Raw genomic sequence first — 57,671 nt, forward strand, 5'->3', positions numbered from 1 at the left:
CCGCGTATCCCGCAATCCTTACTGTAGTGGGGGATAAATCGCGTCTAATCGAAACCCTGAAGGATGATCACAATCAAGCTAAGTTTTATGCCCTTGCCGGTTCTCTGATTGTATTGCTCTTGATGGCCGGACTATTTCGCTGGTACTTGACATACGAAAAATCTCTTGCTGAGCTGGCTAACCAAATCAGAGCGACGGGGGCCCATCTGATGATTAGCGAATCGAGCCCAGATGGAAAAATTCTCTGGGCTAACCCTCTCTATTTACAGACAACGGGCTATCGGCTCAGCGAGATCAAGGGGAAAAGCCACCGCATCTTTAATTCAGACCTATACCCTCGTAGTTTTTATAAGGAAATGTGGTCTCAAATTAGTCGCGGCGAAATTTGGAGTGGAACATTTCGAAATCGTAATAAAGCAGGAGAATTTTTCTGGGTAAAAACAACGGTGATACCATTTTTAGACCCATGGAAAAGAGTCTCGCGTTATGTGGCGCTGTATACCGATATCACCGAGTCCATTCGCACCTCTGAGCAGGTGGATCATGAGCGCAGCCTGCGTAAGGAATTATCCAAGAAAAATCGTGAACTTGCGATAAATGCTAATACAGACACACTCACGGGAGTGCCGAATCGACGTGCGTTTGAGCAATTCAGAAAGACTGTAATTGAGCAGGCGCATCGTAAAACTCAGCCAATTTCTATCTTGATGCTGGACTTAGATAAGTTTAAGGACGTTAACGACACTTATGGGCATGTGGCAGGCGATCAGGTGCTGCAAGAGGTAACGACGCGATGGTTACAGCAAATGCGTACGTCCGATATCCTAGCAAGAATCGGAGGGGAAGAATTCGCAGTTTTGCTGCCCCAGACTACCGTGGCCCAGGCAGAGTTAGTTGCGGAAAAATTAAGGGATGTAATATCTTGTACGCCGATTACTCTTAATTTGGGGGATGGAAAACAGTTAGCCTTGGTAGTTACCGTTAGCATTGGTCTTGCTAGCTCTGACCGGGTAGCTGATGACGCTGGTTTTGATGCCCTAATGGCGCAGGCTGATGACGCACTTTATAAAGCCAAACGTGGTGGTAGAAATAGAGTGGCAGTGAACTGAGTCAACCCCTGAAAAACTGGCCTCAATTTCGTAGCTGAGATTTGAGCTTGTGACCAGTGGATAAATGTTCGTAAGCGGATGAATACTCTGCCAAATATGCTGAATCTTAATGAGTGTTTATCGGATTGATTATCTGTTGATCCGCTGATCCTATAAAGTACTTGGTCATACCAATAAAAAAGCCCCTAAATCACTTTAGGGGCTTTAATTATTTGGCTCCTCGACCTGGGCTCGAACCAGGGACCTACGGATTAACAGTCCGGCGCTCTACCGACTGAGCTATCGAGGAATAAGCCGATATTATAGCAAGATGAAATCACTACTTCCTACTTCTGTACAGATCCCCAAAGTACTGACTATTGCTGGGTCCGATAGTGGCGGCGGGGCGGGGCTCCAGGCTGATCTCAAGGTCATCACTGCCTTGGGTGGCTTTGGTATGTCGGTGATTACAGCCATTACCGCCCAAAATACCTTGGGGGTAACGCGCATTCAAGATATAGATCTGGATGTGGTTGAGGCCCAGATTGACGCTGTTTTATTGGATATTGGGGTTGATATTGTCAAAATTGGCATGTTAGCCAGCCCAGAAATAGTGAAAACGGTTGCCAAATCTTTGCGCAAACACGGCGTAAAACGCATTGTTCTTGATCCCGTATTGCGAGCTACTTCGGGAGCTAGCTTGGGTGGTGACGATACTGCGCAGGCCATGATCTCTGAATTATTTCCAATTACAACATTGATTACACCTAATTTAGATGAGGCATCACTATTACTGGGTCGTGAGATTCGCGGATCTAATGATTTCAAACTGGCTGCTGAAGAATTGCTCGACATGGGACCGCAAGCGGTATTGATAAAAGGTGGGCATCTTGATAGCACGCACACTCAAATTACGGATTACCTAATGTGGCGCACCATCGAGGATGGTTTGGAAGTAGTACAGACAAAAGAATTTAAACACTACCGTGTCAATACTATAAATACACACGGTACAGGTTGCTCATTAGCCTCTGCCATAGCGACATACCTTGCCGATGGTCATGACCTGAGTCACGCAGTTGCTAAGGCAATAGCCTATGTGGAGGCAGGCCTAGAGGCAGGTCGTTTCTTAAGTATTGGTGAAGGTCCTGGACCTTTATGGCATATGCACGACTTTTATCCGACTGCGCTTTTGGATGAAAAAGATAAGTACTAAAAAATATTGTTAAAGCTATTTTTTTCTTAGGCTTGCATTAACTCTTGTAAGTGCTTCACCGCAGCCTTTGGGTCTTTGGCCTGAGTAATGGCTCTCACTACAGCTACTGAACCAACACCGCTCTTAGTCACTGCATGAATACTATCTTGATCAATGCCGCCAATAGCTACCAGAGGATAGTGGCTCATGAGTTTGGCGTATTGGTATAGACGACCAAGTCCTTGGGGAGCGGTAGGCATCTTCTTGAGATTTGTCGGAAAGACTGCGCCCATAGCAATATAGCTTGGGCAAAAACGATCGGCATACGTAAGCTCTGCATATCCATGTGTGCTTAAGCCTAAGCGCAAACCTGCTGCACGAATCTCATCTAAGTCAGCGACTTCCATGTCTTCTTGACCTAAATGCACGCCATATGCACCGGCATCAATTGCTTCTTGCCAATAGTCGTTAATAAATAGCAGTGTTTTGCTATCTTTCACTGCAGCAACAGATTCTTTGATTTGTTTTCTAATCTTGGACTTGTCTTCTGATTTAAAACGCAATTGCACAGTCGGAATCTCTACATCAACCATGCGTTTTACCCAATCAGCATCAGGCATCACACCATACAATCCTAAGCGTTTTGGACACTCTTTGAACGCATTAGGGTTCATATTACGAGTCCATGGCAGCAAATCAAAGTGTTCTGGTCTATTAGGCCATTTAAAGGGGTTAAAGCCACCATCTTGCAAAGTCATACGTGACCAAGCTTTGCCAAGAGTTTTGGCATCCGATTCAATAAACCCCATTTCAATAGCAGCCAAAGCACCAGCTAGTTCGTAATGATCAACTGCCGCTTCATTATCAATTTGTGGCGGCGGTGTATTTAAGCTAAAGACTGGAATCGGAATGCATAGGTCATCATTGCGATGCGCTGCAACGATTTGATCTGCAAGGTCACGAATCAGGCTCATTTGTTCAGTGTACTTAACTTGAAGTAACTAGGTAATTACGATTGGTGCCAAAAAGGCGTTCCCACCAAAGGCGTGCTGGCTTGAGCGGATTCTTGCGGTTTCATGGCGCCAGATAAGTAGGCAGCACGACCAGCATCTACGGCCATAGCAAAGGATTTAGCCATGACTACAGGATCATCGGCTAATGCAACAGCAGTATTGAGTAGCACTCCATCAAAACCCCATTCCATGACCGTGCATGCATGAGAAGGAAGGCCTAAGCCAGCATCAACTAAGAGCGGCACCTTCAAGCGATCGCGCAAGAGTTTCATGGCATATGGGTTTAATGGTCCCTGGCCAGTGCCAATGGGAGCAGCCCATGGCATTACTGCTTGGCAACCGACATCCACAAGGCGTTGACACAAAATGAGATCTTCAGTGCAATACGGTAGAACTTTGAAACCATCTTTAATTAAAGCCTCAGCAGTTTGTGCCAAACGCAAAACATCAGGCTGCAAGGTGTAGTCATCACCAATAAGTTCTAATTTGATCCAATCAGTTTCAAAAACTTCACGTGCCATTTGCGCTGTTGTTATTGCCTCTTGTGGACTATGACAGCCAGCAGTGTTAGGTAATACAGGTACAGCCATCTTTTTGAGTAAATCCCAAAAGCCACTATGTGCTTCAGCAGTTGAAGTGCCTTGACGACGTAGGCTCACAGTAATCATGGCAGGATTAGATGCTTGCACGGCGTTTTCTAAAACCTGTGGAGAGGGGTATCGTGAGGTGCCCAGTAACAAACGGCTAGCAAAACTCTCACCATACAGAACAAGGGTATCGGCAGTATTGAGATTACTAGGTAAGGGAGCGTTCATATCAATTTCAGTTTGTTATTACATCAACCACCAGTAACTGGGGCGATCACTTCAATTTGGTCATTCTCATTTAAGACAAACTCTGCATGCTTTGTCTTGGGTACAAAATTCAGATTCACAGCAACAGCGTAGGGTGGCTTGGCATCAATCAATGCTAGTGCATCGCTGACCAAACTATGGCTTGGCATTTCATATTCGACTTGATTGACGATTATGCGCATACAGCCTCTGCTTGATTACTGTTGTGCGTAACGCTCAAACCTAGTTCCAATGCAGTCTTACTGCTTCCTTGCTCAAGTATCTGCAAGGCGCAATCTAAAACAGCAGGTACAATCATAAAACCATGGCGATATAGGCCATTGATCAATATCAAATCTACCAGCCCTTTATCTTTATTCATCCGTATTTCCGGTAGATTATTTTTTAAAGTAGGGCGGCATTGTGTTGCCATTTCCAAGATACGTGCTTCCGCAAAACCACTATGAACGGTATAGACCGCACTAAGTAACTCCATCGCTGAGCGTACACTCATCTCAGATAGATCATCGGACTCAATTTCAGTGGCGCCTACTACATAGACGTCATTTTCTTTCGGGGCAATATAGATTGGGTAGCGTGGATGAATTAATCTTGTTGGACGGCGCAGCTTTACCTCTGGAGCATAGAGCCGAATCACTTCTCCGCGAACACCACGCAAGGTATTGGGTTTGTCACCAGTGGACCAAGTTTCTTTGGCACCAGTACCACGACAATCAATTACTGCTTGATAGCCGGATTGCTCGCGTAACTCTTGTGGATCCACTTCTGTGTGCCACTGGCAATTCACCTTCAATAGCTTAAGCTCAATAGCAAGTGCATCTAATAGCTGACGATTATCCAGCTGTCCTTCGTTGGGTAAGTACAGCCCCTGATTAAAGCGATCAGCAACACTAGGCTCCAACTCACGCAAAGTTTCATTACTTAACTTTTGCGGTGAGCTCAGCTCAGAGTTCGCACGACAGTTTTTCTCGAGGTGAGCTGTAAAGCGCTCAGCATCACTAGCATCTTGTCGATGCCAAAGAATCAAAGTGCCATCTTGCTGGAAGAAAACTGATTCAGACAGTTCCGAAATCAACTCTTTCCAGCGAGGCAAGCTATATAAGCCCATGCGCACAACAGAATCTTCGGTAATAGCTGATTCAGCAAGAGGAGCCAACATCGCAGCCGCAATGCGTGCTGCAGCATGAGCTGCGTCTGGACCACCTTTTTCAAAGAGATCAACTTGAGCACCTCTATTGGCAAGTGCAACTGCCAGAAAGCGACCCATTAGGCCGCCCCCAACAATTGCATACTTGCTGTTAGAGAGGTTCAAGCTATTTGCCATAAATAACTTGACGATTACTGGTAAATCTCACTACCGCGTTTGCGGAACTCCGCAGACATCTCTTCCATGCCTTTGGATGCATCCGCTACTTCGGTAATCGGAATGACTTTGGCTTTGGGATTTCCGTCTGCATCTAAGGTTGCCGCATAGTCACGTACTTCTTGTGTGATCTTCATGGAGCAGAACTTTGGACCGCACATTGAGCAGAAGTGAGCAATCTTTGCGCCTTCAGCCGGCAAAGTAGCATCGTGATATTCACGCGCACGCTCAGGATCCAAGCCAAGATTGAACTGATCTTCCCAGCGGAATTCAAAGCGGGCTTTAGACAATGCGTTATCGCGCACTTGCGCGCCTGGTAAGCCCTTGGCCAAATCAGCGCCATGAGCAGCAATCTTGTAGGTGATGATGCCTTCGCGGACGTCTTCTTTATCTGGCAAGCCTAAATGCTCTTTAGGTGTGACATAACAAAGCATCGCTGTACCATACCAACCAATTTGGGCAGCGCCAATACCGCTGGTGATGTGGTCGTAACCAGGAGCGATATCGGTAATCAATGGTCCAAGCGTATAGAAGGGGGCTTCTAAGCAGTGCTTGATCTCTTCAGTCATATTTTCTTCAATGCGCTGCATTGGTACGTGACCAGGACCTTCGATCATGACTTGCACATCATGCTTCCATGCTTTAGCAGTTAACTCGCCTAAGGTATGAAGCTCGCCAAACTGTGCAGCATCATTGGAGTCAGCAATGCAGCCAGGACGTAAGCCATCACCCAAGCTAAATGAGACGTCATAGGCTTTCATGATTTCACAAATCTCATCAAACTTCGTATAGAGGAAGTTCTCTTTGTGATGAGCCAAACACCATTTAGCCATGATCGACCCGCCGCGAGACACAATGCCAGTAATGCGATCAGCCGTTAGTGGAACATAGCGAAGCAATACACCTGCGTGAATAGTGAAGTAATCCACACCTTGTTCAGCTTGTTCAATCAAAGTGTCGCGGAACATTTCCCAGGTGAGGTCTTCTGCAATCCCACCAGTTTTATCTAATGCTTGATAAATAGGAACGGTACCAATTGGAACTGGAGAGTTGCGAATAATCCACTCACGGGTCTCATGAATATGTTTACCAGTTGAAAGATCCATGATGGTATCTGCGCCCCAACGAATGGACCAAACCATCTTTTCTACTTCTTCGTTAATAGAAGAGGTAACAGCAGAGTTGCCCAAGTTGCCGTTGATCTTCACACGGAAGTTGCGGCCAATAATCATTGGCTCTAATTCAGGGTGATTAATGTTGGCTGGAATAATCGCACGGCCAGCAGCAATTTCTGAGCGGACAAATTCACCTGTGACGATGTCTGGAAGATTGGCGCCATAGCTTTTGCCAGGATGTTGCTTAAGGAGTTGCTTGTAAGCCGGGTCCTTACGGAGTTGCTCAAGACCCATTGATTCACGCAGCGCTACATATTCCATTTCTGGGGTAACAATGCCTTTGCGTGCGTAGTACATTTGACTGACGTTATGACCAGGTTTGGCAACGCGCGGCGCACTGATATGAGAGAAGCGTAAATTTTGAGTGGCTTCATCTTGAGAGCGAGCAACGCCATATTCAGAACTAGGGCCAGCCAATTGAATGGTGTCATTGCGTTCAGAAATCCACGCGTCACGTAGTCTTGGTAAACCTTTTTCAAGATTGATCACAACATCCGGATCGCTGTATGGTCCAGAGGTGTCGTAAACAGGAACAGGGGGATTGGCTAATAATTCTTCACCTACTCGTGTAGGTAGCTGCTCAATCATGCGGATTGGCGCTTTGATATCAGGACGTGAACCTTGGAGGTAAGTTTTAGTTGAAGCTGGATAGGCAAACTTTTGTCCAAAGTCGCGCTCCAAGCTTTTTAAACTGGGAATCTCGTGTTTAGCGTTTTTTGTTGTGGAATTGCCTGTACTCATGTCCATCTCCTAGCTGTTTTAGATGGACGAAACCGGGTGTCGGTCTGATGTAACTCCCCACGCCAGCATTACCTGGATCGGGTTAAAGGGTCTTTCTCAGCACCTTAGACTAAAACCTCTGAAGGGCACCCCTGTTTCATCCTTAATAAGGATTTAACCACGAATTGGGGGATCAATGCATGACTACCATCAAGCAGGTGTCATAAGAGGCAAATAAGGGCGAATCCCTTATTTATTGCGACGCAATATGAAGTCTGCTGTTACAAAAGCCGCGTCAGAGGTGAATTCATCCGCCAAAATCCTTGCGGCAGCCTCTGCTAGGGAAATTTCTATAAAACCGCTGACTTCGCCGTCGTGATTCATCGGCACAAAGTTATCAGACAATTCTAGGTCGTAAATATAGAGCTGCTCATCATGAAAACCCCGGTTAAGGGATGGGCGGCGCATATGAATACGTCCAACAGGCTCAATCTGTTCTGCAATTTGCTCAGGTACGCCAGCCTCTTCCCAAAGTTCACGACGTGCGCTTACCCAAGGTGTTTCATCGGCAGTAATGCCGCCAGCTGCTAAGTTATCTAACTTGCCTGGATCAGTAGGCTTAGTTTCACTGCGACGACCCAACCAAATCGTATTACTTTGTGTGTAGCCGTTGATATGAGTTGCCATGCTACGAAACCCAAAGGTGCGAAATGCAGCACGTTCCATGCGAAAGTACTTGTGACCATTTTGATCTACCCATGCAAAGTCTTCGTTTCGCCAGCCAGGAATAAATCCACCTACGCGCATGCGATTGGCTAACTGGTAAAGACTGTTTGATAAGTCTTTTGGTTTGCCCAATTGAATTGTCAGCTTGTCATGACTAATTGCAATGAGTGGAATGGATTCCTTTTGTAATGACTCTTGTAAATAGGTAGTGAAGTCTGGATTGAGATGCCCAATGAGCTGCTCGCCTATTGCGCCGCGGGATAAATAGATTGGCAAAAAATCTGCTGGGGCAGAACGCGCCGTATTTTGGAGCATTTCCTCAAGGGCAGCTAGCGTACTGGTTGATAGGCTGGTCATGGGCCTAAGTGTAAGGGAACTTGGCGCCCATAACACATAACTGCAGCTGCATTAGCTTAAATATTTGTAAGTAATTACAAAAGAAGGGGGGCATACTTTTTGCACACAATTTAGGCAGACTAGGTCAGCCTATACAAATCTGTGACTTACGAAAACTTTTGAGGATTTATCCACAATGTCTGTGGATAAGTATGAGGAATTTTTGGTCCCGCCGACAGGAATCGAACCTGTATCCCACGCTTAGGAGGCATGTGCACTATCCATTGTGCTACGGCGAGGCGGTATTAAAATTAAAAATGTGATAGGCGGATTCTAATGAATTACCAACCACACAGAGCCCATACTTGATTAGTAACCGCCATCATCATATCTGGTGCAAAGTACATTGAAAAAACGAACAACAATACAAACAAAGCAAACCCATAGGAAATGATTTTCCAAACGGCAGGTTTTTTCTTAAGCATTAGCAACTCGTTTAACAGCGCGTTCTTTTACGGGAAGGTTGACTAAAAAGGCGAAGACACCCAATCCAATAGCGATTTCCCAAACGATTAAATACGAACCTGTTTGGTCAAACAAATAACCACCCAGGAATGCGCCACAGAAACTGCCTAGTTGATGCGAGAAAAATACCAAACCTGAAAGCATTGTTAAGTATTTAACGCCAAAAATTTGCGCAACGATACCGTTGGTAAGAGGAATAGTCGATAGCCATAAGAAACCCATGATCGCCGCGAAGATGTAAGTGCTCATTGGTGAGGGTGGCAACAATAAGAAAGCAGTAATGGCAATCGAGCGACCTATGTAAATGGCGGACAGTAAATAGCGCTTCGGAAAGCGTTGAGCAAGGATTCCTGAGCTGTAGGTGCCAAAAATATTGAAGAGCCCAATCAAGGCTAGAGCTGTTGTGGCTACTACTGGGGCACCTACCGCAGGATAGTTCGCAGAAACGTCTTTAAGGTAGGGTGCTAAGTGCACGGCAATAAAAACCACCTGAAAGCCACAAACAAAGTAGCCTAAGGTCAGGTAACGAAAGCTAGGATTGCTAACCGCTTCTTTTAAAGCCTGTTTGATTGTTTGATCACCCAAAGCATGCGAGTGACTAAAATTCTTTTCACGCAACATAAAAGCGGTTGGAATCATGAGGCTGGCCATTAAGGCCAACATGAGAAGCGCATCTTGGGTGCCAAATGCACTGAGCAATCCTTGTTCGGCTGGAATCATCAGGAACTGACCAAATGAACCGGCTGCTGCAGTAATGCCCATTGCCCAAACACGTTTTTCTGCAGGAACGTTGCGACCTAAAATGCCGTACACCACGCTATAGGTTGTTGCGGTTTGTGCCAAGCCAATTAATAAACCACCAGCTAGGGTGAAGTTCATCACATCGCTTGATACTGCCATGCCCGCTAAACCTAGTGCATACAGAATGCCACCGGCAACCATGATTTTGAATGCGCCATAGCGATCGGCCAAAGCGCCTGTAACAGGTTGTACTGCACCCCAGATCAGGTTTTGTAGGGCAATTGTTAAAGCAAAGGTTTCACGTCCCCAGCCATTGGCTGAGGTAATTGGTAAATTAAATAGTCCAAAGCCGTGACGAATGCCCATAGACAGCGTGACCATCAGTCCACCATAAATGAGGACTTCCTTCATCGAGAGTCCAGCGTTGCTGAATGGCTTAGTCATGGGATTTAGATGATGCCTTTACTGCGCAACACTTCAATAGTCTTATCGTCGAGCTTAAGACGCTCGTGCAGGATTTCGTCTGTATGTTGACCCAAGGTTGGTGGCGCCATACGGACTTCAGTAGGCGTCTTTGATAAACGCATTGGGCTGGCTACTAATTTCATACTGCCGACAGTGGGGTGTGGGGCTTCAATTTGTACACCACGATGAATCACTTGCTCATTTTCAAAAACTTCTTTGAAGTTGTTGATGGGGCCGCAGGGGACATTGGCTTTTTCTAATAGTGCAATCCATTCGCCCTTAGTTTTTTTGCGAGTCATTTGCTCTAAGAGAGGAATAAGTTGCTTGCGATGTTCTACGCGAAGGGGGTTTGACACATAAAGCGGGTTATCAGCTAAATGCGCTTCACCGCCTGCCGTCACGAAATGCCTAAATTGACCATCATTACCAGCGCCAACAATCATCCAGCCATCAGAGGTGGGAAAGGTTTGATAGGGAACAATGATTGGGGAAGCGTTACCCCAGCGTTTAGGTACTTCACCCGAGGTTAGATAGGCACTTGATACATTCGCCATTACGGCTATTTGCGTATCTAGCAATGACATATCGATGTATTGGCCCTCGCCGGTATGGTCGCGATGGACGATGGCCGCGAGGATTGCCGTGCTGGCATACATACCTGTGAAGATGTCGGCGATAGCAACACCAGATTTTTGTGGGCTAGCGCCCTCAAAGTCATGGGCCTCACCGGTAACACTCATGAAGCCACCCATACCCTGAATGATGAAGTCATATCCAGGGCGGTGAGCATACGGCCCAGTTTGACCGAAGCCAGTGATAGAGCAATAGACTAGGTCGGGCTTCACCTTTTTAAGGCTTTCATAATCAAGTCCGTATTTGGCAAGGTCTCCAACTTTGTAGTTCTCAATCACCACATCCGATTCAGCAGCTAGCTGACGGATGAGTTCTTGGCCCTCAGGTTTAGCAATATCAACGGTAATGGAACGCTTATTACGATTGATGCAAATAAAATAGGCAGATTCTTCGGTTTCTTTGCCATTAGCGTCTTTGGCAAATGGAGGGCCCCAATGACGGGTATCGTCTCCAACCCCAGGTCTTTCAACTTTAATGACATCCGCACCCAAATCTGCGAGATTCTGAGCGCACCAAGGGCCAGCCAAGACTCGGCTGAGGTCTAAAACGCGAATATGACTTAAGGCTCCCATTCCCCAATTTTGGCATGGATGACGGGGTAATACCTGAAAAATTCGGTCTGGATCTCAGACATGACTACAATTTGCGCGCATGGCTACCCGTAAAACTTCCGAATACAGCGAATCGTCGATTCAGGTCCTAAAAGGACTAGAACCAGTCCGTCAGCGGCCTGGAATGTACACCCGCACTGATAATCCACTCCATATCATTCAAGAGGTGCTCGATAACGCATCCGATGAAGCTTTGGGCGGGTTTGGCAAGCAAATCATCGTCACGATGCATACCGACGGTAGTGTGAGCGTCGAAGATGATGGCCGTGGCATTCCAGTGGGAATGCATCCAACGGAGAAGTTACCCGTAGTAGAAATTGTTTTTACCCAGTTACATGCTGGTGGTAAGTTTGAAAAAGGCACTGGTGGTGCTTACGCATTTTCAGGCGGTTTGCATGGTGTTGGTGTTTCGGTAACCAATGCCTTATCCAAGAGATTAGAAGTGACTGTTTGGCGTGATGGCCAAAAGTCGACATTGACCTTTGCTGACGGCAAGGTAATTGAAAAACTCAAATCAAGCCCATCTTCAAAAGAAGATAAGTCACACGGTACTCGCGTACGCGCTTGGCCTGATGGTAAGTACTTTGATAGTTCTGCTATTCCGATGCCTGAGCTCATCCGCTTGCTGCGCTCCAAAGCAGTCTTGTTGCCAGGCGTGAAGGTCACCCTGATTCAAGAAAAAACCGGTGATACCCAGACTTGGCAGTATGCACAGGGCTTGCGTGGCTATTTAAATGAAGCTATTGCACAAGCAGGCCATGGCGCAGAAGTTATTCCGCCGTTTGAGGGCGAGCAATACGCCACTGGCTCAGGCGATGATGATTCCTTTGCTGAAGGTGAGGGCGCTGCTTGGGTGGTTTGCTGGACTGAAGATGGTGCACCAGTGCGCGAGAGTTATGTGAACTTGATTCCAACCCCTGCAGGCGGTACACATGAGAGTGGTTTGCGTGAAGGTTTATTTAATGCTGTTAAAGGCTTTATCGAAATGCACGCATTGCAACCTAAAGGTGTGAAGCTCATGCCTGAAGACGTATTTGCACGTGCATCCTTCATTTTGTCTGCCAAAGTATTGGATCCACAATTTCAAGGCCAGATTAAAGAGCGTCTTAACTCTCGTGACGCGGTGCGCTTAGTTTCTGGTTATGTGAAGTCTGCTCTTGAGCTCTGGCTTAACCAGCACGTTGATTACGGTCGTAAATTGGCTGATTTAGTCATTAAGCAGGCTCAGGCTAGAACTCGCGCAGGACAAAAGGTTGAGAAGAAAAAATCTTCGGGTGTTGCTGTTCTCCCTGGCAAGCTCACGGATTGCGAGAGCCAAGATACCAGCATGAATGAAATCTTCCTGGTGGAGGGTGACTCCGCCGGGGGTTCTGCCAAAATGGGTCGTAATAAAGAATATCAAGCCATTCTGCCATTACGCGGTAAGGTTTTAAACACCTGGGAAGCAGAGCGCGACCGCTTATTTGCTAACAATGAGGTGCACGATATTGCTGTAGCGATTGGCGTTGATCCTCATGGTGCGAATGACAATCCGGATTTATCAAACTTGCGTTATGGCAAGGTTTGCATACTCTCTGATGCGGACGTCGATGGCGCGCATATTCAAGTGTTGCTATTAACTTTGTTCTACAAGCATTTCCCTAAATTGATTGAGTTGGGTCATGTACACATCTCTAGGCCACCTCTATTTAGGATAGATGCTCCAGCACGCGGCAAGAAGCCGGCGCAAAAGATCTATGCATTGGATGCTAATGAGTTGCAGGCGATCGAAGATAAATTGCGCAAAGATGGCGTAAAAGAAACTGCATGGCAGATTTCTCGCTTTAAAGGTCTTGGCGAGATGAGCGCAGAGCAACTATGGGATACAACTCTGAATCCAGATACACGCCGTTTACTTCCTGTAACACTAGGTACTTGGACCGAAGACGAAACATTTAAAACAATGGATATGCTGATGGGTAAATCAGAGTCTGGTGCGCGTCGCGATTGGCTTGAAGAGCGCGGCAATGAAGTGGAGGCGGATATCTAATGACAACTAAAAAGACTCCAGGAAAAAATAATCCAGCTGATCAGGCGGATTTATTCTCCAGCCCGATTGAGATGGATATCGTTGAGGTCGATGAGGCTCCAGCAGTGGAAGCATCCTCTGGTGGTTCAGGTAACCATGATCCAAAAACTATTGATCTAAACGAAGATGGCAAAGACAGCTTAACTTTAGCGGTATACGCAGAGCGCGCCTATTTAGATTACGCCATTAGCGTGGTTAAAGGTCGCGCGCTTCCAGATGTATCAGACGGACAGAAGCCAGTACAGCGCCGAATTCTATTCTCAATGAGTGAAATGGGCTTGCGCGCCGATGCGAAGCCGGTAAAGAGTGCTCGTGTTGTTGGTGATGTGTTGGGTAAATTCCATCCTCACGGGGATCAGTCTGCATACGATGCATTGGTTCGTTTGGCACAAAGCTTCTCATTGCGTTATCCATTAATTGATGGACAAGGTAACTTCGGTTCTCGTGATGGTGATGGCGCGGCAGCGATGCGTTACACAGAAGCACGCCTTACTAAAATTGCTAGCCTGCTGTTAAGTGAAATTGATGAAGGTACGGTTGATTTCGCACCAAACTACGATGGTTCATTCCAAGAGCCAAAGTTATTACCAGCGCGCCTACCGTTTGTATTGCTCAACGGCGCTTCGGGTATTGCTGTTGGTATGGCTACCGAGATTCCATCGCATAACTTGCGTGAAGTAGCCTCCGCAGCAGTTGCTTTAATGAAGTCTCCAAAGATGACTACTGCAGAGTTGTTGGAGATCATACCCGGTCCTGACTATCCAGGTGGCGGCCAAATCATTTCCTCTGCTGCAGAAATTGCCCAGATTTATGAGGCAGGGCGCGGCAGTATTAAGGTGCGCGCACGTTGGTCAATCGAAGAGTTGGCTCGCGGCCAGTGGCAGATTGTTGTAAATGAATTACCACCAGCCACTTCTTCTCAGCGTGTACTACAAGAGATTGAAGAGATCACGAATCCAAAGGTAAAGGTCGGTAAAAAGACCTTAACTCCTGAGCAGAATAATCTCAAATCAACCATTCTGAATGTGCTTGATGGCGTTCGCGACGAGTCTAGCAAGGACGCAGCAGTGCGCTTGGTGTTTGAGCCTAAGAGCAAGAATATTGACGTCAATGAGTTTGTAAACCTATTACTTGCTCACACCTCATTAGAGTCCAATGCGCCAATGAACTTGGTGATGATTGGCAATGATGGTCGTCCGCGTCAAAAGGGCTTAAAAGAAATTATTTCCGAGTGGATTACTTTCAGGGTTGCCACGGTTACCCGTAGAACTCAGCACCGCTTAGGCAAAGTCAAAGACCGCATGCATATTTTGGAAGGGCGTTTAATCGTTCTTCTCAATATTGATAAGGTTATCAAGATCATTCGCAATAGCGATGAGCCCAAAGCAGATTTGATAAAAGAATTTAAGTTGTCAGATCGTCAGGCTGAAGACATTCTGGATATTCGTTTGCGTCAGTTGGCTCGCTTAGAAGGTATCAAGATTGAGCAGGAACTTAAAGAACTCAAAGCGGAGCGTGATGATCTAGAAGGCTTATTGCAGAGCGATACTGTCTTGCGTAAACGCATCATCAAAGAAATCGAATCCGATATGAAGGATTTTGGCGATGATCGTCGCACCTTGATTCAGGAAGATAAGCGTGCTATTGCTGAGACAAAGGTGATTGATGAGCCGGTAACAGTGATTGTTTCTCAAAAGGGTTGGGTCCGAGTTCGCCAAGGTCACGAGCATGATGCAACTCAATTTAGTTTTAAGGCGGGCGATGCTTTATATGCCACCTTCGAAGTGAGAACGGTAGACGTTATTCAAGGCTTTGGCAGTGATGGTCGCGTCTATACCGTTCCTGTAAGTGAATTGCCTGGTGCCCGCGGTGATGGTTCGCCATTGACCAGCTTTGTTAATTTGGCTGCTGGGTCACAGATGGTTGCTTACTATGCTGGCCAGCCTGACGATTTGGTATTGCTATCTACTAAAGCAGGCTTTGGATTCTTGGCTAATGTATCGGATATGAGTACCCGCAATAAGGCGGGCAAATCATTCTTAAGCATGGATGCCAAGGTACCGGGTGATGCACCTTTAGGTGCGGCAAAAGTCAAAGTCGGCATGAAACAAGTTGCCTGCTTGTCCGAGGCTTCCAAGTTATTGGTCTTCCCTCTAGATGAGCTCAAGCGCTTGCCCACTGGCGGCAAAGGCGTGATCTTGATGGGCTTGGACGATAAAGAGTATTTGGCTTCAGCAATTGCTGTAGGTCCTGATGGAGCGACTTACTCAGGTGCAGGTCGTGCTGGCAAGCCAACTGAACTCAGTTTGGATGCAAAAACTTTGAAGTCGTTTGGAGGCAACCGTGCACGTAAAGGCCACTTTGTAGAGCCACGCTTAAAAGACGGCAAGCTCACAGCGAACTAAGTACCGCTTTTAGACTTTCTTCGGAACGCTAATGCCGTATTTGACGGCAATCACTTCTGCCAGGATCGAAACTGCGATCTCTGGTGGGGTGAGAGCCCCAATATAAAGCCCTACAGGGCCATGTAATTTTTCTACTTGCTCTTGGCTAACATCGAACTCTAATAAACGCTCTTTGCGTTTTTGAGTGTTCTTGCGGCTGCCTAGTGCGCCTACATAAAAAGCTGGTGACTTAAGAGCCTCCATCAAAGCCATGTCATCCAATTTGGGATCATGCGTAAGGGCTACAACTGCAGTGTGAGAGTCGACGCCAATCTCAAGTAATACATCGTCTGGCATGCCCTTAGAAAAAGTAATATCCGTACGATTGAGGCCTTCGGCATATTCTTCGCGAGGATCGATCACAATAACTTCAAAGTCAGAAGCTAAAGCAAAATCAGCGGTGTATAGAGAGAGTTGGCCGGCGCCAATGATGACCATGCGCCAGCGTGGACCGTAAGTCGTATGCATTTCTTGATCGGTGCAAATAAATTCATCACTACGATCACCTAGGGTGAGTGTCGATTTTCCAGTGCCTAAGTTCACTGAGCGGCGAGTAATTTGATGCGAAGAAATATTCTCAAGTAGCTTTTCTAAAACAGCTAACTCCGGCTTTGGCTCCACCAGCAAACGCAGGGTGCCACCACATGGCAATCCAAAACGAGCCGCCTCTTGTTGGGTCACGCCATACACCAACATTTCAGGGGTATTGCGCGTCAAAATTTCTGTCTGCACACGACGAATCAGGTCATCTTCAACGCAACCGCCTGAAACTGAGCCCGCAACCTGACCATCAGCACGTATCGCCAACCATGAGCCAACAGGACGTGGAGCGGAGCCCCAGGTTTGAACCACGGTTGCTATCGCCACAGATTGGCCCGATTGGAGCCACTCCACGGCAGATTTAAGAACGCTGAGGTCGGTACTGTTCATGCTATTTCTTCTTTTGCTAATGCTTTGATGAATAACTAATTATTATCACTCTAATGACAATTTCTGGTGAATCCTTCAAAAACCCAAAATTACGCCTAGCCGTACTCCTCTTGGCAGCAGGTGAGGGGAGTCGTTTAGGTGGATTTCCTAAGGCATTGCTGATGAAGGAGGGTGAAAGCTTATTAAGCCGCTTTCTACAATCTATTCAAAAATTCAACCCAGTAGAAACGTTGGTTGTCACAGGCTTTTATGCAGATGCAATTGAGGTGGAAATCAACTCAATAAGGCAAAAGACTCGTAACCCTATTGCCATAGTAAAAAACCAAAATCCACAAGAAGGTCAGTCATCTTCGGTCCGACTTGGCTTAGAGTCGCTCAAATCTGACTATGACGTTTTATTGGTTGCTTTGTGTGATCAACCTAATATTGGCGTCTCGGAGATTGAGGCTCTGTTAGAGCAATTCAATCAAGTAGGATTCAATAAGGAAATCGTCTTACCAATGGTGAACGGAAATCGTGGTAACCCAGTATTATTTTCGAAAAAAGTGATTGAAGAAATCATGGCGACACCCGGGATGGTCTGCAGGCCCTTTATGGATAAGCATCCAGAGCTAGTGAAACTATTTGAGACGAATAATCAGGCTTATTTATTGGATGTCGACACCCAGGCCGACATCCAAAAACTAGGGCTTGATACTATTTAAATTAATGTAATTAAATTAAATCTCAGCGATCAATTCAATTTCAATGCAAGCACCCAGCGGAATTTGCGCAACACCAAAAGCGCTACGAGCATGTTTGCCAGCATCACCAAAAACTTCAAAAAGTAATTCTGAACAGCCATTAACAACTAGGTGCTGCTCCGTATAGGTATCGGCAGAGTTCACCAAACCCATTACCTTAACAATGCGCTTTACTTTATCCAAAGAGCCTAAGTGATTCTGCAAGGTGGAGATCAAATCTATTGCAATAGAGCGTGCTGCCGATTTGCCAGTATCGGTATCCATGTCTTTACCAAGCTTTCCTACCCAAGGTTTGCCATCGCGTTTAGCAATATGACCAGAGAGAAAAACAGTATTCCCGGTAGTGGCTGCCATGACATAGGCCGCAGCAGGAGGTCCTGGTGGTGGCAAATCAATTCCAAGGGTTTTGAGGCGATCGCTAATGTTTGTAGTCATGCTAAATAGGATTAATTTAAAAAAGAAATAAGTTCAAAAAGGGAATATCAGAATCTTACTTGGAAAGTTGACGCATGGCACTCTCAAGGCCATTTAAGGTCACTGGATACATGCGATCTTTCATGAGGTTTTGCATGATGTCAATTGACTGACGATATTGCCAGATAGATTCAGGTTCTGGATTAAGCCAAGCAAAATGCGGGAAGTGGTCAATTAAACGGTTGATCCAAACAGCTCCAGCTTCCTTATTGTTGTATTCAACCGAACCATTCGGACTCAGAATCTCATAAGGAGACATGGTTGCATCACCAACGAATATCAGCTTGTAGTCTGGGCCATATTTATTGATGATGTCTTGGGTTGGCGTAGCTTGGTCGCGTCTGCGACGATTACTTTGCCAAAGGTTTTCATAAACACAGTTATGAAAATAGTAGTGCTCAAGATGCTTAAATTCTGCTTTAGCAGCAGAGAACAATTCAGCAATACGCTGAATATGATCATCCATTGAGCCACCAACATCCATGAGTAGCAGCACTTTGACCTGATTGTGGCGCTCAGGACGCATTTTGATATCGAGCATTCCTGCATTAGCTGCTGTTGAATGAATCGTTTGATCTAGGTCGAGCTCTAGGGTAGACCCTTCTCTAGCAAACCGACGCAACCGACGCAAAGCAACCTTAATGTTGCGAGTGCCCAGAGCTATATCACTGTCATAGTCTTTAAACTCTCGCGCTTCCCAAACCTTGATTGCGGTTCTATTGCCAGCGCTCTCACCGCCAATGCGAATGCCTTCAGGATGGTAACCGCTATGACCAAACGGGGAAGATCCGCCAGCGCCAATCCATTTATTCCCGCCACCATGCCATTCTTTTTGTTCTTTTAGGAGCTCCTCAAGACGCTTTTTCAGTGCATCAGGCCCACCTAATTTTTTGAGGGCTGCTTTTTCTTCTTCCGTCAGTACGCGCTGAAGCTTTTTCTCTAACCAATCCAAAGGAATATCTGGGGAGAGTGCAATGATTTGCTCAATGCCGTTGAAGTAGCTGCCAAAGACTTGATCAAAACGATCAAAGTGTTGCTCGTCTTTAACCAGGGTCATGCGAGCCAGCTGATAAAACTCATCAATCGATGGATTGATAACGCCTGATTTCAAAGCCTCCAGGAGCGTTAAAAACTCTCGTACTGAAACAGGCACTTTAGCCTCTTTCAGGTTAAGGAAGAATTGAATCAACATAAATACAGGGTGATATTGATCAATATATTAACGATGATTGCGATTCATCATGACCAAGCGCTCAAACAAGTGGATATCTTGTTCATTCTTGAGTAAAGCGCCATGCAGCGGTGGTACAGAAATCTTCTCATCATTGCTATACAAAGCCTCTGGCGGGATATCTTCAGCTAATAGAAGCTTGAGCCAATCAATCAGCTCGGAGGTGGAAGGCTTTTTCTTAAGCCCTGGTAATGAGCGTATTTGATAAAAGACCTTGAGAGCTGCATCCAGGAGATCTTGTTTGATATTGGGGTGGTGAACATCCACGATGCTTTGCATTGTTGTTGCATCGGGAAAGGTAATGTAATGAAAAAAGCAGCGGCGCAAGAATGCATCGGGGAGCTCTTTCTCATTATTGGAAGTGATGATGACTAGCGGGCGATGCTTTGCTTTAATGAGTTCACGCGTTTCATAAACATAAAATTCCATGCGATCAATTTCGCGCAGTAAGTCATTTGGAAACTCAATATCTGCTTTATCGATTTCATCAATGAGCAAGACTGTAGGTTCATCCGCCTCAAAAGCTTGCCAAAGTACGCCCTTAACAATGTAGTTACGAATGTCTTTTACCTTCTCATCACCCAACTGCGAATCGCGCAAGCGGCTGACTGCATCGTATTCATACAGCCCTTGTTGAGCTTTGGTAGTAGATTTAATGTGCCACTGCAAGAGCGGCATGTTGAGGGCGGAGGCAACTTCCTCGGCCAACATCGTTTTGCCAGTGCCTGGCTCGCCTTTAATCAAAAGAGGGCGTTGCAATGCGATTGCCGCATTTACGGCTAATTTGAGATCTTCAGTAGCAACGTAGCTTTGGCTGCCTGAGAAGCGGTTTTGAGTAGAGGGGTTGGATTTGCTCATGTGCTGACCTAATTAGTGCTTGGTTAAGCGTTCCAGTATAGGTAAATGAGCCAAATTTTTCAGTGTTTCTACTGATTTTGGGCTCCAGAATGGCGGGAAGGGCGTCTGTCCGCTATACTCTTCCCAAATTGATCTAAATCAAACTCATTAATAATGATTTCTATGAAAAAACTCTCCATTCTTCCTCAATTGGCCGTAACCGCAGCTTTGGTTTTTGCTGGCTCTGTTGCTCAGGCTGATGAAGTTAAAGGTAATGCTGCAGCAGGTAACGGCAAGGTTTGGCTTTGCGTTGGTTGCCACTCAATTCCCGAATATCGCGCAGACTACCCATTGGTATACAAGGTACCTATGATTGGCGGTCAAAATGCTGCTTACATTGCTAGTGCACTAGCTGCTTACAAAAAAGGCGAAAGAAAGCATCCAACAATGCGCTCTATTGCTGCCAGCTTGTCTGACCAAGACATGGCTGATATCGGTGAATACTATGCTGCGCAAACTGCCAGCTCACCTAACAACCCATTGAAGTGATTCATTAATAAAGATACATAGAGATACTTTTATGAAATTCGCCCTAATTACCGCAGTTATGCTATCCAGCATTGGTTTGGTAAATGTAGCAAACGCTGCCAATAAAGAAAAAGGTCAGGCTTTGGTTGAGAAGGCTAATTGCGCTTCTTGTCATGGTGCCGGTCTAAATGCTCCAATCCTGCCTGCCTATCCAAAATTAGCTGGCCAGTATTCCGATTACCTTTACTACGCTTTAAAGGCTTATAAGGTAGGTAATGGCAATGCTCAGTTTGGTCGCAACAATGCTGTAATGGGCTCACAAGTTCAAAACTTTAGCGATGCTGACTTGCAAGATATGGCTGCTTACATTTCTTCTTTACCTGGAAACTTTGTAGTAAAAAAGTAAATCCTAGTAAGTAAGGCTTCATACAAAAAGGCTTAGATTAATCATCTAAGCCTTTGTTTTTTATACTCTTTATAAAGTTTAACGAAGCGCTTCAAGCCCTCGCTCTAGGTGCTTGCGCATGGCTAGCTCAGCAGCATGTTCATCTCGTTTCAATATGGCTCTGAGAATCTCTCGATGCTCCACTAATGAGTTTTGCAGTCTACCTGTGCTGGTTAGAGAGTCTCTGCGGTGAAGTTTTAGCACTTTACGTAGATCTGCGATAACGCCATTCATCCAGCGATTTCCGGCAATTTCTTGGATTAATTCATGAAATTTGCCATTTACCTCAAAGAATTGCTCAATATCTCGATCGGCAGCCGCTTTTTCAAGTCGGTGGTGCAGGTGATCCAATAGGTTTAATTCGGCTTCAGTTGCCTTTGTAGCCGTTTCTTTGGCCGCTTGACCCTCCAGAAGGGAGAGAATTGTAAAAATCTGCTCCAAGTCTTTGCGGATAACCTCGGTAACGTAAGCTCCCCGGCGCATTTTGATGGTTACAAGCCCTTCAGATGCTAGAACCTTGATTGCTTCACGCATTGGTGTGCGGCTTATACCAAACTGATCAGCCAAAGATTGCTCATCTAGCCAGCTTCCAGGAGCCAACTGCTTGCTAAAGATTTGCTCCCGAAGCCTATCGGCAACGTCTTCATATAGCGGTCTATTATTCAGTTTTGTATTCATAATTATGAATACATTATGTAGACAATTCTAAAATTGTCAAGCAAAATGTGGGGACATTTCGATGCAATGCAACAAAAATTAACCGGGAGTTTTTGTGAGTTCTAAAGAAAACAATTCATGGCCATCTTTTCCAGATACCAACCTGGATGCTTGGAAAAAGTCAGCTCAGAAATCAGCGCCTAATGGCGATGTTGATTCCTTGGGTTGGAAAACACCAGATGGAATTCACCTAAAAGCTCTATACACATCATCGGATATTGAAGGCCTCAATTACACCGATACATTGCCTGGATTTGAACCATTCGTGCGTGGACCACAAGCGACGATGTATTCAGTTCGTCCATGGACCATACGTCAATATGCCGGCTTTTCAACTGCCGAAGAATCCAATGCTTTTTATCGCAAGGCGTTAGATGCTGGTGGTCAAGGTGTATCCGTTGCGTTTGACTTAGCAACGCATCGTGGTTACGACTCAGATCATCCTCGGGTTACTGGTGACGTTGGTAAGGCCGGCGTTGCGATTGATTCTGTAGAAGATATGAAGATTTTGTTTGATGGCATTCCATTGGACAAAGTTTCTGTTTCGATGACTATGAACGGCGCTGTATTGCCTGTGTTGGCAGGCTACATCGTTGCCGGTGAAGAGCAAGGAGTTAAGCAAGAGCAATTATCAGGAACCATTCAGAACGATATTCTGAAAGAGTTCATGGTGCGTAATACCTACATTTACCCACCAGAGCCATCAATGCGCATCATCGGCGACATTATTGAGTACACCGCCAAACATATGCCTAAGTTCAACTCGATTTCGATTTCGGGTTATCACATGCAAGAGGCAGGTGCCAATCAAGTGTTGGAATTGGCTTTCACATTAGCTGACGGTAAAGAGTATGTAAAGACAGCGTTAGCCAAAGGATTGGATGTGGATGGCTTTGCTGGACGACTTTCATTCTTTTTTGCGATTGGTATGAACTTCTATTTAGAGGTTGCCAAGTTGCGTGCTGCACGCTTGCTATGGTGGCGCATTATGAAATCCTTCGAGCCAAAGAATCCAAAGTCTTTGATGCTTCGTACGCATTGCCAAACTTCTGGCTGGTCTCTAACTGAACAAGATCCATACAACAACGTTGTGCGAACTACAGTTGAGGCGATGGCTGCCGTATTTGGCGGCACACAGTCATTGCATACCAATTCATTGGATGAGGCGATTGCGCTTCCTTCAGAGTTCTCCAGTCGCATTGCTCGTAATACTCAGCTGATCCTGCAAGAAGAAACCCATATCCCGAGCGTGATCGATCCATGGGCGGGCTCTTACATGATGGAAAACCTCACTCAAGAGATGGCTGATAAGGCTTGGGAAATTATTCAAGAAGTAGAAGCCATGGGCGGCATGACCAAGGCGGTTGAAAGTGGCTGGGCTAAGCTGAAGATTGAGGCTGCTGCCGCTGAAAAACAAGCCAAGATTGACTCAGGCTCAGATGTGATTGTTGGTGTTAATAAATACAAGCTCGGCAAAGAAGATCTAGTTGATGTATTGATGATCGATAACGACAAAGTTCGTGAAGGTCAGGTAGCCCGTCTCAAAGAAATCAAAGCAAAACGTGATTCACAAAAAGTACAGGCTGCATTAGAGGTCTTAACCAAGGCTGCAGAAGATAACTCAGGAAATCTCTTGGAGCTAGCAGTAAACGCGATTCGTTTACGTGCAACGGTTGGTGAAGTTTCTGATGCGTTAGAAAAAGTTTACGGGCGCCATCGCGCCGATACTCAAAAGGTGACCGGTGTGTATGCAGCCGCTTATGACTCAGCTGAAGGCTGGGCAAAACTCCAAACTGAAATTGCCGACTTTGCAAAGGACTTTGGTCGTCGTCCACGCGTGATGATCGCCAAGCTAGGCCAAGATGGCCATGACCGCGGCGCTAAAGTCGTTGCTACTGCCTATGCTGACTTAGGATTTGACGTAGATATCGGACCTTTATTCCAAACGCCTGAAGAATGTGCTCGCCAAGCGATTGAGAATGACGTGCATGCCTTAGGAGTTTCTACTTTGGCAGCTGGTCATAAGACTTTAGTTCCGGCCATTATTGCTGAATTGAAAAAGCAAGGCTCAGACGACATCATCGTGTTCGTTGGCGGCGTGATTCCAAGACAAGATTACGAATTCCTCTATGAGGCAGGCGTTAAAGGAATCTACGGACCAGGTACACCTATTCCGGCATCGGCCAAGGATGTGCTTGAGCAAATTCGCAAGTCTGTTAATCCCGCTTAATACGGATCATAGGCATGCTCGAAGCTGCTGATCAGGCTCTAGTGAATGATCTCACTGGTGCGCCATCGCTTAAACAGCGCCGCGCACTGGCGAAGATCATTACTTTGCTTGAGTCAACACGCCTAGATCACCGTCATCGCGCTGATGACGTACTCAATTCTTTATTGCCTAAAACGGGCAAATCATTCCGCCTCGGCATCTCAGGTGTACCAGGCGTTGGTAAGTCGACCTTAATTGAGTCCTTGGGTCTTTACCTAATTGAAAAAGGTCACCGAGTAGCTGTTTTGGCGATCGATCCTTCTTCTAGTATTTCTGGTGGTTCGATTTTGGGCGATAAGACGCGTATGGAGCGATTATCCGTTCTAGAGAATGCCTTTATTCGTCCAAGTCCATCCTCTTGCACTTTGGGTGGTGTAGCCGAGAAGACTCGTGAAGCCATGTTGGTTGCTGAAGCCGCAGGTTTTGACGTCATCATTGTTGAGACGGTTGGTGTAGGGCAGAGCGAAATCGCGGTTGCCGGCATGACCGATATGTTCCTGTTGTTGCAATTACCGAATGCAGGCGATGATCTTCAGGCAATTAAAAAAGGCGTGATGGAAATCGCTGATCTGATTGTGATTAATAAGGTGGATATTGATCCAGATGCTGCAATGCGCGCTCAACTATTCATCACGAGTTCATTGCGCCTGTTGGGATTTCAAGGGAATCCTGATCACGCATCACACGACAAAGAGTTTTGGCATCCGCAAGTGATGACCTTAAGCGCCCTCGAGGGCAAAGGTGTACCAGAGCTTTGGGACAAAGTTTCCCATTTTGAAAAACTGCAAAAGGCGAACGGTAAATTTGAATCTCGTCGTAAGCAACAAGCAGGCGCATGGATGTGGGATCGCATTGATGCTGGACTTAAAAACGCATTTCGTAGTAATGAAGCAGTGCAAGAACTTCTACCAAGTTTGGTTGCACAGGTAAATCAGGGAACCATGGCAGCTTCTGTAGCAGCAAGACGGCTACTGGAGTCCATGGGGCATGAATTTTTCTAAGGAGCAGGAAATGAAGGAAATCATTCAACAACTGGAAGCCAAGCGTGAGCTTGCCCGATTGGGTGGCGGGCAAAAGCGTATTCAGGCTCAGCATTCTAAGGGCAAATTAACTGCGCGCGAGCGTATTGAGCTCTTGCTGGATGCTGGCACATTCGAAGAGTGGGATATGTTTGTTGAGCACCGTTGCCATGATTTTGGCATGGGTGATCAAACCGTTCCTGGCGATGGCGTTGTTACCGGTTATGGAATGATTAATGGCCGCTTGGTATTTGTGTTTTCTCAAGACTTCACCGTGCTTGGCGGCTCCTTGTCTGAAGCTCATGCTGAAAAGATCTGCAAAATCATGGATCAAGCTCTTAAAGTTGGAGCGCCAGTTATTGGTTTGAATGACTCTGGTGGCGCACGTATTCAGGAGGGTGTTGCATCCCTTGGCGGCTATGCTGAAATTTTCCAGCGCAACGTTACTGCGTCTGGCGTGATTCCACAGATTTCCTTGATCATGGGCCCATCAGCTGGTGGCGCGGTTTACTCTCCAGCCTTGACCGACTTCATTTTCATGGTCAAAGATAGTTCATACATGTTCGTGACTGGTCCTGAAGTGGTTAAGACTGTTACCCATGAAGACGTCACTGCCGAAGAATTAGGTGGTGCTGTAACTCACTCAACAGTTTCAGGCGTATGTGATCTAGCTTTTGATAATGATGTCGATGCAATCATGATGCTGCGGCGCTTCTTTAACTACTTGCCGCTCTCTAACCGCGAGAAGCCACCTTTGATTAAGGGTGCTAATCGCACCGAAGAGCCAGATTTCTCCTTAGATACATTAGTGCCATCAAATCCAAATCAACCTTACGATATGAAGGAGTTGATTGAGAAGATCGTTGATGATGGCGAGTTCTTTGAATTGCAGCCTGACTACGCAAAAAATATTGTGATTGGCTTTGCCCGTATTGAAGGACGCTCAATTGGTATTGTTGCCAATCAGCCTTTGGTATTGGCTGGCTGTTTAGACATTAAGGCCTCTATTAAGGCAGCGCGTTTTGTGCGCTTTTGTGATGCCTTCAATATTCCAGTAGTTACTTTGGTTGATGTTCCAGGCTTTATGCCAGGAACCGCACAAGAATACGGCGGCATCATTAAGCATGGCGCGAAATTACTCTATGCGTACGCAGATTGCACGGTACCTAAAGTAACCTTGATTACACGTAAGGCCTACGGTGGTGCTTACGACGTGATGGCCTCTAAGCATCTACGCGGCGACGTGAATTTCGCTTGGCCTTCAGCCGAGATCGCTGTGATGGGCCCTAAGGGTGCTGTTGAAATTATTTTCCGCGAAGAGAAATCCGATCCAGAAAAAATTACAGCTCGTGAAGCTGAGTACAAATCTAAGTTTGCAAACCCATTTGTTGCTGGTCGTCGTGGCTACATTGATGACGTCATCCTTCCACATGAAACCCGCAAACGTATTGCTCGTTCACTAGCAATGCTTAAAGACAAAGACTTGAAGAATCCTGCGCGTAAACACGGCAATATTCCTCTGTAAAGGCGCTGACAAATTATGACTACGAAAATGTTTAAGAAAATTTTGATTGCTAACCGTGGCGAGATTGCTTGCCGTGTCATGGCTACCGCCAAAAAGATGGGCATTAAGACTGTTGCTGTTTATTCTGAAGCGGATAAAGAGGCGCGCCATGTTCAGTTGGCCGATGAGGCGGTATGTATCGGACCGGCGCCTTCACGTGAATCCTATCTAGTGATGGACCGCATTATTCAGGCCTGTAAAGATACTGGCGCTGAAGCCGTACATCCTGGCTATGGCTTCTTGTCTGAAAACGAGCAGTTTGCTAAGCGTTGTGAGGAAGAGGGCATTGTATTTATCGGTCCTAAGTATCAGTCTATTGCCGCAATGGGTGACAAGATCGCCTCTAAGAAGCTCGCTCTAGAAGCCAAGGTCAATACCATTCCTGGTTACAACGAAGCGATTGATACTACTGAAGAGGCTGTAAAGATAGCCCAAGGGATTGGATATCCGGTCATGATTAAAGCATCCGCAGGTGGTGGTGGTAAAGGTCTGCGCGTTGCCTTTAATGACAAAGAAGCCGCCGAAGGTTTCGCTGCCTGTAAAACAGAGGCGATGAATAGCTTTGGTGATGACCGTATCTTCATTGAGAAGTTTGTAGAAGGCCCACGCCATATTGAGATTCAGGTTTTGGGCGACTCTCATGGCAATGTGGTTTACCTCAATGAGCGTGATTGCTCAATCCAACGTCGTCATCAAAAGGTAATTGAAGAAGCGCCGTCTCCTTTTATCGATCCTGCTACTCGTAAGGCTATGGGTGAACAAGCTGTTGCGTTAGCTAAAGCCGTTAATTACCAATCTGCAGGTACTGTGGAGTTCGTGGTCGGCAAGGATAAGTCTTTCTACTTCCTCGAAATGAATACCCGCTTGCAAGTTGAGCATCCAGTTACCGAAAGCATCACTGGTCTTGATTTAGTTGAGCAAATGATTCGTGTTGCTGCTGGCGAGAAGCTGGCCTTTAAACAGGAAGATGTGAAGCTTGACGGTTGGTCGATGGAGTGCCGTATTAACGCCGATGACCCATTCCGTAACTTCCTACCGTCTACCGGTCGCCTCGTTAAATATCGTCCGCCAGAGTCAGTGAATGGTGTCCGTGTGGATACTGGCGTGTATGAGGGTGGTGAGATTCCGATGTACTACGACTCCATGATCGCTAAGTTGATTGTTCATGGCAAGGATCGTACGGAAGCAATTGAAAAAATGCGTGCCGCACTGAATGATTTCGTTATTCGCGGAATTCATTCAAACATTCCTTTTCAGGCTGCATTGCTGCAGCATCCGCGCTTTGTAAATGGCGACTTTACCACTGGCTTTATTGCAGAAGAGTATCCAGAAGGCTTTAAGAAGGATTCAGTACAGCCTGCCGATCCTAAGCGCCTGGCTGCATTAGCTGCATTTATGCGCTACCGCTATCTCGAACACATACAGATGATTGATGGTCAATTAGCCGGCCATGAAATGATCATTGGTAAGAAATTTGTAGTTGTTACCGGCAAAAAAGCGGGATCCATGAATGATCCTTATGAGGTGCCTATTCGGGTTGAGCTTAAGGATGGTGTTTATTCCGTCTATATCGAAGATGCAGATGGTGTAAGTCGTTATGACATCGTAAGTGAATGGCGTCCAGGTCAAATTTGTCTACACGCAACTATTAACGGCACTCACAAAATCACTGCGCAAGTTGAACGTCGCGGCGTGCGTTATGTGTTGATTCTTGATGGCGTTCATTACGAGTGCATGGTGTTAAGTCCATTAGGAGCGGAGCTCCAGCGTCGTATGCCAGTTAAGTTACCGCCAGATACTTCCAAATTGGTGATGTCTCCAATGCCGGGGCTATTAACAAAGATTGCCGTTAAAGTGGGTGAGGCAGTGACTGCTGGTCAGAAATTAGCCTCCATCGAAGCGATGAAAATGGAAAACACACTATCGGCTGTTCAAGATGGTGTGGTTGCTGAAATTTGCGCTAAAGAGGGTGATAGCTTGGCGGTTGATCAATTGATCATTCGCTTCGAATAAAAAGGTTGACGACTATGAGCGCTAAGCCATTCAAAATTTTAGGTATTCAGCAAATCGCTATTGGCGGTGAGAACAAGGATCGACTCAAGAAATTATGGGTTGATATGTTGGGCTTTGAATACAAGAGCACTTTCGTCTCTGAGCGTGAAAACGTGGATGAAGATATTTGTGCCATCGGTAAAGGTGCGCATGAGATTGAAGTTGACCTCATGCAGCCATTCGATATTGAAAAGAAGCCAGCAGTACATCAAACACCCCTAAATCACATTGGTTTGTGGGTGGATGACCTGCCTAAAGCTGTTGAGTGGCTTACCGCAAATGGCCTACGTTTTGCACCTGGTGGCATTCGCAAAGGTGCAGCGGGCCATGACATTACCTTTGTACACCCAAAAGGAAATGACGAGTTTCCAATTAGTGGTGAAGGTGTGCTTATTGAGCTAGTTCAGGCCCCTCCAGAAGTGATTGCGGGATTGAGTTCATAATTTGGACTAGTAAGCAAATTAACGGGATTTAAATTGGCAAATATATTAGCCATCGACACCTCCTCAGCTTCGTGTTCGGTGGCTTTATCGTTAGATGGTCAGGCAGTGCATTTTAGCCATGAAGCTGTCACAGCGGGTGCTAGTCAATTGTTATTGCCATGGATTGAGTCGCTCTTAAGTGATGCAAAATCTTCCCTGAAAGACCTTGATGCGATTGCTGTATGTATCGGCCCTGGTGCGTTTACTGGCGTACGTTTGGGGGTAGCCGCAGTGCAGGGCTTGGCTGTATCGCAAAACATACCTGTAGTGCCGGTATGCAGCCTTGATGCTATCGCCGCCCAACTTTTAGATTCAGCAGCGCTCCAATCCTCTCAACCTCAGCGCTTGATGATTGCGATTGATGCCCGGATGGATGAGGTCTATTGGGCTTCTTACGATATTCAAGACAGACGCTTGCCAAATCGTATTGGTGATATTCACCTGACCAAGCCAGAAGATCTGAATTTAGAAGGAGTGCAATTTCTGGCTGGTAGCGCTTTAAATGCCTATAGCCAACGCTTACCGCAATTCACAAGCCTAATCGATCCAGATATCTCTATTTCCGCATTGGGTATTTTGAAATGTGCGCAGCAGTCCCTGCAAGACGGGGTGCATTGCGAAGTTCGACAACTAGAGCCCCTCTATGTTCGAGATAAGGTGGCATTTACTACCGCCGAACGTGTAGAGGGCAAGAGGTAATGTCGGATCACACAACATCCGAAGGAGCTGCAGAGCTTTCCTTCTTGCCAATGCAGCAAGCTGACTTAGACGATGTCCTGAAGATCGAATCTGTCTCTCATGTTCATCCTTGGACAAAGGGGAACTTTTCTGATTCTCTCGCAGCAGGTCATTGGGCGTATTGCATTCGACCGCAAGCAGATCAAGTGGTGAAGGGCTCCTATTTAGATCCGGCAGTTCTTTGGGCATATTGCATCTTGTTTCCTGCTGTAGATGAATTACATCTCCTCAACATCACTGTTTCCCCGCATTTACGTAAGTTAGGTCTGGGACAAAGAATGATGGCTGCTATTGAGGGCGTAGCTTTTCAGCAGAAGATGCCGCGAATTATTCTTGAGGTAAGGCCAACCAATGAAGCTGCATTAGCGCTTTATCAAAAATTGGGTTACGAGCAAATTGGTATTCGAAAGAATTATTACCCTGCAAGCCCAGAAACCGGTGGACGAGAAGACGCTCTTGTATTGGCTAAATCGATTAAGCTATAGCCATGAGCAATAATTCGAGCTTCTTAAAAGAAATGGGTATCACCGAGTGGACATCTCGTGATGCGATCCAAGCTCAGCCCGAAGCTTCTCTTGCAGCAAGTTCTCAGGCCGCTCCACAAGAGGCACATGCCTCGCCAAGAGCGAGTAATGGTATGTGGTGGTTTTTTGGAAATGAACCCCAGGGCGATGCCAAAATTTTGTTTCAAAACCTCATACGAGTTCTGGGTTTAGCCAAGAATGAGTGGTCTTGGAAGAATCCCTCGGAAAAATTAGGTCAGCTTGAAAATCCTGGATCGCCAGTTGTTGCGATCGCATTTGGTGGGCCAGTTGCTCAAAAGATTACTGGCGAAAGAGATCCGCTGCCACAGTTGCGCGAAACGGTGCTTGCACTAAATATGGGTAATGATGAAGAAATTCCGGTAATTGCTTCTTTTGAGTTAAATCAAGTACTAACAAAGCCAAAAGAGAAGGCACTGCTTTGGCAGGATTTGTTGATGGCTCGATCAGTGCTGCAAAACATCTAAAGAAGACTGCCGGGGATAAGCTTAGTGCTTATGCTCGCCGATAAGATGCATGGAGTCATACTCCGCTTGATTTCTGGCGTGACGCTTGATAACCAACCACATAATCAAACTCACAGCTACGCCAAATCCAACGATCACTATTTGAATGGGCACATCCAACCAAATGAGTAGTGAGTAGATCAATAGCATCATCAGCACAGAAATATTTTCATTGAAGTTCTGCACAGCAATAGAGTGGCCTGCAGACATGAGTACATGTCCGCGATGTTGCAGTAGTGCGTTCATTGGCACTACAAAATAACCCGCTAGCCAGCCCACCAGAACTAGTAACAAATAAGCCGGTAATAAATTGAGGGTAACGTCAAACTTACCGAAGCTAAAAATGCTCGTATTGGGTAATAAATCAGAGTTGTAGACTGCCATCACGCAGACCACTAAACCCATCGCAATGCCGTAAGGCAATACGTTCAAGGATTTGCGCAAAGGAATGCGCCATGCGGCATAGACGGCGCCGCCAGCTACACCCACAGCTGAGATAGCTTGCAAAATGGCGCCCTGAGATAAATTCATATGAAGAGCTACTTGTGCCCACTTAATCACAATAAATTGCAGGGTAGCTCCGGCACCCCAGAATAAAGTGGTGACCGCTAAGGAGATTTGACCAAGGCGATCATTCCAAAGTGTTTTAAAGCAAATGGCGAAATCTTTAATCAATTCAATTGGATTTGTCTTTTGAGAAACGTAACGTGCGCCAGTATCTGGAATCTTTAAGTTAATAAGTGCTGCCACAACATAAATCATCATGATGATCATGATTGCTGATTCAGCCGGTGTATCAATGCCAGTTTCAAAAGTCGGCATATCCAAGGCAAGCAGACTTTGGGAGACTGTGGTGCTAATCAGAACGCCGCCCAAAACCGTGCCCAAAATAATGGATCCAACTGTTAATCCTTCGATCCAGCCGTTGGCGGCAACCAATTTTTCAGGCGGAAGCAGTTCAGTCAATATTCCGTACTTTGCAGGTGAGTATGCAGCTGCTCCCAAGCCAACAATGGCATATGAGAGCAAAGGGTGGCTTCCAAAGAGCATGGCCACGCAACCGACGAACTTAATCGTATTCGTAATGAACATGACGTTGCCCTTAGGGCGGGAATCAGCAAATGCGCCAACAAAGGCTGCCAAGAGGACGTAGGACAGCACAAAGAACAATTTGAGCAAAGGAGTCATCCAGGCCGGAGCATGGAGCTGGGCCAGGAGGGCTATAGCCGCTATCAGGAGAGCATTATCAGCAAGCGACGAAAAAAATTGCGCCGCCATAATGATGTAAAAGCTACGGTTCATTCGTACAATCTAGTCATTACTACAATTAAAACATGAAAGGAGGGGTGATTATGGGTGATTCAGCTAACGGCCTGATTAATAGGCCAATTTTGGCATCTATTCATACTGCCGCCTTTCAGCATAATTTAAACCGAGTTCGAGAATTGGCGCCAGAATCCAAGATCTGGTCGGTTATTAAGGCTCGTGCCTATGGCCACTGCTTTGATGCCGCCCTAAAGGGCCTTGCTTCTACAGATGGCTTTGCTCTATTGGATATTCAAGATGCGGCATGGTTGCGTCAACATGGCTGGAAGGGCCGAATACTGCTTTTGGAGGGCTTTTTTCATGAAAACGAGCTCAATCTTGCGCAAGAGCTGGCCTGCGACTTAGTGGTTCATTGCGAAGCCCAAGTTGAGTGGCTTGAGCGTTTTAAAGCCAAAAACCATAAGCCATTTAATGTCTTTCTCAAAATGAATACTGGCATGAACCGTTTAGGTTTTAAGCCGGATAACTACAGAACGGCTTTTCACCGTTTGCACGCTGCTGGCTACCACATGTACCACATGACGCATTTTGCTAATGCGGATCAGATTGATCAATCTCCGACAGTTGGCGCTCAGCAAGAGTTGTTTAACCAAACTATTGAAGGGTTGGAAGGCTCTACTTCACTGGCCAATTCTGCAGCTATTTTGTGGCATCGAAATGCATTGGGTGATTGGGTTCGTCCCGGCATCATGCTTTATGGTGCATCACCAACTGGTCTGCATGCCGATATTAAGCATGCCAATCTACAAGCGGTTATGCAGTTACATAGTGAAATTATTGATATTCAGGACCTACAAAAGGGTGATCGCATTGGTTATGGTGGTCGCTATGAAGCAACGGCAGCAATGCGTGTAGGTATCGTAGCTTGTGGTTATGCAGATGGATATCCGCGTCATGCCAAAGATGGCACACCAGTTTGGGTTGCCCAAGGCAATGAAGGCGTTGTTTGTCCTTTGGTGGGAAGAGTTTCTATGGACATGTTTGCGATTGATTTGCGCAAGGCACCTAATGCAAGGATTGGCACCGCTGTTCAGCTTTGGGGAGACAAAGTACCGGTGGATGATGTTGCGCAAATGAGTGACACGATAGGCTACGAATTACTCTGTGCCGTAGCGCCAAGAGTGCCTGTAGCCATTAAATAAAAAATCCTCCAGTACGGAGGATTTTTGCTATGTAAGTTAATACAAATAAATTACTTATTCCAGAACTGCCACCATCTACGCTCTTTTTTAACGCGTTGCCCCGTTAGCATCATCTCACTATCTGGGAAGTTCAGCTTAAATACACGTGCAGAGTCGTTACTTAATTGCGTCATGCCAAGTTTTTCGTATGACTTAGTCAAAATATAAAGCGCCTCTTCGACAGCGGGTGCGCGGTCATAATCTCGAATGACCAATTGAGCGCGATTAGCAGCAGCCAGATAGGCGCCACGTTGGTAGTAATAACGTGCTACGATGACATCTGCTTCAGCTAGAGAGTTCACGATATAGCGCATACGATCCAAGGCATCTGGCGCATATTTGCTATTAGGGAAGCGCTCAACAACTACCTTGAACGATTCAAAAGCTTCTTTAGCTGCTTTAGGATCACGTTCGCTGAGATCTTGTCCGGTAAATTTACCCAGCCATCCCAAGTCATCATTAAAGGTAATGAGACCTTTTAAGTAGTAAGCGTAATCGAGGCTCGGACTACCTTGGTGCAATTTAATAAAGCGATCAATAGCTACGAGAGCTTGAGTTTGTTCCTGAGCTTTCCAATAGCAATAAGCCGCATTAATTTGCGCTTGTTGAGAATAAGGTCCAAATGGGAAGCGAGCTTCAAGCTTTTCAAAGTATTTTCCACACTTAGCAAAGTCAGCGTCGTTTAACTTATCTGTGGCTTCTGAATAAAGTTTTGCCTCTGACCAGATATCGGTATCGTCTTTATTGCCGTCACTACCTGCGCATCCACTTAAGAGCGTTAAGGCAAAAAGTAAGGCTGAAAGTAGGGCGATGGGCATGCTGCTTAAATTGCGACTCTTCTTTTGTGTGGAAGAATTCCCAGCAAGCCTTAAACTGGCGTCTGATATTACGTCGGACATAACTGAAAGGCTCTCTAAGCGTGGCATTGCCGCAAACTCCTGAATCGAATCCCATTGATTATATCGATGATGAGGATTTCATCTCCTTAGAAATACCTTTGGAGATGGCTGGCGAGCGCTTGGACAAGGTACTGGCGGGCTCTTTGCCAGATTATTCGCGAAATCGTCTCAAGGCTTGGGTTGAGGCTGGGGCGGTTATGGTCGATGGAAAGGTCACCAAAGCCCGCTATCTCCTTAGGGGTGGTGAGAGTATTAAGGTGTTTCCACAGGAAATGCCTGAGCAATTTGCATTTAGCCCAGAAAATATCCCTCTAGATGTGGTTTATGAGGATGAAGACATTATTGTGGTTAATAAACCGCCTGGTTTAGTGGTTCACCCAGCTGCTGGGAACTGGTCCGGCACTTTGCTAAATGGACTCCTTTTTCACTATCCTGAGCTAAAAATGCTTCCTAGGGCAGGCATTGTTCATCGTTTAGATAAAGACACGTCAGGCTTGATGGTGGTGGCAAGAACATCACAAGCGCAAACCTCCTTAGTGCGCCAATTGCAAGATAGAACAGTAGGGCGTCGCTATTTAGCTTGGGTTTGGGGGGATGCGCCAAGTCAAGGGAAGGTTTTGGCTTCCGTTGGTCGTGATCAACGGGATCGCCTCAAAATGGCTGCAGGCAGCCCGCAAGGTAAGCCCGCGGCTACTTTGTTTCGTCGTTTATCCAAAGGGCTTGTAAAGGGGTCCCCGGTCACTCTGTTGGAGTGCCGACTAGAAACTGGACGTACCCATCAAATTCGAGTTCACCTGGAATCACTAGGCTTTCCATTGGTGGGCGACCCTGTCTATCGCAAAAGGACACCAGGCGTAGCAAAAGATATTCAATTTAGTCGTCAGGCCTTGCATGCTTTTGCATTGAGTCTTCAGCATCCAGTGAAAAACGAATTGATGACTTGGTTTCGACTACCACCACAGGACATATTAGATTTGTTGCCTCAATTAGAGATGGACGATGAAGTGCTACCCAAAGAGGCTGTGGTCCTAGCCTCTATACAAAATGAATCACAAGCATGAGTTGGATAAACCCTCAGTGGCAAGTGCCAGCTTCTGTAAAAGCGCAAGTTAGTACGCGAACTGGTGGGGTGAGTGCATCTCCCTTTGAATCTTTAAACTTGGGCGATCATGTCGGCGACCACATTGAAAACGTCTTGGCAAATAGGGCAGTCTTCACCGAGACCCTGCCTAACAAGCCTTTATGGCTAAAGCAAACACATAGCACGGTAGTAAGCACCCCTGAAACACGTAGAGCAAAATCTAGCGATGTAATCAATGCTGATGCATCTGTCACTAATATCGCGAACGAGGTCCTGGTGATCATGACTGCGGATTGTTTGCCAGCGTTGTTTACTAATTCAAAAGGAACTGTTGTTGGTGCAGCCCATGCAGGATGGAGAGGGCTTTGCGCTGGAGTTTTGGAAAACACCATCGCTGAAATGCTTCGCCTATCTAAAGAAAGCTCGGCATCTGATTTGCTAGTCTGGCTCGGTCCTGCAATAGGGCCAGAGTCATTTGAAGTGGGCGAAGATGTTGTAAAGGCGTTTAGAGATTCTGGGTTACCTTTTTCAGAGGAGGCATTTCAGCCTATAGCTGGTAAATCTGGAAAATTTTTAGCTGATATTTATCGTTTGGCTGGCGATCGTCTGGAAGCCTGTGGAGTGACATCAATATTCGGCGGTGAATACTGCACTGTGAGAGATAGTGAGCAGTTTTTCTCATACCGACGTGATGGTGAAACAGGCAGATTTGCTTCTGCTATCTGGATAGCAAAATAATTAACGCATCATTCTATGAGGGTAACTACTAGATTCTCTCTAGGGCTAGGGTTATTGCGTATAACTCTATAGTGCTTAAGGGCGGAGAATGTCTCTAGCTAATTGAAGAGACTACTATGTTTGCAGGCATGAATACCGGTGCAACGCCATCTTTGGCGCCGCATCATATGGCACTAATTCCGCCAGAGCGTTTATCTGAAATTCAAAAAGAATATTTCACGGAGCTAGCGCACATCGCAACCAATCCTGAAGCGATTGAAGTTAAAGATCGTCGTTTTGCAGGAAAGGCATGGCACTCCTCATGGAGCAAAGTCATTGCCGCAACTTACTTGCTGAACTCTAAGCATTTAATGGCTTTAGCTAAAGCCGTGGAAACCGACGAAAAGTCCAAACAGAAAATTCTGTTCACAACTGAGCAGATGATTGATGCGCTTTCACCATCCAACTTTATTGCTACTAACCCAGAAGTTCTGGAGAGCATCATCAGCTCCCAAGGTCAGTCCATTCAAAAAGGGATTGTGAACTTATTGGGGGATATGAAAAAAGGCAAGGTCTCTCAAACGGACGAGTCTGCCTTTGAGGTTGGAAAAAATATTGCCACAACCGAAGGTTATGTGGTGTTCCGCAATGATCTCTTTGAATTAATTCAATACACACCGTTAACTGAGCAAGTATTTGAGCGCCCTTATTTAATGGTGCCCCCTTGCATTAATAAATACTACATTCTCGATTTGCAACCAGACAATTCGGTAGTTCGACATATGGTGAGCCAGGGTCACACCGTGTTCTTGGTGTCTTGGAAAAATCCAGATGCTTCCATGGCTGGGGTCAGCTGGGATGACTATGTTGGTAAGGGCGTCATTAAAGCGATTGACGTAGTTAAAGATATTGGCGACACCAAACAAATCAATATCTTGGGATTCTGTGTTGGCGGCACCTTAACCACCTCCGCATTGGCGGTGTTAGCGGCGCGCGATGAGCATCCGGCCGCAAGCTTGACCTTATTTACTACCTTATTGGATTTCACCAATACAGGCATTCTGGATGTCTTTATTGATGAAGGCATGGTCGAGATGCGTGAGAACACGATCGGCGGCAAGGGCGGCAAGTACGGCATGATGTCCGGCTTAGACCTGGGTAATACCTTCTCTTTCTTGCGTCCTAATGATTTGGTGTGGAATTACGTTGTAGAGAATTATCTGAAAGGAAATTCGCCGCCACCATTTGATTTGCTTTATTGGAATGGCGATTCAACAAACTTGCCTGGTGCAATGTATTGCTGGTATTTGCGTCACACTTATTTGCAAAATGATTTGGTAAAACCAGGCAAAGTCAAAATTTGTGGCGAGAAGATTGATCTCGGCAAAATTAAGTGCCCAGCATATTTATATGCGTCACAAGAGGATCATATTGTTCCGTGGCAATCTGCTTATGAATCCACGCATATTCTTAAAGGCAAAAACCGATTTGTTTTAGGTGCTTCAGGACACATTGCCGGTGTAATTAATCCGCCAGCAAAAAACAAGCGCTATTACTTTGAAAACAATAAGCTTGCGCCTACAGCAGCAGAGTGGCTAGAGGGCGCCAAACAAATTCCTGGAAGCTGGTGGCCTGATTACACCAAATGGCTTGAACAATTTGGTGGTGAGAAAAAGCCGGCAAGCGCTACCTTTGGTAATGCCAAGTACAAAAAAATGGAAGCAGCGCCTGGTGTGTATGTCAAAGAAAAAGCAACGCCGGAACTCGATAAATAATTAACGAAGGTTTTTAAAAGGGGAAAGTAATGTCTCAAAAAGTCGCATATGTAACTGGTGGTATGGGTGGTATTGGTACCGCTATTTGTCAACGTCTTGCTAAAGACGGCTTTAAGGTGATCGCTGGTTGTGGTCCAAATTCACCACGTAAGGACCGTTGGCTGGGTGAACAAAAGGCCCTTGGTTACGACTTCATTGCTTCTGAAGGTAACGTTTCTGACTGGGATAGCACGGTAGCTGCCTTTGAAAAGGTTAAAGCTGAAGTCGGTCGTGTAGATGTTTTGGTGAATAACGCAGGTATTACACGTGATAGCGTATTCCGCAAGATGACTCCAGATGCATGGAAAGCCGTTATTGATACCAACCTCAATTCATTATTTAACGTAACCAAACAGGTTATCGATGGCATGGTTGATAACAACTGGGGCCGCATTATTAACATTTCTTCTGTGAACGGTCAAAAAGGCCAGTTTGGTCAATGCAACTATTCAACCGCAAAAGCAGGCTTACATGGCTTCACAATGGCTTTGGCTCAAGAGGTAGCTACTAAAGGCGTTACAGTGAACACTGTATCTCCTGGTTATATCGGTACAGATATGGTTAAAGCAATCCGTGAAGATGTTTTAGAGAAGATTGTTTCTGGCATCCCTGTAAAACGTTTAGGCACTCCCGAAGAAATCGCGTCAATTTGCTGCTGGATTGCATCTGAAGATGGTGGTTACGCTACTGGTGCTGATTTCTCATTAAACGGTGGTATTCATACCGGCTAATATTGCACTGCAGCAATTATTAGAGTATTTGTAGTGCGCAACACAGCGTATTTACCTTTTGGTCAAACTAGGAATAAACTACGCTGATGTTGCGATGCAGTAAAGAGTAAGGATAAAAATGGTAACCCGTGCAAAACGAGCAGGCGAAGATCGGCTCATTAAGAAATACCCAAATCGTCGTCTCTACGATACACAGACAAGCACCTATGTCACGCTGTCAGACATCAAGAATCTAGTGATGGGCAATGAAGTCTTCAAGGTGGTTGATGCTAAGACTGAAGAAGACTTAACTCGTAACATCTTGTTGCAAATTATTCTTGAGGAAGAGGCTGGCGGTGCGCCCGTGTTCTCATCCCAAATGCTTTCACAAATCATTCGCTTCTATGGAAATTCCATGCAGGGCTTGATGGGTAATTATCTTGAGAAGACCATGCAATCATTTGTGGATATCCACAATAAGCTTGGTGATCAAACCAAAGGTTTAGGTGCTGGAAGCACTCCTGAAGCTTGGTCTCAGATGATGAACATCCAGAACCCTCTCATGCAAGGTTTGATGGGTAACTACATGGAGCAGAGTAAGGACCTCTTCATTAAGATGCAAGAGCAAATGCAGGGTTCTCAGAATCTTTTTGGCAACTTCCCATTTACGCCCCAGCCCAATAAAACTGAAAAAGAATAGTTGTGGCTGGAAAAATAGGATTTGTATCCCTAGGTTGTCCTAAGGCGCTAGTTGATTCAGAACTCATTCTCACGCAACTGAGTGCTGAGGGCTACGAGACTGCTAAAGATTATTCTGGTGCAGATTTGGTGGTGGTTAATACCTGCGGCTTTATAGATTCCGCAGTTGAAGAAAGTCTTTCTGCAATCGGTGAGGCTCTTGCTGAAAATGGCAAGGTGATTGTTACTGGTTGCTTGGGTGCCAGAAAGAATGCGGATGGCTCTGATCTTATTCAGAGTATTCACCCTAAAGTCCTTGCCGTTACAGGGCCGCACGCTACAGATGAAGTAATGCAAGCTATTCATTTGCATCTTCCCAAGCCACATGATCCATTTATAGATTTAGTTCCGCCGGCTGGCGTAAAGCTGACTCCTAAGCATTACGCTTATCTCAAGATTAGCGAAGGCTGCAATCATCGCTGTACTTTTTGCATCATCCCAAACATGCGCGGCGATTTGGTATCGCGTCCAATTGGTGAAGTATTGCTTGAGGCAAAGCGTTTATTTGAGTCGGGGGTAAAAGAATTATTGGTTGTTTCTCAAGACACTAGTGCTTATGGCGTTGATATTCAGTACCGCACTGGTTTCTGGGATGGTAAGCCTGTTAAAACCAAAATGTTTGATTTGGTAAACGCCTTAAATCAAATCGCGCGTGAACATCAAGCCTGGGTGAGATTGCACTATGTCTATCCTTATCCGCATGTAGATGATGTGCTGCCACTGATGGCAGAGTTCTCAGAGCATGGTTACGGTGTTTTGCCTTACTTGGATATTCCGTTGCAGCATGCGCATCCCGACGTGCTGAAACGTATGAAGCGTCCAGCTAGCGGCGAAAAAAATATAGAACGCATCATGTCTTGGCGTAAAGCTTGTCCTGATTTGGTCATCAGAAGTACTTTCATTGCAGGCTTTCCTGGTGAGACTGAGGAAGAGTTCGAGTATTTACTCAACTTCTTGGATGAGGCGCAAATTGATAGAGCCGGTTGCTTTGCTTATTCGCCAGTAGAGGGCGCTACAGCAAACCAGCTAGACAACCACGTACCGGATGAAATTCGTGAGGAACGACGTGCCCGCTTTATGGCAAAAGCAGAAGAAATCTCTATAAAACGACTTGCTAAAAAAATAGGCAAGCGCGTTCAGGTCATTGTTGATCGCGTGGATGAATCAGGGGGAATCGGCAGAACTATTGGCGATGCCCCTGAAATTGATGGTTTGGTGAGGGTTTTGCCTGCCAGTAAGCCCTCTAAACGCTATCGTTCCGGCGAAATCATCCGTGCAACAGTCATTAGCTCCCAAGGGCATGACCTAATAGCCGAAACTTGACGAATCGAATAAAACTATGAGTTGGATTGCTTATTTGGTAATTATTTAGTGCAGTGTCAGCCCAATAAAAGGGCTTAGCAAAGGGGATTGATATGAGTCGTGAAGTCGTTGTCTTAAGTGCAGTACGTTCTGCAATTGGCACTTTTAATGGTTCACTTAGCAGCTTTGAGCCTTCTGAGCTCGGCGGCATTGTGATGAAAGAGGCCGTTGCACGCTCTGGTGTAGATCCAGCGTTAATTAATTATGTGACCGTAGGAAATACGATTCCTACAGATAGTCGCTACGCTTATGTTGCTCGAGTAGCATCGATTCAAGCGGGTCTTCCAATGGAATCCGTTGCGATGGCCTTGAATCGTTTATGCAGCTCCGGCTTGCAAGCGATCGTGACCACTGCTCAGCAAATTATGTTGGGTGATTGTGATTATGGTGTTGGCGGTGGCGTTGAGGTAATGTCACGCGGCATGTATGGTTCACCAGCAATGCGCAGCGGCGCACGTATGGGTGATACCAAGATGCTTGACTTGATGGTTGCTGTTTTAACTGACCCATTTGGTGTTGGCCATATGGGCGTTACAGCAGAAAACCTGGTTGAGAAATGGAAGCTCACCCGTGAAGAGCAAGATGCTCTTGCGGTTGAATCCCATCGTCGTGCTGCGAATGCAATTAAAGAAGGCCGTTTCAAATCTCAGATCGTTCCAATCACCATCAAAACCCGTAAGGGTGATGTAGTGTTTGATACTGATGAGCACGTCAAGCCAGATACCACTTTGGAAACACTTGGCAAGATGAAGGCCGTGTTTAAGAAAGAAGGCGGTTCTGTTACTGCTGGTAACGCATCAGGCATTAATGATGGTGCTGCATTCTTCGTCTTGGCAGATGCTGAGACGGCTAAAAAAGCCGGACACAAGCCAATCGCACGTTTAGTATCTTATGCAGTTGCTGGTGTGCCAAACCACATCATGGGTGAAGGCCCAATTCCTGCAACTAAATTGGCTCTCGAGCGCGCTGGCCTCAAATTGGATCAAATTGATGTGATTGAGTCTAACGAAGCTTTTGCTGCGCAAGCTTTGGCTGTGACTAAGGGCTTGGGTTTAGACCCAGCTAAGACCAACGTGAATGGTGGGGCGATTGCATTGGGCCACCCAATTGGTTGTTCTGGTGCGGCCATTGCAACTAAGGCAATTCATGAGCTACACCGTGTTCAAGGTAAATATGCTTTGGTAACAATGTGTATTGGTGGCGGTCAAGGTATTGCTACTATTTTTGAGCGTCTCTAAAAGAATTACCCTGATCTCTTAGGTAAAAGCTTAAGAGATCAGTAGTAAAGCAGCATCTAAGCCGACTCGGTCAAAAGCCGCGTCGGCTTTTTCTTTGACAACAGGTTTTGCTTGGTAGGCAATGCTAATACCAGAGCCATTCATCATGATCAAATCATTTGCACCATCGCCCATGGTGATGGAATTTGCTTTAGTGCAACCAAGTCGTGCGCATGCGGCATCTAAACGAGCCGCCTTTGCTGCGCCATCGACGATGTCACCAAGTACTCTGCCGGTCAATTTGCCGTCAATAATTTCTAAGGTATTAGCTTGGGTTTGTTTGAAGCCTAATTGCTGGCGTAACTTCTCTGTAAAGAAGGTAAACCCACCGGAAACTAAGAGTGTATAAATGCCGCGCTCATGGGCTCCAGCCAAAAGCTCAGCAGCACCAGGGTTAGGGCGCAGACGTTCTCGATAAACGGATTCAAGCGCATCTGCATGAACGCCTTCAAGGAGTGCCACACGCTTCCTAAGACTTTCTTGAAAGTCCTTGATTTCCCCACGCATGGTAGCTTCGGTAATTTCAGCTACTGCCGACTTCTTGCCAGTGAAATCTGCAATCTCATCAATGCATTCAATATTGATCAGTGTTGAGTCCATATCCATTGCGAGCACGCGAATATCTTGCGGCACGAGATCTGGTTTCAAGAAGCAGAGGTCAGCATTAAACCTTGCAGTTAAGGCGCGCAGTTGCTCACGTTGAGCTGTTTCAATATGCGCGTTTGATTCAAAACGTTCTGAAAAATAAGCACCATTGCTTACTTGGCCGCCAATGGAGTGCAGAGAGACGCCATGCTGCAAGGCTTGATCTTTTAGTGAAAAGATCAGTTTTTCAGATAAGTGGTCTCTGGATATCGCTACAAGTACTTGATTGCTCATGGCTTAATCATAATCGGATTATTGACCCGTCTTCATTGGGCTTAAAACAGCGGATTCATTCAGGCGCCTGAGGATATTCCTAATAGCATCAAGGCGTTGCTCTAATTTTTCAAACTCACGGTCTTTTTGAGGCAGCACTTTTAACTTGTCTTGACCATTGAGTTGAATATATTTTGATGATTGGATCAGTTGGATGATCTTCATAGGATCAATCGGTGGATTCGGAATAAATTGAATTTGAATAGACATTGGTGTTGCGTCGATCTTTTTAATGCCAAAACCTGTCATTTCTAGGCGTAAACGGTGTGTTTCATAAAAAGATTTCGCTTGATCTGGCAAATCGCCAAATCGATCCACCAGTTCCTCGCGCAAACCCATTAATTCAGAGAAGTCATGAGTACTGGCAAAGCGTTTGTACAAAGAGAGTCGCTCATGGACATCGGGACAGTAATCGTCTGGTAGCAGGGCGGGTACGCCAAGATTTACATCTGTTGTCGCTTGGAGCGGTGAAAGGAGATCTGGCTCTTTACCGCTACGCAATGATTTCACGGCGCGATTGAGCATCTCGGTATAGAGCTGAAAGCCAATCTCATGAATTTCACCCGATTGTTTATCACCCAAAACTTCACCAGCACCACGAATTTCTAGGTCATGCATTGCCAAATAGAACCCAGAGCCCAATTCTTCCATTGCCTGAATCGCATTCAAGCGCAACTGCGCTTGCTTGCTGAGCGCTTCCGGATCTGGGACGAGCAGATAGGCATAAGCCTGGTGATGTGAGCGGCCTACACGTCCACGCAATTGGTGAAGCTGGGCTAGTCCAAACTTATCTGCACGATGCATGATGATGGTGTTTGCCGTAGGAACATCAATGCCAGTTTCAATAATAGTCGTGCACAACAAGATATTGGTACGCTGTGTAACAAACTCGCGCATAACGGATTCAAGTTCACGTTCATGCATTTGTCCATGGGCTACGCTAATGCGCGCCTCTGGAATCAATTCTTGTAAAGCGTGTTTGCGATTCTGAATGGTCTCTACTTCGTTGTGCAAGAAATAGACCTGGCCACCACGTTTAATTTCACGCAGCACGGCTTCACGTATGACGCCATCGCCTTCACGGCGCACAAAAGTCTTAATTGCTAAGCGTTTCTGAGGGGCGGTAGCAATGATGGAAAATTCTCTCAAGCCTTCCATTGCCATACCCAAAGTTCTGGGAATTGGGGTGGCAGTAAGCGTCAAGATGTCTACTTCAGCGCGAAGAGCCTTGAGAGCATCTTTTTGGCGGACACCAAAGCGATGCTCTTCATCAACAATCACTAATCCTAAATTTGCAAACTGCGTCTCTTTGGAAAGCAGCTTGTGGGTTCCAATAATGATGTCAGCCTCACCTTTAGCGATGGCTTCTAAGGCTGCATTAATTTCTTTTGTCGTTTTAAAACGGGATAACTCAACGATGCGAACAGGCCAATCGGCGAAACGATCTTTCCAGGTGGCAACGTGTTGTTCAGCAAGCAGGGTAGTCGGAGCCAAGATAGCCACTTGTTTACCGCCCATTACAGCAACAAAACTAGCACGCAAGGCTACTTCAGTCTTTCCAAAGCCAACATCACCACAAACCAAGCGATCCATTGGTGTACCGCTAGTCATGTCACCAATCACGGCGGCAATGGCATTAGCTTGATCGGGAGTTTCTTCAAAGCCAAAGCTTTCGGCAAAAGCGGCATAGTCATGAGCCGAGAATTCAAAGGCATGACCCTTACGAATGGCCCTTGCAGCATATAAACCTAGCAATTCTGCAGCTGTGTCACGAATTTGCTGAGCCGCCTTACGTTTTGCCTTGTCCCACTGGCCTGAGCCTAATTGATGAAGTGGTGCTGAATCCGGATCTGAGCCAGCATAACGTGTCACCATTTCTAACTGCTGAACAGGCACATACAAAGTGGCTTGACCTGCATATTGCAAATGCAAGAACTCTTCGAAAATAGGCGCTTCTTTAGGCGGCGCAAGATTTAATAGTACCAAGCCTTGATAACGCCCAATACCGTGCTCAGCGTGCACTACCGGATCGCCTATCTTGAGTTCCGACAGATCCTTAAATAGCATGTCAGGATCGGCATTCTCGTTAGCTTTGCCTTTGCGTCGTTGTCTTGCGGTAGTAGTAAATAGCTCTGCTTCAGTAACGACGATTAGATTTTCTCTTGGCCAAGAGAAGCCGTTAAAGAGTGGTGCAGTTACCAAGCCAAATAGCGAGCCACTCTTAATGAAATCGGCAATGCTATCGAAGCCCTCAGGCTTTAATGGGTAGAGGGGTTTGCCATCTAAACCAGCAACTGAATTACTTTCTTCGAAAAGCTGTCGAATAGATTCTTTGCGTCCCGCACTATCGCTACATATTAGGATACGTGTTTTTTCTGCTGCAACTATTTTGCGTAAACGGTTAATGGGATCTGCATCTCGACGATGCACAGCAATATCAGGTACCGCCGAAAATTCGTTTTGTTCAGAACCTTCTTTTTCAAAAGCTAAACGTGCATACGGTTTAGATGTTGTAAAAAATTCATCAACATCTAAAAATAATTCCTTAGGCGGAAGGATGGGGCGATCTAAATCATGTTTTAGAAACTCATAACGTGAAAGCGTATCTTTCCAAAAGCTCTTGATAGCTTCTTCAACATCACCAATGCTGACTAGCCAAACGGGGTCACCAGACCTAGGGAAGTAGTCAAATAGATTGGATTGTTCTTCAAAAAAGAGTGGCAAGTAGGATTCGATTCCGGCGCTAGGTATGCCTAGGTTGGCATCCTTATAAATAGAGCAGCGACTTGGATCGCCTTCAAAAACTTCCCGCCAGCGTCCTCTAAATGCGGTACGAGAAGCGTCATCGAATGGGAATTCGTGCCCTGGCAGCAGGCGTATTTCTTTTACTGGGTATAGGCTGCGTTGCGTATCGGGATCAAATGCACGTATTTGCTCAATCTCATCGCCAAATAAATCCAATCGATAAGGAAGATTTGATCCCATAGGAAATAAATCGAACAAGCCACCGCGAATACTGTATTCACCAGGGCGCATTACTGCACTTACTGGATCATAACCAGCTTGTTGTAACTGCAGCTTTAATGCTGCCTCATTGAGTTTGTCACCTTGCCTAAAGAAAAAGGTGTAGCCTGACAGAAAACCAGGGGGACCCAGTCTCTGAAGAGCAGTTGTAACAGGGACCAAAACAATGTCACAGCTGCCATTGAGTAACTCATAAAGAGTAGCAAGTCGTTCAGAGACTAAGTCTTGATGCGGAGAAAAATGGTCATAGGGAAGAATTTCCCAATCGGGCAGAAGTCTGGTTTTTAGTTGAGGAGCAAAAGCGGGGATTTCCTCTAGTAGGCGTTGGGCTTCTTGTGCTTGAGCACAAAAAATCACCATCACTGAGAATTTGTCGAGATAGCGAAGGGCGTTTTGCGCTATTAGGGCGGCATCTGCTGAGCCAACTAGCCCTGAAAAGGTAAAGCGCTGCCCAGCCCGGGGAGCGGGTATAGGGGGTGCTAGATTTAATGCATCAGACATCTAGGCTCATTATAGAATCAGGTATGGCTTCCGGAAATCCCTCAAACAAGAAATGCCACGCCCTTTTGCCGACAGCGGGCACTGGTTCACGTCTTGGCGGTGAGCTGCCTAAGCAATTTCAGCAATTGGCAGGAAAGCCGATGCTTTGCTACGCAATAGAGGCTTTTTCAAACACCCCTCAAGTTGAATCAATTTGGATTGGCGTTAGCCCCGGCTTTATTGATAACCCTATTTTGCAAACGATTGCCAATGGCGCCAAGGAAATTCAATTTTTACCAACCGGTGGCCCAACCAGGCAAGAAACAGTCAGAAATACTTTGGCGGCAATGCTCAAAGCAGGCATTGCTGAGGATGACTGGATATTGGTTCACGATGCTGCTAGACCGGGCATCACACCAGCGCTCATTGAGAAATTAATCAACGCTGTTCAGACGTCCAATGCCGGCGGTATTTTGGCTGTGCCTTTGGCGGATACATTGAAGCAAGCGGATCTGGACTCAGTCATCGCTGGCAATATCCCACACTCTGAAAGAACGATTCCACGCGAACATCTGTGGCAGGCGCAAACCCCTCAGATGTTTGGTTTAAAGCGGTTGCACGATGCTCTCGAAAGCGCTATTCGTCTTGAGGCTGACGTTACTGATGAGGCTAGTGCAATTGAGTTGGCCGGTGCTAAGCCTCTACTGATAGAGGGCGCTGCTCGCAACTTTAAAGTTACTCATCCCGCCGATTGGGATTTAATGCAATTGCTTTTAAGCTCAGCCACTCGATAAAGAAACAAAATGACCCAAAGCGCTCCCCACATTCCTCAATTTCGTATTGGTCAGGGGTATGACGTTCATGCCCTGGTTGCTGACCGCAAACTCATTCTAGGCGGCGTTCATGTCCCGTTTGAGAAGGGTTTATTAGGTCATTCCGATGCTGATGCGCTATTACATGCCCTCACGGACGCCTTATTAGGGGCCGCTGGTTTAAATGACATTGGACAGCTTTTCCCAGATACGGACCCCCAGTTCAAGGATATGGATAGCCGGATTTTGCTCCGGGCCGCACTTCAAAAGGTTCAGGCAGCGGGATTCCAGATAGGTAATGTTGATGCCACCATCATTTGCCAAAAGCCTAAATTGGCCGATTTTTTACCTGAAATGGTCCGTAATATTGCATCTGATTTGGCCGTTACCCCCAGCCATGTCAACCTCAAGGCCAAGACCAACGAATCTCTCGGGCACCTAGGCAGGGGAGAGGGCATCGCTGTCCATGCGGTAGCTTTGCTCTACAAGGCCTAAAACAATCTCTAAAACCCTAGGCATTGTAGAATTACTGTCTTTAGAGTGAAGTCTAGGCTTGGCAGTTTGCGGATATTCGCGAGGATGGCGAAATTGGTAGACGCACCAGGTTTAGGTCCTGACGCCAGAAATGGTGTGGGGGTTCGAGTCCCCCTCCTCGCACCACAAGATTGCTACTTGGCTTGGACTTCACATTTCCAGATCTTCAATTAAGAGACGAGAATGGCTGTGCAGATAGAAAATTTAGGTTCACTAGACCGCAAAATGACTTTGGAATTCGCTCGTGCCGATTTGGCGAAAGCGCGTGAAGCCCGTTTGGCTAAAGTTGGTAAGACCATGAAAATGGCTGGCTTTCGCCCTGGCAAAGTTCCAAAGAACCTCGTTGAAAAACAGCACGGCATGCAAGTCGATTTCGAGTTGCAATTCGATAAAGCAGCTGAAATGTTTTATGAGCTAGCCCAAAAAGAGGGCGTTGCTTTAGCTGGTCAACCACGTCTTGAGCCAAAGAGCGAGATTAATGCTGACAAGATTGTTTTTGATGCTTTCTTCGAAGTCTTGCCTGAAGTAAAAATTGGCGACTTTTCCAAGGCTGAGGTTACTAAATATGTAACCGATATTGGTGAAGCTGAAATTGATCGCGCATTAGATGTATTGCGAAAGCAGCAAGTACATTACCACCCACGCGGTGAGGCTGGTGCCCATGGCGACGGCGGCTCCAATACTGCGGCGCAAAATGGTGACCAAGTGGTTATTGATTTTATTGGCAAAATCGATGGCGTTGAATTCGCTGGTGGTAAAGCTGAAAACTTCGAATATATATTAGGCGAAGGTCGCATGCTTCCTGAGTTTGAGGCTGCAACTTTAGGTCTAAAAAAAGGCGAAAGCAAATCATTCCCATTAAGCTTTCCAGCTGATTACCACGGTAAAGATGTTGCAGGCAAAACAGCTGAGTTCACGATTACTGTGAAATCAGTTAACTGGCCACATTTACCAGCAGTTGATGATGCATTTGCATTGTCATTGGGTGTTACTGAAGGCGGCGTTGCAAAGATGCGCGCTGAAGTCAAAGAGAATTTAGATCGCGAAGTAAAGCGTCGCATTACTTCACTAATGAAAAACGAAGTGATGGATAAGCTCAACAGCTTGTGTGAATTAGACGTTCCTAAATCATTGGTTGCTTCTGAGCAAGAGCGTTTGGTTGAAGGTGCACGTCAAGACCTGATGCAGCGTGGCGTTCCTAATGCTAAAGATGCACCAATTCCTGCGGAGATTTTTGCTGAGCAGGCTACTAAGCGCGTTCGTCTTGGTTTGATCTTAAGTGAGTTAGTTAAAAAGCAAAACTTGGCAGCTACCGCCGATCAAATTAAGGCTGAAATTGATGAGCAGGCAGCTACATATGAAGATCCAAAGGAAGTAGTTCGTTGGTTCTACAGTAATCCAAGCCGTTTAAAGGATATCGAGAACCTGGTCCTTGAAGATAACGTCATCAAATATTTCACATCTCAAGCTAAAGTAAGCGATAAGGCTGTGACCTTTGAAGAACTCAGCAAGCTAAACTAAGTAATCCACTTACCTATAAGAGGTTTCAAAATGATCCACAATCATTCTCAGTCTGAAAATTTAGAACCCAAAGGCTTGGGCTTGGTTCCTATGGTGATTGAAACCTCTGGTAGAGGTGAGCGTGCTTATGACATCTACTCCAGATTATTGCGTGAGCGCGTTGTTTTTTTGGTTGGCGAAGTAAACGACCAAACTGCTAACTTGGTGATTGCTCAGTTACTGTTCCTTGAGAGCGAGAACCCCGATAAAGAAATTTCTCTGTACATCAACTCTCCTGGTGGATCTGTATCTGCAGGTTTGGCTATTTACGACACCATGCAATTTATCAAGCCGCATGTAAGTACTTTGTGCATGGGTATGGCTGCAAGTATGGGTGCATTCTTGTTGTGCGCTGGTGAAAAAGGAAAGCGTTATGCGCTCCCAAATTCACGTGTGATGATCCATCAGCCTTTGGGTGGTGCGCGTGGCCAAGCTTCTGATATTGAAATTCAAGCCCGTGAAATTTTGTACTTGCGCGAACGTCTCAACAAGATTTTGGCTGACCGCACTGGTCAATCGATTGAAACAATTGCAAAAGATACTGATCGCGATAACTTTATGTCGGCTGATCAAGCCCGTGATTACGGTTTGATCGACAAGGTTATCGAGAAGCGCCCTTAATTTTTCTTATTCAATATTTACAGAGCCTATTTTGAGCGATACAAATACAACTAATTCACCAGATAAAGTTCTGTATTGTTCTTTTTGTGGCAAGAGCCAGCATGAAGTAAAAAAACTTATTGCTGGTCCATCTGTTTTTATCTGTGATGAGTGCATAGATCTATGTACCGATATTATTCAAGAAGAGATTGCCAAGCTTCCAAAGGAAGAGGGTGATGACTCCTTGCCAACACCGCATCAGATTCGAGAGAATTTAGACCAGTATGTTATCGGTCAAGATCACGCTAAAAAGACATTGGCCGTAGCGGTCTACAACCACTACAAACGCTTGCAGTATTTGCCCAAGCCAAAAAAAGAGAAGCTAGACAAAGACGGTAAGCCGGTAGAGGGCTCAGATAAAAAAGAGTCTAAGATTCCTGCTAAAGCAATGGTGGATGGTGTAGAACTTGCTAAGAGCAACATCCTATTAATCGGGCCTACTGGTTCAGGCAAGACTCTTTTAGCTCAGACTCTAGCACGCATGTTGGACGTACCATTTGTGATGGCTGATGCAACAACCTTAACCGAAGCAGGTTATGTTGGTGAAGACGTTGAAAATATTATTCAAAAGCTTTTGCAAGCTTGTGACTACAACGTAGAAAAGGCGCAACGCGGCATTGTTTATATTGATGAGATCGATAAGATTTCTCGTAAATCGGATAACCCATCTATTACTCGCGATGTATCCGGTGAAGGTGTTCAACAAGCATTGCTAAAGCTTGTTGAGGGCACCATGGCTTCTGTTCCGCCACAAGGTGGTCGTAAGCATCCCAATCAAGATTTCTTACAAGTAGATACAACGAATATTTTGTTTATTTGCGGTGGCGCTTTTGATGGTCTTGAAAAAGTCATTCAACAGCGTACTGCTAAAACCGGCATCGGTTTTAATGCCACCGTTCCAGGTAAAGATGATCGCGGTGTAAGCGACCTCTTGATCGAAGTGGAGCCGGAAGACTTAATTAAGTTTGGTTTGATTCCTGAATTAATTGGTCGTCTGCCCGTTGTGGCTACCTTGGCCCAATTGGATGAAGAGGCTTTAATTCAAATTCTGACTGAGCCTAAAAACGCTTTAGTTAAGCAATATCAAGCACTCCTGACCATGGAAGGTTCTGAGCTTGAGGTACGTCGTGAGGCCTTATCAGCCATTGCTAAGAAGGCAATTGCGCGTAAAACAGGTGCTCGCGGACTCAGATCCATCCTTGAAGGTTCTTTAATGGATGTGATGTATGACCTGCCATCTTTAAAGAATGTCCAAAAAGTCGTTATCGACGAAAGCAGCATTGCTGAGGGTGGAAAACCACTTTTGGTATACAAACAAGACGCCGAACAAGCAGATTTGAGTAAAAAAGCCTAAATTCTTAGGGTTTTCGCTATTTTTCGGGCATTTTTGCCTCTTTTTTGTCTTTTTACCCCTTGTTTTTCTCTAAAGCCTACCCATATAGGTAGTATGCTACTCATAAATAATGTCTCTATTTAGTGGTTGTTTAATAGCGATCACCATTAAAGACTTTTGAGGATTGATTACTTTGGAGGATTTGCCCCATGCCTGGCCACTTATTACTACCCTCTGAACCCATTCAGCTACCTTTACTCCCATTAAGGGACGTAGTTGTATTTCCTCATATGGTGATCCCTTTGTTTGTGGGTCGCCCTAAATCCATTAAAGCCCTCGAAGCTGCCATGGAAACTGGCAAAAATGTCCTTTTAGTGGCTCAAAAAGCGGCCGCTAAGGATGAGCCTGTTATTGAAGATCTGTATGAGGTTGGCTGTATTGCCAACATTTTGCAAATGTTGAAATTGCCTGATGGCACTGTCAAAGTATTGGTTGAAGGTGTTCAGCGTGCTGAAGTGAGTCAAATTGAAGATAGCCTTGGCTACTTCAATTGTGAAGCAACACCAACAGCCATTAACGCTATCGATGCGCATGAAACAGAAGCATTACGTCGCGCAATCATGGCTCAGTTCGATCAATACGTAAAACTCAACAAAAAGGTACCTCAGGAGATCCTGTCTTCATTAGGTGGGATCGATGATCCAAGCCGCTTAGCCGACACCATTTGCGCACACTTACCAGTAAAGCTTGAGCAGAAACAGCGCTTGCTTGAAATGACTGATGTTGTCCAGCGCTTAGAAAGCTTGTTAGCTGATCTCGAAAGTGAGATTGATATTCTTCAGGTAGAGAAACGTATTCGTGGACGTGTAAAGCGTCAGATGGAAAAGAGTCAACGCGAGTACTACTTGAATGAGCAAGTTAAAGCAATTCAGAAAGAATTAGGTGAAGGCGAAGAGGGTGCTGATCTAGAAGAACTAGAGAAGCGCATTAAAGCTGCACGTATGCCTAAGGAGGCTTTGAAAAAAGCAGAATCCGAACTCAAGAAGTTAAAATTAATGTCACCCATGTCCGCTGAGGCAACGGTTATCCGTAACTTTATCGACACGCTGGTGAATTTGCCTTGGAAGAAAAAAACCAAGATTAATAATGACCTCACCAATGCTGAAAAAGTATTGGATGAAGATCACTACGGTTTGGACAAGGTTAAAGAGCGTATCCTGGAGTACCTCGCAGTTCAACAACGAGTTGATCGTGTTAAGGCGCCTATTCTTTGCTTGGTGGGCCCTCCAGGCGTTGGTAAAACTTCGCTTGGTCAATCCATTGCACGCGCCACGAACAGAAAGTTTGTGCGTATGGCTTTAGGTGGAGTGCGTGATGAATCCGAGATTCGTGGTCATCGCAGAACTTACATAGGCTCAATGCCTGGCAAGATTCTGACAAGTCTTACTAAGGTTGGTGTTCGTAATCCTTTATTCCTCTTGGATGAAGTTGACAAGATGGGCATGGATTTCCGCGGAGATCCGGCCAGTGCCTTGTTGGAGGTTTTGGATCCAGAGCAAAACCATACATTCCAAGATCACTATGTTGAGGTAGATTTTGACCTCTCCGATGTCATGTTTGTGGCGACCTCGAATTCTTTGAATATTCCAGGTCCGCTATTGGATCGTCTAGAAATTATTCGTTTGGCTGGTTATACAGAGGATGAAAAAACTAGTATTGCTGTTAATTATTTGATTCCTAAACAAATCAAAAATAATGGCTTGAAAAAAGACGAACTCAAGATTGAAGATAGTGCCGTGCGGAATATGATTCGCTACTACACACGCGAAGCTGGTGTACGTTCTTTAGAGCGTGAAATTAGCAAGATCTGCCGTAAGGTAGTCAAGCTCTTGCTCTTGAAAAAAGAGGCGGCTCCAGTTGTTGTGAATGCGGATAACTTAGAGAAGTTCCTTTCGGTTCGTATGTATGACTTTGGTTTAGCTGGTAAAGAGAATCAAGTGGGTCAAGTCACTGGCTTGGCTTGGACTGAGGTGGGAGGTGATTTGCTCACCATTGAAGCTGCTGTAATGCCTGGTAAAGGGGTTATTACTCGCACTGGCTCTATCGGTGATGTGATGAAGGAATCGGTGGAGGCGGCTCGAACTGTTGTTCGTTCTAGAGCTAAGCGCCTAGGTATTGCCGATGAGTCTTTTGAGAAGAAGGATATTCATATCCACTTCCCTGATGGCGCAACACCTAAGGATGGTCCATCTGCAGGTATCGCAATCACAACAGCCTTGGTTTCAGTATTTACTGGCATTCCGATTCGATCGGATGTTGCCATGACTGGTGAGATTACTTTACGCGGAGAAGTGCTTCCAATTGGTGGCTTGAAAGAAAAACTCTTGGCTGCCCATCGCGGGGGTATTAAGCTGGCCTTGATTCCGGAGGAGAACGTAAAAGATCTCATCGACATTCCAGATAACGTTAAGAATGCAATTGAGATAGTTCCCGTTCGTTGGATCGATAAAGTGCTGGAGTTGGCACTAGAGCGTATGCCAGAAGCTTTGCCAGACCCTACGCCGGAAGAGCTTGCTAAAAAGGCAGCAGAGGCCAGCAAGGCAAACGACAAGGGCGCAGCTGCAGACGTTCTTAAGCACTGAAAATAGGGCGGTTTTCCGTTAAATTGATCCCATCGTTTGAGGTCGATTTAGCGGAAATTTCCCCCGAAATCCACGCTTAGGTTACAATCTCACCTTGTAATATTTTGGGGCGCTTAGCTCAGTTGGTAGAGCGTCTGCCTTACACGCAGAATGTCGGGAGTTCGAGCCTCTCAGCGCCCACCAAATTATTACCAGCATTACCTCTTCTAAGCCTGCTCTGGCGTTTCAATACCAAGCTCATTACCCTAGTACACTCCTAGTATTCATATTTTTTACTAGCGAACTTTTTCATGTTTGATACCGTCCGTAAACACCAGCGAATTCTGCAATTTGTATTAATGCTTTTGATTGTTCCGTCATTTGCATTTTTTGGCATCTCAAGCTATTCCAGCTTTTTAGACAAAGAGACGGATCTAGTCAAAATCAACGGCAAACCTATTACTGCACAAGAAGTAGATACAGCAGCTAAACGCCAAGCAGAACGTGTAGGTGGTAATGCGCAGATTGCTCAAAGCCTCCAATTCAGACAGGCTATTTTGAATGAGTTGCTGCAACAACGAATTTTAGGTTTTGCTGTTGGCGATCTTCGTTTGCAAGTAGGCAAAGAGGCTCTGGTTAAAAGCTTACAAAATATTCCACAGATTCGCGCTCTGTATAAGCAAGATGGTAGTTTTGATGACGCTCGTTTCAAGCAATTGCTAGCAAGCAATGGAATGAATGAAGAGCAGTTTTACGCTAGCCAAGCATTTGATTTAAAGATTGGTCAGCTTGTGAACTCAGTGGCGCGCACTGAAATCGGTAGCCCTAAATTATCTGAAATTATCTCAACTCTATATGAGACGGAGCGTCAAGTGCAAGCGATGTCTTTTGATGCCAAGGATTACCTATCCAAAGTAAATCCTTCGCAAGAGGAGTTGCAAGCCTTTTATACCGCAAATGCCAAGCTGTTTGAGAGTCCTGAGTATGTGGATGTTGAGTACATTGTTCTTAAAGCCGATCCAAAGGAAGATGCTAAGGTATTTAGTGAAAAGGCTGATCAGTTTGCCAACATGACTTATGACCAATCAGATAGTCTTAAGCCGGCCGCAGATAAATTGAAGCTGAATGTTCAAATTCAAAAGGGCGTAACCCGCTCTGGCGCCTCTGGTGTTGCAAAGGATCACCCGCTAGCCAATCCAAAGGTTGTTCAATCTCTCTTTGGTGATGAGGCCGTTAAGAACAAGCGCAATACTGAAGCAGTGCAAACATCCCCAGGCGTATTTGTTTCTGCTCGAGTAGTAACTTTTCATCCTGCGCAAACGCTTCCATACAAAGATGTTGCTGCGGAAGTGAAGCGTCAAGTGAGTCAGCGTTTGGCTGAGAAGCTGGCAATTAATGCCGCTGCCGATCGTTATGCTGCATTAGAAAAGGATCCTAAAAGCGCATCAGGTTTTGCTAGCCCAGTTTGGGTTTCCAGAAATAAACCAGCTAATTTAGTTGGTGGTGCGCTTGATCAGATAATGTCCATTAGCCAAGATAAATTCCCGGCCCTCGTATCAGTTAGCAACCCTGGCGTTGGAGCCACCCTGTATCGTGTTGATCAAGTTCGTCAACCAACTGTTGTTGATGCCAAAGTTCATAAAGCACAAGCCCAACAAATCCAGGCTTTAGCAGCCCAGTCTGAGTTTGCAGGATTCATGGCTTACTGGAGGGATGTTGCTGGAGTGAAAGTAATCAATCCACTGAAGCCAATGTCATCTGGTTCCGGAAGCTAAGCTAGCTACCTTTAAGCATTGTTTGATATGGGGTCATAGCGCCCCATACGTTTTTAAAGAGAATGGTTTGTGCTTTTTCATTTGGATGAATGCGGTCAGCTTGGAATAGGCTGATATCGGATGCAACTCCACCTAAAAAGAAGGGGAGTAATTGCACTTTCTCTTGAGCCGCTAGTTTTGCATAAAGATCCTTAAATTCCCGGGTGTATTCTTGACCATAATTTGGTGGAATCTGCATTCCGAATAGAAGTACTTTTGCCCCAGCTTGCTTACTCATTTGAATCATCTTGCGCAAATTCTTATTGGATTCTTGGATGGACAAACCGCGCAAGGCATCATTTGCGCCGAGCTCAAGAAATACAATGCCAGGCTTTTTTTGCTCCAGCAGCTTAGGCAGTCGGGAAAGACCGCCAGAGCTCGTTTCCCCGCTGATGCTGGCATTAAACACATTCCATGGGCTGCTTTGTTTTTGAAGCTGCTCTTCCAATAGCTTGACCCAGCCAGATCCACGGACGAGACCGTATTCTGCAGACAGGCTATCACCCATCACCAAAATGGTCTGGTTTGTCTGAGCTAAGGTGCCAAATGAAATAAACAGGCAAAATAGAGCAATAGCCGACGTTAGGGCTTTCATTTTTTTACTCAAGAAGCTCAACCCAATATATCGATTCATTTATGAGTAATCCAGTAAAGGTCCTTAGTGCGATACATCTAGGTAAACAAGTTTTATCTAGCGACGGATCGTTAACTATTTTGCACGACATTAGCTTCGATGTCTTTCAAGGCGAGAGTGTTGCCATTACAGGAGCGTCGGGTTCCGGTAAGAGCACCTTACTCAGTCTTTTGGCTGGATTAGATATTCCTTCTAGCGGTTGCGTTGAGCTGGTATCACAAAACCTAAGTGAATTGGATGAGGATGGTAGGGCGCTTTTGAGGGGGCAAAAAGTAGGGTTTGTATTTCAATCATTCCAATTGCTTCCGCATCTAACAGCACTTGAAAACGTAATGCTGCCTGCCGAGCTCAATGGCTTGGATATGCCCAAGGAAAATGCTCTGCATTGGCTAGAGCAAGTGGGCTTACGGGAGCGCGCCAACCATTTCCCCAAGACCCTATCAGGCGGAGAGCAGCAACGTGTTGCGTTGGCAAGGGCTTTCATCATGAAGCCCGCCATCTTATTTGCGGATGAGCCAACTGGCAGCCTGGACGAGGCCAGCGGAAATAGGGTGATTGAGCTCCTTTTTGAGCTAAATCAGGCCAATAATTCGACCCTTATTTTGGTTACCCACGACCAGGCCTTGGCTGATCGGTGCCAGCGGCAACTGCACCTTCAGGGCGGTCGCTTGCTGTAGGCAAAACCTTATAATCTAGGGATGTCTTTTTTCCACTTTTTGCCCGGCGCTGACGCGCTTTCCCCCTTCCGCCAACAGCGACTTTTAGCGTCTTTGGCTGCCCAAGGGATTGATCTTGAGTCTATAGAGGCTCAATACCTTCATTTTATTTGGTCTGAGGCAGAGTTAGGCTCCACGAACCAGGAAGTCATGGCAAGTCTATTGACCTACGGTCAGCCATTTCAATCCAAAATAAACCCAGGTAAATCCTGGTTTGGAAAAGGTAAAGCAGAGGACCAATCTGCGATTGTTATTCCTAGGTTTGGAACTGTTTCACCTTGGGCTAGTAAGGCAACTGATATTGCTCGTCAATGCGGATTGGATGTTCTGCGACTTGAGCGCGGCGTTCAGTTTTCATGGAAGAGCAAAAAGACTCTAACTCCAGAGCAAAAACAATTGGTGTTGGCTGCGGTCCACGACAGAATG

Annotated in this window: 50 protein-coding genes, 4 tRNA genes and 1 riboswitch (2 of these 55 running past the window's edge); of the genes, 34 read left to right on the forward strand and 20 right to left on the reverse strand. The window is 45.8% G+C overall.

Annotation, left to right across the window (positions count from 1 at the left end; genetic code table 11):
• Positions 1 to 1,109, forward strand: the 3' portion of a protein-coding gene (locus tag QMF28_RS04790; RefSeq protein ID WP_281743505.1) for a sensor domain-containing diguanylate cyclase. It extends 811 nt beyond the left edge of the window; 1,109 of the gene's 1,920 nt are visible here — the last part of the coding sequence; its start codon lies beyond the left edge, outside the window; its stop codon occupies positions 1,107 to 1,109.
• A gap of 213 nt (positions 1,110 to 1,322) precedes the next feature.
• Here QMF28_RS04790 and QMF28_RS04795 read toward each other — a convergent pair.
• A tRNA-Asn gene (locus tag QMF28_RS04795) sits at positions 1,323 to 1,398 on the reverse strand.
• Positions 1,399 to 1,419: 21 nt separating this feature from the next.
• On the opposite strand from QMF28_RS04795, the gene thiD reads away from it, so the two are divergent.
• The gene (gene thiD / locus QMF28_RS04800) at positions 1,420 to 2,304 is read left to right on the forward strand and encodes a bifunctional hydroxymethylpyrimidine kinase/phosphomethylpyrimidine kinase (RefSeq protein ID WP_281743506.1); all 885 of its coding nucleotides are present in this window, start codon (positions 1,420 to 1,422) and stop codon (positions 2,302 to 2,304) included.
• Positions 2,305 to 2,330: 26 nt separating this feature from the next.
• Here the strand turns inward: thiD and thiE are convergent, their stop codons facing one another.
• From thiE to QMF28_RS04845, 9 genes are all read right to left on the reverse strand, one after another.
• Positions 2,331 to 3,257 carry a thiamine phosphate synthase gene (gene thiE / locus QMF28_RS04805; protein ID WP_281743507.1) on the reverse strand — a complete coding sequence of 309 codons (927 nt, stop codon included), beginning with the start codon at positions 3,255 to 3,257 and terminating at the stop codon, positions 2,331 to 2,333.
• Between the two features lie 35 nt (positions 3,258 to 3,292).
• Entirely contained in the window at positions 3,293 to 4,111 is an 819-nt protein-coding gene (locus tag QMF28_RS04810) for a thiazole synthase (RefSeq protein WP_281743508.1), read from the reverse strand.
• Between the two features lie 23 nt (positions 4,112 to 4,134).
• Positions 4,135 to 4,332: a sulfur carrier protein ThiS gene (gene thiS, locus QMF28_RS04815; protein ID WP_068322721.1), complete on the reverse strand. Its 198-nt coding sequence runs from the start codon at positions 4,330 to 4,332 to the stop codon at positions 4,135 to 4,137.
• Positions 4,323 to 5,474 (reverse strand): FAD-dependent oxidoreductase, encoded by a 1,152-nt coding sequence (locus QMF28_RS04820; RefSeq protein WP_281743509.1) that lies wholly within the window; start codon positions 5,472 to 5,474, stop codon positions 4,323 to 4,325. Before QMF28_RS04820 ends, thiS begins: the two co-directional genes overlap by 10 nt.
• Before the next feature lie 14 nt (positions 5,475 to 5,488).
• Positions 5,489 to 7,429 carry a phosphomethylpyrimidine synthase ThiC gene (gene thiC / locus QMF28_RS04825; RefSeq protein ID WP_281743510.1) on the reverse strand — a complete coding sequence of 647 codons (1,941 nt, stop codon included), beginning with the start codon at positions 7,427 to 7,429 and terminating at the stop codon, positions 5,489 to 5,491.
• A 37-nt stretch (positions 7,430 to 7,466) separates the two neighbouring features.
• A riboswitch (TPP riboswitch) is annotated at positions 7,467 to 7,572 on the reverse strand.
• A gap of 85 nt (positions 7,573 to 7,657) precedes the next feature.
• On the reverse strand, positions 7,658 to 8,491 hold the full coding sequence (locus QMF28_RS04830; RefSeq protein ID WP_281743512.1) for an NUDIX hydrolase: 834 nt from the start codon (positions 8,489 to 8,491) through the stop codon (positions 7,658 to 7,660).
• A gap of 203 nt (positions 8,492 to 8,694) precedes the next feature.
• Positions 8,695 to 8,769, reverse strand: a tRNA-Arg gene (locus QMF28_RS04835).
• 178 nt (positions 8,770 to 8,947) lie between these two features.
• Positions 8,948 to 10,180, reverse strand: coding sequence for an MFS transporter (locus QMF28_RS04840; RefSeq protein WP_281743513.1), 1,233 nt, complete (start codon positions 10,178 to 10,180; stop codon positions 8,948 to 8,950).
• A gap of 5 nt (positions 10,181 to 10,185) precedes the next feature.
• Positions 10,186 to 11,406, reverse strand: coding sequence for a CaiB/BaiF CoA transferase family protein (locus QMF28_RS04845; protein ID WP_281743515.1), 1,221 nt, complete (start codon positions 11,404 to 11,406; stop codon positions 10,186 to 10,188).
• 79 nt (positions 11,407 to 11,485) lie between these two features.
• Here QMF28_RS04845 and QMF28_RS04850 point away from each other — a divergent pair, with 79 nt between their 5' ends.
• Together QMF28_RS04850 and parC are read left to right on the forward strand one after the other, a co-directional pair.
• Complete coding sequence (locus QMF28_RS04850) at positions 11,486 to 13,474, forward strand: DNA topoisomerase IV subunit B (protein WP_281743516.1); 1,989 nt, start codon at positions 11,486 to 11,488, stop codon at positions 13,472 to 13,474.
• Positions 13,475 to 13,545: 71 nt separating this feature from the next.
• Positions 13,546 to 15,918 carry a DNA topoisomerase IV subunit A gene (parC, locus tag QMF28_RS04855; protein WP_281743634.1) on the forward strand — a complete coding sequence of 791 codons (2,373 nt, stop codon included), beginning with the start codon at positions 13,546 to 13,548 and terminating at the stop codon, positions 15,916 to 15,918.
• A gap of 9 nt (positions 15,919 to 15,927) precedes the next feature.
• Here the strand turns inward: parC and QMF28_RS04860 are convergent, their stop codons facing one another.
• Positions 15,928 to 16,887: an XdhC family protein gene (locus QMF28_RS04860; protein WP_281743517.1), complete on the reverse strand. Its 960-nt coding sequence runs from the start codon at positions 16,885 to 16,887 to the stop codon at positions 15,928 to 15,930.
• 53 nt (positions 16,888 to 16,940) lie between these two features.
• On the opposite strand from QMF28_RS04860, the gene QMF28_RS04865 reads away from it, so the two are divergent.
• Complete coding sequence (locus QMF28_RS04865) at positions 16,941 to 17,591, forward strand: nucleotidyltransferase family protein (RefSeq protein ID WP_281743518.1); 651 nt, start codon at positions 16,941 to 16,943, stop codon at positions 17,589 to 17,591.
• Between the two features lie 15 nt (positions 17,592 to 17,606).
• On the opposite strand, the gene QMF28_RS04870 is transcribed toward QMF28_RS04865, so the two are convergent.
• Genes QMF28_RS04870 through QMF28_RS04880 form a run of 3 tightly spaced genes read right to left on the reverse strand, consistent with a single transcriptional unit; the run spans position 17,607 to position 20,193 of the window.
• A complete protein-coding gene (locus QMF28_RS04870) occupies positions 17,607 to 18,065 on the reverse strand; it encodes a RidA family protein (RefSeq protein WP_281743519.1) in 459 nt (152 codons plus the stop codon).
• A gap of 55 nt (positions 18,066 to 18,120) precedes the next feature.
• The gene (locus tag QMF28_RS04875; RefSeq protein WP_281743520.1) at positions 18,121 to 19,296 is read right to left on the reverse strand and encodes a vWA domain-containing protein; all 1,176 of its coding nucleotides are present in this window, start codon (positions 19,294 to 19,296) and stop codon (positions 18,121 to 18,123) included.
• 27 nt (positions 19,297 to 19,323) lie between these two features.
• Positions 19,324 to 20,193 (reverse strand): AAA family ATPase, encoded by an 870-nt coding sequence (locus QMF28_RS04880; protein WP_281743521.1) that lies wholly within the window; start codon positions 20,191 to 20,193, stop codon positions 19,324 to 19,326.
• Positions 20,194 to 20,355: 162 nt separating this feature from the next.
• Between QMF28_RS04880 and QMF28_RS04885 the strand changes: the two genes are divergently transcribed.
• Both QMF28_RS04885 and QMF28_RS04890 read left to right on the forward strand, forming a co-directional pair.
• The gene (locus QMF28_RS04885; protein ID WP_251374473.1) at positions 20,356 to 20,721 is read left to right on the forward strand and encodes a c-type cytochrome; all 366 of its coding nucleotides are present in this window, start codon (positions 20,356 to 20,358) and stop codon (positions 20,719 to 20,721) included.
• A 31-nt stretch (positions 20,722 to 20,752) separates the two neighbouring features.
• Positions 20,753 to 21,106 carry a c-type cytochrome gene (locus QMF28_RS04890; RefSeq protein WP_281743522.1) on the forward strand — a complete coding sequence of 118 codons (354 nt, stop codon included), beginning with the start codon at positions 20,753 to 20,755 and terminating at the stop codon, positions 21,104 to 21,106.
• A 78-nt stretch (positions 21,107 to 21,184) separates the two neighbouring features.
• Here the strand turns inward: QMF28_RS04890 and QMF28_RS04895 are convergent, their stop codons facing one another.
• Entirely contained in the window at positions 21,185 to 21,823 is a 639-nt protein-coding gene (locus QMF28_RS04895; RefSeq protein ID WP_216214778.1) for a GntR family transcriptional regulator, read from the reverse strand.
• A 94-nt stretch (positions 21,824 to 21,917) separates the two neighbouring features.
• On the opposite strand from QMF28_RS04895, the gene scpA reads away from it, so the two are divergent.
• From scpA to QMF28_RS04935, 8 genes are read left to right on the forward strand one after another with little or no spacing between them, the layout of a single operon-like run.
• Entirely contained in the window at positions 21,918 to 24,092 is a 2,175-nt protein-coding gene (gene scpA / locus QMF28_RS04900) for a methylmalonyl-CoA mutase (RefSeq protein ID WP_281743523.1), read from the forward strand.
• Between the two features lie 14 nt (positions 24,093 to 24,106).
• Positions 24,107 to 25,132 carry a methylmalonyl Co-A mutase-associated GTPase MeaB gene (meaB, locus tag QMF28_RS04905; RefSeq protein WP_068322767.1) on the forward strand — a complete coding sequence of 342 codons (1,026 nt, stop codon included), beginning with the start codon at positions 24,107 to 24,109 and terminating at the stop codon, positions 25,130 to 25,132.
• A 10-nt stretch (positions 25,133 to 25,142) separates the two neighbouring features.
• A complete protein-coding gene (locus QMF28_RS04910; protein ID WP_281743524.1) occupies positions 25,143 to 26,675 on the forward strand; it encodes an acyl-CoA carboxylase subunit beta in 1,533 nt (510 codons plus the stop codon).
• A gap of 15 nt (positions 26,676 to 26,690) precedes the next feature.
• Complete coding sequence (gene accC, locus QMF28_RS04915; protein WP_281743525.1) at positions 26,691 to 28,727, forward strand: acetyl-CoA carboxylase biotin carboxylase subunit; 2,037 nt, start codon at positions 26,691 to 26,693, stop codon at positions 28,725 to 28,727.
• A gap of 14 nt (positions 28,728 to 28,741) precedes the next feature.
• Entirely contained in the window at positions 28,742 to 29,209 is a 468-nt protein-coding gene (locus QMF28_RS04920; protein WP_281743526.1) for a VOC family protein, read from the forward strand.
• Between the two features lie 33 nt (positions 29,210 to 29,242).
• Entirely contained in the window at positions 29,243 to 29,947 is a 705-nt protein-coding gene (gene tsaB, locus QMF28_RS04925) for a tRNA (adenosine(37)-N6)-threonylcarbamoyltransferase complex dimerization subunit type 1 TsaB (RefSeq protein WP_281743527.1), read from the forward strand.
• On the forward strand, positions 29,947 to 30,471 hold the full coding sequence (rimI, locus tag QMF28_RS04930; protein WP_281743528.1) for a ribosomal protein S18-alanine N-acetyltransferase: 525 nt from the start codon (positions 29,947 to 29,949) through the stop codon (positions 30,469 to 30,471). The genes tsaB and rimI overlap by 1 nt, the downstream gene beginning before the upstream one ends.
• Before the next feature lie 2 nt (positions 30,472 to 30,473).
• Positions 30,474 to 30,995, forward strand: coding sequence for a uracil-DNA glycosylase family protein (locus QMF28_RS04935; protein WP_281743529.1), 522 nt, complete (start codon positions 30,474 to 30,476; stop codon positions 30,993 to 30,995).
• Positions 30,996 to 31,016: 21 nt separating this feature from the next.
• Here the strand turns inward: QMF28_RS04935 and lplT are convergent, their stop codons facing one another.
• Positions 31,017 to 32,336 carry a lysophospholipid transporter LplT gene (gene lplT, locus QMF28_RS04940; RefSeq protein WP_281743530.1) on the reverse strand — a complete coding sequence of 440 codons (1,320 nt, stop codon included), beginning with the start codon at positions 32,334 to 32,336 and terminating at the stop codon, positions 31,017 to 31,019.
• A gap of 74 nt (positions 32,337 to 32,410) precedes the next feature.
• On the opposite strand from lplT, the gene alr reads away from it, so the two are divergent.
• Positions 32,411 to 33,502, forward strand: a complete 1,092-nt coding sequence (gene alr / locus QMF28_RS04945) for an alanine racemase (protein WP_281743636.1) — start codon at positions 32,411 to 32,413, stop codon at positions 33,500 to 33,502.
• Positions 33,503 to 33,552: 50 nt separating this feature from the next.
• Here alr and QMF28_RS04950 read toward each other — a convergent pair whose 3' ends face one another.
• Positions 33,553 to 34,359, reverse strand: coding sequence for an outer membrane protein assembly factor BamD (locus tag QMF28_RS04950; protein WP_240480912.1), 807 nt, complete (start codon positions 34,357 to 34,359; stop codon positions 33,553 to 33,555).
• Positions 34,360 to 34,460: 101 nt separating this feature from the next.
• Here QMF28_RS04950 and QMF28_RS04955 point away from each other — a divergent pair, with 101 nt between their 5' ends.
• From QMF28_RS04955 to QMF28_RS04985, 7 genes are all read left to right on the forward strand, one after another.
• Positions 34,461 to 35,501 (forward strand): RluA family pseudouridine synthase, encoded by a 1,041-nt coding sequence (locus QMF28_RS04955; RefSeq protein ID WP_281743532.1) that lies wholly within the window; start codon positions 34,461 to 34,463, stop codon positions 35,499 to 35,501.
• The gene (pgeF, locus tag QMF28_RS04960) at positions 35,498 to 36,259 is read left to right on the forward strand and encodes a peptidoglycan editing factor PgeF (RefSeq protein ID WP_281743533.1); all 762 of its coding nucleotides are present in this window, start codon (positions 35,498 to 35,500) and stop codon (positions 36,257 to 36,259) included. Before QMF28_RS04955 ends, pgeF begins: the two co-directional genes overlap by 4 nt.
• A gap of 116 nt (positions 36,260 to 36,375) precedes the next feature.
• Positions 36,376 to 38,013, forward strand: coding sequence for a class I poly(R)-hydroxyalkanoic acid synthase (gene phaC, locus QMF28_RS04965; protein ID WP_281743534.1), 1,638 nt, complete (start codon positions 36,376 to 36,378; stop codon positions 38,011 to 38,013).
• A 29-nt stretch (positions 38,014 to 38,042) separates the two neighbouring features.
• Positions 38,043 to 38,783: a 3-ketoacyl-ACP reductase gene (locus QMF28_RS04970; protein WP_068322797.1), complete on the forward strand. Its 741-nt coding sequence runs from the start codon at positions 38,043 to 38,045 to the stop codon at positions 38,781 to 38,783.
• A gap of 118 nt (positions 38,784 to 38,901) precedes the next feature.
• A complete protein-coding gene (gene phaR, locus QMF28_RS04975; protein WP_281743536.1) occupies positions 38,902 to 39,462 on the forward strand; it encodes a polyhydroxyalkanoate synthesis repressor PhaR in 561 nt (186 codons plus the stop codon).
• Positions 39,463 to 39,464: 2 nt separating this feature from the next.
• A complete protein-coding gene (gene rimO / locus QMF28_RS04980; protein ID WP_281743538.1) occupies positions 39,465 to 40,823 on the forward strand; it encodes a 30S ribosomal protein S12 methylthiotransferase RimO in 1,359 nt (452 codons plus the stop codon).
• 92 nt (positions 40,824 to 40,915) lie between these two features.
• Entirely contained in the window at positions 40,916 to 42,100 is a 1,185-nt protein-coding gene (locus tag QMF28_RS04985) for an acetyl-CoA C-acyltransferase family protein (protein WP_068322806.1), read from the forward strand.
• A gap of 30 nt (positions 42,101 to 42,130) precedes the next feature.
• Here QMF28_RS04985 and serB read toward each other — a convergent pair whose 3' ends face one another.
• Positions 42,131 to 43,018, reverse strand: a complete 888-nt coding sequence (serB, locus tag QMF28_RS04990; RefSeq protein WP_281743542.1) for a phosphoserine phosphatase SerB — start codon at positions 43,016 to 43,018, stop codon at positions 42,131 to 42,133.
• An 18-nt stretch (positions 43,019 to 43,036) separates the two neighbouring features.
• Positions 43,037 to 46,582 (reverse strand): transcription-repair coupling factor, encoded by a 3,546-nt coding sequence (gene mfd, locus QMF28_RS04995; protein ID WP_281743544.1) that lies wholly within the window; start codon positions 46,580 to 46,582, stop codon positions 43,037 to 43,039.
• A gap of 23 nt (positions 46,583 to 46,605) precedes the next feature.
• Between mfd and ispD the strand changes: the two genes are divergently transcribed.
• The 9 genes from ispD to QMF28_RS05040 all read left to right on the forward strand — a co-directional run bounded on the left by ispD (position 46,606) and on the right by QMF28_RS05040 (position 55,856).
• Positions 46,606 to 47,355 (forward strand): 2-C-methyl-D-erythritol 4-phosphate cytidylyltransferase, encoded by a 750-nt coding sequence (gene ispD, locus QMF28_RS05000; protein ID WP_281743545.1) that lies wholly within the window; start codon positions 46,606 to 46,608, stop codon positions 47,353 to 47,355.
• A 9-nt stretch (positions 47,356 to 47,364) separates the two neighbouring features.
• Positions 47,365 to 47,868, forward strand: a complete 504-nt coding sequence (gene ispF, locus QMF28_RS05005; RefSeq protein WP_281743547.1) for a 2-C-methyl-D-erythritol 2,4-cyclodiphosphate synthase — start codon at positions 47,365 to 47,367, stop codon at positions 47,866 to 47,868.
• Between the two features lie 78 nt (positions 47,869 to 47,946).
• Positions 47,947 to 48,033, forward strand: a tRNA-Leu gene (locus QMF28_RS05010).
• Between the two features lie 57 nt (positions 48,034 to 48,090).
• Positions 48,091 to 49,428: a trigger factor gene (gene tig, locus QMF28_RS05015; protein WP_281743550.1), complete on the forward strand. Its 1,338-nt coding sequence runs from the start codon at positions 48,091 to 48,093 to the stop codon at positions 49,426 to 49,428.
• Between the two features lie 30 nt (positions 49,429 to 49,458).
• On the forward strand, positions 49,459 to 50,088 hold the full coding sequence (gene clpP, locus QMF28_RS05020; protein ID WP_068322825.1) for an ATP-dependent Clp endopeptidase proteolytic subunit ClpP: 630 nt from the start codon (positions 49,459 to 49,461) through the stop codon (positions 50,086 to 50,088).
• 31 nt (positions 50,089 to 50,119) lie between these two features.
• Positions 50,120 to 51,481: an ATP-dependent Clp protease ATP-binding subunit ClpX gene (gene clpX, locus QMF28_RS05025; protein WP_281743551.1), complete on the forward strand. Its 1,362-nt coding sequence runs from the start codon at positions 50,120 to 50,122 to the stop codon at positions 51,479 to 51,481.
• A gap of 188 nt (positions 51,482 to 51,669) precedes the next feature.
• The gene (gene lon, locus QMF28_RS05030; protein ID WP_068322830.1) at positions 51,670 to 54,102 is read left to right on the forward strand and encodes an endopeptidase La; all 2,433 of its coding nucleotides are present in this window, start codon (positions 51,670 to 51,672) and stop codon (positions 54,100 to 54,102) included.
• 107 nt (positions 54,103 to 54,209) lie between these two features.
• Positions 54,210 to 54,285: transfer RNA gene (locus QMF28_RS05035), tRNA-Val, on the forward strand.
• A gap of 107 nt (positions 54,286 to 54,392) precedes the next feature.
• Positions 54,393 to 55,856 (forward strand): peptidylprolyl isomerase, encoded by a 1,464-nt coding sequence (locus tag QMF28_RS05040; protein WP_068322834.1) that lies wholly within the window; start codon positions 54,393 to 54,395, stop codon positions 55,854 to 55,856.
• A 1-nt stretch (position 55,857) separates the two neighbouring features.
• Here QMF28_RS05040 and QMF28_RS05045 read toward each other — a convergent pair whose 3' ends face one another.
• The gene (locus QMF28_RS05045) at positions 55,858 to 56,490 is read right to left on the reverse strand and encodes an arylesterase (RefSeq protein WP_281743554.1); all 633 of its coding nucleotides are present in this window, start codon (positions 56,488 to 56,490) and stop codon (positions 55,858 to 55,860) included.
• A 41-nt stretch (positions 56,491 to 56,531) separates the two neighbouring features.
• On the opposite strand from QMF28_RS05045, the gene QMF28_RS05050 reads away from it, so the two are divergent.
• Positions 56,532 to 57,206: an ABC transporter ATP-binding protein gene (locus QMF28_RS05050; RefSeq protein WP_281743556.1), complete on the forward strand. Its 675-nt coding sequence runs from the start codon at positions 56,532 to 56,534 to the stop codon at positions 57,204 to 57,206.
• A gap of 21 nt (positions 57,207 to 57,227) precedes the next feature.
• Positions 57,228 to 57,671: the start of a phosphoribosylformylglycinamidine synthase gene (purL, locus tag QMF28_RS05055; RefSeq protein ID WP_281743558.1), read on the forward strand. 3,594 nt of this gene lie beyond the right edge of the window; the window shows 444 of its 4,038 coding nt (coding positions 1-444); the start codon lies at positions 57,228 to 57,230; its stop codon lies beyond the right edge, outside the window.

It is taken from the genome of Polynucleobacter yangtzensis (assembly GCF_027924165.1).
Classification (GTDB): Bacteria; Pseudomonadota; Gammaproteobacteria; order Burkholderiales; family Burkholderiaceae; genus Polynucleobacter; species Polynucleobacter yangtzensis.

Excerpts from the sequence above, each read along its gene's own strand:
- thiD (WP_281743506.1), top strand. The coding sequence starts at position 1,420 with ATGAAATCACTACTTCCTACTTCTGTACAGATCCCCAAAGTACTGACT.
- thiE (WP_281743507.1), bottom strand. The coding sequence starts at position 3,257 with ATGAGCCTGATTCGTGACCTTGCAGATCAAATCGTTGCAGCGCATCGC.
- QMF28_RS04810 (WP_281743508.1), bottom strand. The coding sequence starts at position 4,111 with ATGAACGCTCCCTTACCTAGTAATCTCAATACTGCCGATACCCTTGTT.
- thiS (WP_068322721.1), bottom strand. The coding sequence starts at position 4,332 with ATGCGCATAATCGTCAATCAAGTCGAATATGAAATGCCAAGCCATAGT.
- QMF28_RS04820 (WP_281743509.1), bottom strand. The coding sequence starts at position 5,474 with ATGGCAAATAGCTTGAACCTCTCTAACAGCAAGTATGCAATTGTTGGG.
- thiC (WP_281743510.1), bottom strand. The coding sequence starts at position 7,429 with ATGAGTACAGGCAATTCCACAACAAAAAACGCTAAACACGAGATTCCC.
- QMF28_RS04830 (WP_281743512.1), bottom strand. The coding sequence starts at position 8,491 with ATGACCAGCCTATCAACCAGTACGCTAGCTGCCCTTGAGGAAATGCTC.
- QMF28_RS04840 (WP_281743513.1), bottom strand. The coding sequence starts at position 10,180 with ATGACTAAGCCATTCAGCAACGCTGGACTCTCGATGAAGGAAGTCCTC.
- QMF28_RS04845 (WP_281743515.1), bottom strand. The coding sequence starts at position 11,406 with ATGGGAGCCTTAAGTCATATTCGCGTTTTAGACCTCAGCCGAGTCTTG.
- QMF28_RS04850 (WP_281743516.1), top strand. The coding sequence starts at position 11,486 with ATGGCTACCCGTAAAACTTCCGAATACAGCGAATCGTCGATTCAGGTC.
- parC (WP_281743634.1), top strand. The coding sequence starts at position 13,546 with ATGGATATCGTTGAGGTCGATGAGGCTCCAGCAGTGGAAGCATCCTCT.
- QMF28_RS04860 (WP_281743517.1), bottom strand. The coding sequence starts at position 16,887 with ATGAACAGTACCGACCTCAGCGTTCTTAAATCTGCCGTGGAGTGGCTC.
- QMF28_RS04865 (WP_281743518.1), top strand. The coding sequence starts at position 16,941 with ATGACAATTTCTGGTGAATCCTTCAAAAACCCAAAATTACGCCTAGCC.
- QMF28_RS04870 (WP_281743519.1), bottom strand. The coding sequence starts at position 18,065 with ATGACTACAAACATTAGCGATCGCCTCAAAACCCTTGGAATTGATTTG.
- QMF28_RS04875 (WP_281743520.1), bottom strand. The coding sequence starts at position 19,296 with ATGTTGATTCAATTCTTCCTTAACCTGAAAGAGGCTAAAGTGCCTGTT.
- QMF28_RS04880 (WP_281743521.1), bottom strand. The coding sequence starts at position 20,193 with ATGAGCAAATCCAACCCCTCTACTCAAAACCGCTTCTCAGGCAGCCAA.
- QMF28_RS04885 (WP_251374473.1), top strand. The coding sequence starts at position 20,356 with ATGAAAAAACTCTCCATTCTTCCTCAATTGGCCGTAACCGCAGCTTTG.
- QMF28_RS04890 (WP_281743522.1), top strand. The coding sequence starts at position 20,753 with ATGAAATTCGCCCTAATTACCGCAGTTATGCTATCCAGCATTGGTTTG.
- QMF28_RS04895 (WP_216214778.1), bottom strand. The coding sequence starts at position 21,823 with ATGAATACAAAACTGAATAATAGACCGCTATATGAAGACGTTGCCGAT.
- meaB (WP_068322767.1), top strand. The coding sequence starts at position 24,107 with ATGCTCGAAGCTGCTGATCAGGCTCTAGTGAATGATCTCACTGGTGCG.
- QMF28_RS04910 (WP_281743524.1), top strand. The coding sequence starts at position 25,143 with ATGAAGGAAATCATTCAACAACTGGAAGCCAAGCGTGAGCTTGCCCGA.
- accC (WP_281743525.1), top strand. The coding sequence starts at position 26,691 with ATGACTACGAAAATGTTTAAGAAAATTTTGATTGCTAACCGTGGCGAG.
- QMF28_RS04920 (WP_281743526.1), top strand. The coding sequence starts at position 28,742 with ATGAGCGCTAAGCCATTCAAAATTTTAGGTATTCAGCAAATCGCTATT.
- rimI (WP_281743528.1), top strand. The coding sequence starts at position 29,947 with ATGTCGGATCACACAACATCCGAAGGAGCTGCAGAGCTTTCCTTCTTG.
- QMF28_RS04935 (WP_281743529.1), top strand. The coding sequence starts at position 30,474 with ATGAGCAATAATTCGAGCTTCTTAAAAGAAATGGGTATCACCGAGTGG.
- lplT (WP_281743530.1), bottom strand. The coding sequence starts at position 32,336 with ATGAACCGTAGCTTTTACATCATTATGGCGGCGCAATTTTTTTCGTCG.
- QMF28_RS04950 (WP_240480912.1), bottom strand. The coding sequence starts at position 34,359 with ATGCCCATCGCCCTACTTTCAGCCTTACTTTTTGCCTTAACGCTCTTA.
- pgeF (WP_281743533.1), top strand. The coding sequence starts at position 35,498 with ATGAGTTGGATAAACCCTCAGTGGCAAGTGCCAGCTTCTGTAAAAGCG.
- phaC (WP_281743534.1), top strand. The coding sequence starts at position 36,376 with ATGTTTGCAGGCATGAATACCGGTGCAACGCCATCTTTGGCGCCGCAT.
- QMF28_RS04970 (WP_068322797.1), top strand. The coding sequence starts at position 38,043 with ATGTCTCAAAAAGTCGCATATGTAACTGGTGGTATGGGTGGTATTGGT.
- phaR (WP_281743536.1), top strand. The coding sequence starts at position 38,902 with ATGGTAACCCGTGCAAAACGAGCAGGCGAAGATCGGCTCATTAAGAAA.
- QMF28_RS04985 (WP_068322806.1), top strand. The coding sequence starts at position 40,916 with ATGAGTCGTGAAGTCGTTGTCTTAAGTGCAGTACGTTCTGCAATTGGC.
- serB (WP_281743542.1), bottom strand. The coding sequence starts at position 43,018 with ATGAGCAATCAAGTACTTGTAGCGATATCCAGAGACCACTTATCTGAA.
- mfd (WP_281743544.1), bottom strand. The coding sequence starts at position 46,582 with ATGTCTGATGCATTAAATCTAGCACCCCCTATACCCGCTCCCCGGGCT.
- ispD (WP_281743545.1), top strand. The coding sequence starts at position 46,606 with ATGGCTTCCGGAAATCCCTCAAACAAGAAATGCCACGCCCTTTTGCCG.
- ispF (WP_281743547.1), top strand. The coding sequence starts at position 47,365 with ATGACCCAAAGCGCTCCCCACATTCCTCAATTTCGTATTGGTCAGGGG.
- tig (WP_281743550.1), top strand. The coding sequence starts at position 48,091 with ATGGCTGTGCAGATAGAAAATTTAGGTTCACTAGACCGCAAAATGACT.
- clpP (WP_068322825.1), top strand. The coding sequence starts at position 49,459 with ATGATCCACAATCATTCTCAGTCTGAAAATTTAGAACCCAAAGGCTTG.
- lon (WP_068322830.1), top strand. The coding sequence starts at position 51,670 with ATGCCTGGCCACTTATTACTACCCTCTGAACCCATTCAGCTACCTTTA.
- QMF28_RS05040 (WP_068322834.1), top strand. The coding sequence starts at position 54,393 with ATGTTTGATACCGTCCGTAAACACCAGCGAATTCTGCAATTTGTATTA.
- QMF28_RS05045 (WP_281743554.1), bottom strand. The coding sequence starts at position 56,490 with ATGAAAGCCCTAACGTCGGCTATTGCTCTATTTTGCCTGTTTATTTCA.
- QMF28_RS05050 (WP_281743556.1), top strand. The coding sequence starts at position 56,532 with ATGAGTAATCCAGTAAAGGTCCTTAGTGCGATACATCTAGGTAAACAA.